The organism is Pseudoalteromonas sp. XMcav11-Q (assembly GCF_040104525.1).
Classification (GTDB): Bacteria; Pseudomonadota; Gammaproteobacteria; order Enterobacterales; family Alteromonadaceae; genus Pseudoalteromonas.
This window is the reverse complement of sequence record NZ_JBECOX010000012.1, coordinates 115,344-173,014: the sequence shown is the minus strand read 5'-3', so window position 1 is coordinate 173,014 and position 57,671 is coordinate 115,344. Positions and strand designations below refer to the sequence as shown.

Here is a 57,671-nt window from a genome sequence, read left to right as displayed (position 1 = left end):
TGGAAATTAACTCGAGATGTGGGCCTGGGATAAAATGAATGAGCTTTTCGTAGCTGGGCTGCAGGCCACCAACGGCGTCCTTGGCAGTGCTTGGCGTGTAGCTCAGCTTGTCCCCTTGTTTAAGAGCTCGGCCGCTTATACCCCCAAAGCCTGCCATGAGATCGGTTGAATAACTCCCAAGCAGCTTGTCTATGTTGGTAAATCCACCTTCGACCACCAAATAAGCGCGTAAACCATCGCGGTTTTGTTTAAATGTTAGCTTATCTCCAGCTTTAGCCCTGTAGCGCCAGCAAGGGTATATCACTTCATCGTTTAAAGCAGCATTGAGATCTGCCCCTGTGATAACAAAGTTAGTGGGGGCGTGGAAGTGAAATTCACATAAGCCAATGGTCACTTCAATAGCTGCATTATCGTCGTCATTTGACAAGAGTGTATTTGCAAGTTTAAGCGCAACAGGGTCGATGACACCTGCTTGACTTACTCCTAAGTGGCGAAGTCCTTGACGGCCAATGTCTTGAATAGTTGAAAGTGGCCCAGGTTTAATAACTTCTAGCATGATTTCTCCACAAAACGCACGATATCTCCCGGTTGCAGCAAGCTTGCTGACGCAGAATTTGGGTCAAATAGCGTAGTATTGGTTTGTCCAAGTAAATGCCAGCCACCGGGAGATTGACTCGGATAAATTGCACTGTAGCTGTCTGCGATGGCAATACTGCCTTTGGGGACTTTGGTAATTGGTGTGGATTTTCTGGGTAATTGAAGCGCAGCTGGTAACCCTGACAAGTAAGCAAAACCGGGTAAGAAGCCAATAAATTGTACTTGATAATCAACGCTTGAGTGTAGCTCGATAAGCTGTTTTGGTGTCAGTTGTAATTCGTCCGCTATGCGTTCAAAATCCTGTCCGAATTCTTTGCCATAAAACACCTCAATATGATGGTGTGTTGGCTTTACCTCTGCTACCTCTAGGTCTTGCCAATGTGCTTGGATTTTATGTTGCCACGGATCGGCTTTACGGGGGTCTTTTAAATAGGCAGTAACGGAAGATTTGGCAGGCACCACATCAATAAAATCACCGCTACTATCAAGCCATTTCTTGAGGGCGAACAGTCGTTGATTAATTGGACTTTTGCTATCAGGCAAACATGTTGCATTTACAACAATTGCTTGCTCACCTAATAGATAACAACTCACATCGGACATAGACAATAACAATTGGTTGCTTTGGTAAACGTTATATTTCTTATAACACACCTCGCAATTGAAACGAAGTTATTGCTATCAGTTGCCATTTTGTTGCAGTCACAAAAAAGCCGTGTTTAAACACGGCTTAAAATCTGAGGATTTATTTAGCAGTTAATAGCCACTCGCTTAAGAGGCGAACGCCATAGCCTGTACCACCAGTTGGTACTTCGTCTTTGGCTGAGCTTGAAAGTGCGTTACCGGCAATATCGATATGAACCCAACGGGTGTCACCTGCAAATTGTTGTAGGAAAGTTGCAGCAGTTGTTGCACCAGGACCACCTGAACCTACGTTTTGGAAATCGGCGATGTCAGATTTTAGTTTGTCCTTATAGCCAAGCGGTAGACGCCATACGTTTTCGTTCACAACCTTACCTGCGTTGGTAAATTCTGTAATTAAGCTATCATCTTCAGAGAAAATTGCTGAATATTCATTACCAACAGCACGAATTTTAGAGCCCGTTAATGTCGCGACGTCAATCATGATCTCAGGGCTGTAATGTTTACGTGCATACCACATCGCATCAGACAGCACCAAACGGCCTTCAGCATCTGTGTTGACCACTTCTACGCTAATACCTTCTGCAGTGCGCAGTACATCACCCGGTGCAATTGCATACTGAGACACCATATTTGCCGCCATACCCATGACTGCTACCACGTTTACGTCTGCTTTGCTTAGCGCCATTGCTTTTACTGTACCAAGCACGGCAGCTGCGCCCGCCATGTCAGATTTCATGCGTGCGATCGAAGCGCCGGTTTTGATGCTATAACCACCAGAATCGAAAGTAATACCTTTACCGATCAGGGCAATTGGTGTCTCGCTGTTACCTTTATAATGTGCAACAACTAAGCGAGAGCCGTGCTCACTACCACGGCCAACGCCCTCAAGCGCACCCATGCCAAGTTCTTTAAGTTCAGCTGGTGCTAGTACTTTTACTTCAACGCCATATTGTTCAAGTTCCTTTGCCGCTTTTGCAAAGTCTACTGGAGTCATTTCTGTTGCGACTTCAGAGGTTAAGTCGCGCGCTAAAAACACGCCAGCTTGAATGTGTTGTAGTGCTTTATACTGAGCCTGTGTTGCTTGTTTATCGGCAACGTCGAAGTGATAGCTTACGTTAAAAGTGTTTGGCTCTTTTTTGTATACTTCGAAGGTGTGGTCACGAAGGTTTGCACCGTGTGCAAATTGTGCTGCTAGTTCTGCATTTGAAAGCGCTCCCTCAACGTCTTCGAATGCAACCGCAACATTCTCCAGCTTTTTACCTTCGAATTTAGCGTGTAGGTTACCACCAAGTTTGGTCATTTTGCTGGCGTTGAGTTCGCCTGCGTCACCTAAACCAACAATGAAGATACGCTTATAATCAGAGTCTACAGGTGCTAATACTTCAACTGTTTTGCCATACGCGCCTTTAAAATCTTCAGCAGCAATTGCGCGCTCCAATTGTTTACGAGTGTCTTTATCTAGGAACTTTAGGTTACTTTGGTTTTCACCAGCTTGAAAAATTACCAGTGCATCAGCGTCTGCAAGCTTGGTATTGAACTCAAAGTCAGCGGCATTTGCAGAAGTCATACTGGCAACCGCCAGCGCTAAAGCAGAAAAACGCGTAGTCAATGACATAATTTTATCCTCAGATAACTAAAATTGCGGCGTTTTTACCTCATTTGGAGAAATTTAGACACAGTTTGTCGGTGAAGTAACAGCTTTTACCGTTCAGTGACATTAGGTAAGCGGCTTGTCAGCACGATGCCTAATATCGTGACCATAATGTAGAGTGCAAGTAACACATTAATTGAAAATACCGAGGCAACGACACCAAGTGCACTTGTTAATAAAAGTACAATACCGATAATTGTGTTACTGAGCGTGACGTAACTGGTGCGTTTGTTTCCTTCGGCCATATCGACCACGTAGGTTTTGCGGCCCACGCGCACGCCTTGGTGAGCGATGGCAATGACAAAATAGCAAAGTGGAATAAACCAGATTTTTTCTAGCAGTGAAGAATAAAATAAAGAAGTTGCCAGTAGTACAGCAGTGATAGCAACGGTGATTGTAGCACCATAAATCATTACGTGTTTACTGGATTGATCGGCAAGGCGACCCCAAAATGCACCACTGACTAAACTAGCAAGTCCAGATACCGCTAACAAAGCTGCCAACACCCATGCACCGTTGCCAATATTCTGCTGCGCCAGCACGGTGAAATAGGGCGGAATAAGCGCAGAACTTAATAGCAATCCACGGGCTAAAATGAACTTTTTAAGTATTGGATCGGTTTTCAACAGTGCTAAATCTTGCTTTATTTTATCTAATCCGCTTTCACCACCTTCGGTTGCCCCTTCATATTCTTTGATTTTTGAGAACGTTAACGCACCAATCAGCCAAAAGATTGCAGCTAGTACCAGTGTGATCACAAAGTTGACGTTGTTTACTTGAGTGGCAGCGATAAAAAGCCCAACACCAAATGTAACGGTTATAAGTCCACTGACAGAGGCGGCTTGGCCGCTAAGCTGGCCGCGCTTTTGTTTAGGGATAGTTTTACCGATGACATCTTTTGACGACACGGAACTTAAGCTGCGGGCGATGCTAAAAATCGCCAGTAATCCAAGTACCAACCAAGCGTATAATTGATTTTCAGTTTGCTGCCATGCAAGCAGTGCCATAAGTAGTACACAAATAGCTTGAGTAAGTGCGCCGAGAGACCAAAGGTGCTTTCGTTTAGCGTGCTTACGCACCCACTGGCCAATAAACAATTGTGGGATCAGTGAACCGGACTCGCGAATGGGGACCAGAGCCGATATCATATAAGCGGGAGCACCGAGTGATTGCATCAGCCAAGGTAGCGTGATCTTTGGGTTGAGTAGGGCATCTCCTAATTTGCTAAATAGTTGACTCAATAAAATAAGTACGTAGTTACCGGGAACTTCTTTACACGCCTTATCGTCAATCGCTTTACAGGCACGCGCTTCGTCATCATTGGTTAGCTTTTGATAGAGATTCTCACTTATTTTACTCACACCCATTCCTTTATTTTGCAGACAGCCTACTTCACTATCATGAACGACTTTAGATGAAATGATAATTAACCTTTAGCGGTCTCATTTAATACGCAGTAAATCATATTAAGTTCAATAAGTATGAAGTGATAGTCATACTTAGTTGTGACATACAGCATTGAGAGGGTAGTGATGAGAACATTACAGGTGGCCGCATCGATAGGGTTTATCATGATGTTAGGTTTGGGTGTATCGGCGCTCGCGGGGACAGATATGCCAAAGCCTAAAGTTGATGGCGCAAGTAACCATATTAAAACGTTAGTGTTGGGCTCCGGTTGTTTCTGGGGTCCTGAAAAGCGTTATGAAAAAATGACGGGCGTGATAGATGCTGAATCTGGCTATGCCGACGGTAAAGGGTTTAAGCCAAGTTATAGAGAAATCATTAAATCGAGCCGACGCTTTGATGAAGACAACTATGCGGAGGTGGTAAAGGTAACTTACAACGCAAATCTTATCACCACCGATGCGCTGCTAAAGTACTACTTTGAAAGTCATGATCCAACCCAAAAAAATCGGCAGGGTAATGACGTTGGAACGCAGTATCGTTCGATCATTCTCTATACTGACGATCAACAAAGTGACAAGGCCCACACATTAAAAGCGCAGTATCAACATTTATTATCTGAGCAAGGCTATGGCGACATTCAAACCAAGATTAAGCCGCTTAGAAAATTTTATCCAGCGGAAGAGTATCATCAAAACTACCTAACCAAGAATCCCAAGGGATACTGCCCAGATCACAGCACGGGAGTGACCTTTGATAAGGTTGCGAAAGATAAAACAGATAACACTATGCTAGCCCAAGGTAAGCATATAGTGATTGTTGATGCTAAAAGCTATTGCCCTTATTGCGAGAAGCTAAAAAAAGAGGTGTTAAACGACTATCAAGGTGATATTCCACTGCATTTTCGCTATGCAGATCAACTCGAGGGACTAATGATAAAAACAGCGACTTGGGCGACGCCAACGATCTTATTTATTGAAAATGGTGTTGAGTCTCTAGGCTTTCAAGGTTTTATGGCGAGAGAAGAGTTTTACAAGGCACTTGGTGCTTTTAAGCTGGGTCGATCAGAAGCTTTTGACATTGCCTTTCAAAAAGGCACAGAAAGACCATTTTGCAAGCAGTATGATATCTTTAAAAACACACCAGATGGCGTATTTATCGATAAATTAAGCGGCAAGGTTCTTTTTGACACCCGAGATAGATTTAACTCAGGCACTGGGTGGCTGTCGTTTACCCACCCAGTAAAAGACAGCGTGACCTATCACAAAGATTTAAGCCACGGAATGGTGAGAACTGAAATACGCTCAAAAAGCAGTGGTATTCATTTAGGTCATGTATTTAAAAATGAAGGGCCAAAAGGTCAAGACCGCTATTGTATCAATGCCCAAGTACTTGATTTTAAAGCGAGAGAGGCGCTTTAGGCATTACGCCTAAAGTTACCTTTTGCTCCGGAGCCAGAGATAAATTTAAGTCGAAGTTACTTTTGTGCATTAAGAGAGCGTGTTTACTTGTTAACTTTTCAAAGTGGTACTTTGGTTATTTCCTCCTCAAATTTGATCTGCCATTTAAAATACGCAAAAGTAATTCTCATGCACTGTATACATATTCTATGTCTGTTTTGTTTGGTGTTGCTAATTTAGGTGCGGGCAGCTTTAGTTTAAATAAGGGAGTAAAGACAGGTTTTATTGCCCGTAAACTTATTGGGAACGAATGAGAGTATTATGTTATGGTATAACTCTTAGACAACGAAGGATTTAGTCATGCTGACCTTAGCGCCATTCACCGCAACTCATGTAGAGGCAGTGAAACGAGTACACCTTGCGGAGGAGCAAATTCAATTTGCCGGTACCGCTGAATCATTTTTAGAAGATCAAAGTGAGACCACCCATTTGCATGTCATAAAGGTGGCTGATGAAATTATCGGATATTTTAAGTTTGATATTGCATATTCGAACACATATTCGTTTTGCCCAAAAAGCGGTTTAGGTTTAAGAGCATTTGTCATAGATAGCCAGCGACAAGGTCAGGGTCTAGGGACATTAGCCGCGAGTACATTGGTCCCCTATGCGCAGGCAAGTTATCCAGAGTTTGAGTCAATATATTTAACCGTAAATTGTAGAAACCCAGCGGCGATTACCTGTTACCTAAAAGGTGGATTTGAAGACACAAATGAAAAATACCTCGGTGGTCCTGCTGGCCCTCAACATATTATGAAAGCGTCTCTGATAAAAAAGCACAGTAGTGCATTATGACGTTGTACTATTTCTTTATCATTTAGTGCTTGAAGCACCTATATTTACCAAGAAATATAGTGGCGATAACAGAGATGGCAAGGAGGAAAAAGCACCTTTGGCTGTTTTTTTAAAGGTGTTGTAACCGCTTTAGATGCTTTTTCAAAGAGGCTCCTCTTAACATCGAAATTAATTGCGAGCAGATAACTCAATTTTCCGAAGTGCGTAAAGTTGAGCTCGCCATTGTCGTATTTGTCACCAACAAGCTTTGCAGAAGCGCGGCCGGATTTAAAACCATAAACTTGCGATTTGGCTCTTATCTCGCTTGGTGCTCTTGGACTTAACTTAATAGCAATTGTGCTTTACACGCCTCGTAGTGATCTCATGATAGGTTGAACATGCCGTTGACAAGCATATCATAGCGCTAATGTGAGAGAGTGTATCAATTTTGTCATTTTCCTTCCTTGACGTACTTTTTTATTCGTCGCGAACAGTACGAGATAGGCGACAAACATTTAATTATTTGACGCGAATTACATTGCTAAAGTCATAAAATAGGCGTATACATCGCGTCGAATTCTCGCTTTCTTTTTTAGGTGTATCTGTGGACTTTTTTTGGGTGTTGTTACTCATTAGCTTGAGTGCAGTTTTCGCGCTGTGTGAAATATCATTGGCAGCGGCACGCAAAGTTAAATTACAAACCTTATTTGATCTTGGTGACGTTAGAGCCAAGAAAGTATTGTATTTGCAGGCTAATGCACATCAGTTTTTTGCTGCGGTACAGGTGGTACTCAATGCCTTGGCAATTGTTGCGGGTATGATAGGCGAGTCGGTGTTTACTCCTTATGTATTACAACTACTAAACTGGGTTGCTAGTTTTATGTTTGCCGATGTTGCGGCTCATGCCTCGATGTTATTGCAAATATCCACAGTGGTGTCGTTTTTACTGATCACATCGTTATTTGTACTGTTTGCTGATTTATTGCCAAAGCGAATAGCTATGGTTATCCCAGAAACTATCGCGATGCGATTTATCCATCTTATGCTTGCCAGTGTATGGATTTTTAAGCCTATTATCTGGCTATTTAACGTGTTCGCTGATTGGATAATAAAGCTATTCAATTTACCAAATGAACGTGACGAACAGGTAACCCGTGATGATATTTATGCGGTGGTTGATCAAAGTGCTGAGCAGGGTGAGCTGTGCGAGCATGAGTACAATATCATTGGCAATGTGCTCGACCTTAACCAGACTAATATTACCCAAGCGATGATCAATCGCGATGCAATCGTGTGGTTAGACATTCAAGAATCAGAAGAAAACCTGAGCACGTTAATTCAAGCGCACAGTTTTCAACAATATTTGCTGTGTGACGGCTCGCTCGACAAAGTGATAGCTGCACCTGAAGCCAAACAACTGCTTAGTAATATTTTGGCTAAAAAGCCGTTACTGGATGGTCAACAACAAGAATTCCATAAGCCGGTCATTTTACTTGATACTCTAAGCCTTTCCGATGCGCTAGATGGGCTGAAAAGTCATGAAAGCAACTGTGCGGTGGTGATCAATGAATTCTCAACAGTGGTTGGGATGGTAACGTTATCCAGTATCTTGAATTTAATTGCACTGAAAGACGACCAAGCAATAGAAGCCCAATTTAGACAAAAGGATAACACCCGATGGCTAGTGCAGGGTGATATGTCGATTAAGGACTTTCAAGCTTCGGTGATTGAGTACGAGTTTGAACCGATTGAAGCCATAGAAACCTTAGCCGGTTTTGTGATCCACAGGCTAAAGCATTTTCCTGTCGAAGGAGAGGCGTTAGAAGTTGATGGCTTTAAGTTTAAAGTAATAGAAATTCAAGGATTGGCCATTAGGCAAATTGAAGTAACCAAAGAGCCCCAACTATAAGGGGCTCAGTGTTTCTAACACCGCGTTGATTTCTTTTAGCACCAAAGCCGAGGAGTCCTGCATAAAAAAGTGCCGACCAGGTATTGCTTTAGGCGCGATACCTTGTTTAAAGCAGCTTTCCCAATGTTGCATATCCGTCCCTGTTGCTGCTTTATCCCGAGTACCATATAACACGGTTGCAGGCACGTCGAGTTTACAAGCCGAGTCGTATTGATAGGTCTCTCCCAGCTTAAAATCCGCTTTTAACGTTGGCAGCATCAGTTGTTGCAGTTCGATATCATTGAGCAAAGCCGGTGGTAAACCGCCCATTAAATTTACCGAGTCGATGAACTTCTTATCGTCAAGAGTATGGTAGGGGGATTTTCTTATCGCATATTGCGGTGCCTTCCTTGCTGCAATAAACAGGTGTTTAACGATATTACAGCTACTATGTTGAAGTGCTAGGGCAAGCTCATACGCAATATAAGCGCCATTGCTATGACCGTAAAAAACGCTAGGCAGTGGTGTTGCCTCGCTCAAAATAGGTGCTATTGCGCCGATCAAGGTATGAATATTATCAATGGCAGCTTCATGACTCCGCTCCTTTCGCCCAGGGGCTTGGAGTGCATATAAAGCGACATCCTTTGGTAGTTTTTCTGCCCAATTTTGGTAAACAGCTGCATCTGCGCCAGCAAAAGGAAAGCAAATGAGTTGTTTACCAATAGTGTTAGGCCTATTTAATAAAACTAGCCATTTTGAATCTATGCAATCTCTACATGTTTGTAATGCGACTTGGCTCATTGTTAACTCAATAGGTTCTTTTTAGTTGCTGTGAAAGTGGCTGGCAGTTTGTAGGTCGTGCGTAGCGAGAAAGCCACAAACGTAAGGCTCACGAGGGCTTGGACTACCACACTTAACACCGTGATATACCACAGTTCCGTAATTGTAAGTTGTTGTTGTTTTACTAACCAGATGATTGGTAGTACAAAGGTAAATAGTCTCGTGGTGTTACTGTAAAGTGGTGGCCACGTATTACCTGAGGCTTGAAACAATCCCGAGCAAGTGAAAATAACCCCCGTTGCGATAAAGCTCCAAGCGACGATATATAGAAAGTAACGAGTGTGTTCGATGACTTGCGGGTTTTCTGAAAATGGCATGGCGAGTTGAGCGCCTAAGTGTGCTGCGAGTAAGGAAACTCCCAACATCAAGCTACAAGTCGCGAACAGTGACCAATAGAATGCCTGTCTAAATCGTTTGAAGTTCCCTGCGCCGTAATTTTGTCCTGCTATTGCAGGCAGTGAAAATGCGACGGCCATCACGGGCAAAAACAGAGCTTGGATCACTTTCGAGCCAATTCCAAATCCGGCTTGTACATCGGTGCCAAAATCTTTTAATACCCAAAATGTTGTCGACATATAAACAAACATCAGAATAAGTTCTGCACCTGCTGGGAAACCCACTGAAAATAGCCTTTTTATGGTGTGACGATGAAACGATAAAAATAACTGGCTATCAAGCACTAAATAACGTTTGTCGTGATAGAGATAAAACCAAAGTGACAGCACGGCTATCACAACAGAAATGGAACTGGCCAGCCCCGCACCTGCAATGCCCATTTCTATTCCGAATAGCCATCCCGAGATTAAGATGGGCGACAGAATAATATTAATAATAAGAGAGCCGATTTGCGCGATCATCATTGGCTTTACAACACCAGTTCCTCTCAGTGCAGCACCGATTGTAGTCATAATAAACTGCAGCACTAAACAGGGTAAAAACCAGTATGAGTAGCTTAATGCTGCCTCTGTGGTGGCGGGATCTTCGCTGGTGATGTGCAGATAAGATTTGATGCCATAGATACCAGTTAGTAGCAAGATGGTACCAAGTACCACGGAAGCGAATAGTGCTTGGTTAAATACAAGATTGGCGCTGGACTGATCCTTTTCTCCTACCGCATGTGCAACTAATGTTGCGGTTCCGACATTCAAAATCTGGCTGACGGCGAAAATCAAAAACATGATATTGCCAATTAAACTGAGCGCTGCGACTGGAGCACTGCCCAAGTCTGAAACAAAATAGAGATCGGTAAGCACATAAAGTGTTTGCACAAACATCCCAATTGACATGGGTAGCGCCATAGCTACTAGATGCTTAGGTAAGGAACCTTGAGTTAGATCTTTCATGCAGCTACCTTTTCCTAATATCTACTGTTGAGGGAGTGGAACGTGACTCGATGTCATATTCTTGAGGTAGCGGAGTTGATTTGGTGTATCTTGGTCTATTTCCACGTTTACTGATGAACCATCGAAATGGATGAAGAATACCTTTAGCAACCTCAAAGGCACTTGGAAATAAATATGGCTTAGTAACTCCAACTTGAATTGGACTACTATCTGGGCGGTAAAAGAAACTTCCGAATAACTGATCCCAAATACTCAAATCAGAACCAAAATTTCCAGCCTCTTTCAATTCTACGCTATGATGGAAACGATGGAGCTCTGGTGTTGCCACGATGTAGTTTAGCCATCCCATACGAACGTTTACATTGGCATGAATGAAATATCCGTGCAGAGCAGTAAATTGACCGGCAATGAACATTCCTTCGGCTGAGAAACCAAGCAATAGAAATGTAGTCTGTATAACTAGCGCGCTTAACAATACTTCCAGAAAGTGAACGACAGAGTTATTACTTACCGTAACTTTGTTAGGCCGATGATGGATCCCATGAAAGCTCCAAAGAAACAGGTGACGATGTTCTAACCTATGTAACCAGTAGCCGATAAACGAGCCGACGAGAATGGCTAGAATGGCATTTTGTGCCAAACTCATAGTATTTTCGATGGGGGCGATCTGGAGTGCAATTACTCGCACTAGTGTCTCGCTAAACGCCCCGTATACGATGACGAGAATAAAGCACAAGCCATCTCTGCTCCATTCCTTTTTACTGGGATGCCATTGTGTTTTAAACGGGTTTAGTCTTTCCATGATAATAAAATAGGCAATGATGATAAGCACACTAGAGAATGCTGCTAATCCAAGGTCAATGTCTTGTTGTAAGACAAAGATACTGTAACCAATAAGGATCAAAACGATCAAAGGGTAGCAAGTAATAGCACAAAACCTACGAAGTTGGCTTTTGAGTGGACTAGGCATAATTGTCTGCCTCATTGGTGATGTGCTGCTTTGTGTTTTGCTGTTCTGGATAACAAACCCTAAATGGTTTTTTATCTTGTCGACAAAGGTATTGTGCAACATAGCGGCCACTTGCCGTTGAGTGTGTTACGCCGCTAAATGTGCTCCATTGCCCCGTATAATAAAAGTTGTCTAGATTCGGGAAAGTAGGACCATGCTTGATTTGGTAATTCTCTAATTCTTCTGTCAGTGGCGCAAAAGGGTGCCAAGCTAAAACGGTCCCATTGTGGTTCTCGGTATAACGTTCACTGGTTAATGGCGTTACAACATCTATAAACTCAACTTTATCTGTAAGGCCTTCAAAATATTGGTTAAGGAACTCGACTATCGCCTGACCCACTTTTTTCTTTGCTTGCTTATATTCGGGTGAACGGCGTTTACGTGTATATGGATTACGACTTTGCCCTGAAGAGGTAGATTGCACGACGCTTTGCTCCATCGCTTGCCATACGTCACTTTTTGATAAATAAGTGACGTAAAGAACTGACTTGCCACTTGGTGCATGATCTGGATATAGCGTATTGCGGATTTGCACACCAACCCCACTATGATAATTACCGACCAGTTGGTGCGAAATCGATTCGGGTAATAAGTAAGAGGTATAAGGGTCATGGTCTGAATAGTCTGCATTTACCGCAATAAATACCGCAACACAGCCCGGAAATACCACGCTGTTTGCATCTTCTTCTAGCTTTGTGAAAAGCTTATCCAGCACAGGGTGAGGGTAGCGATTTTGCAACATCTTACGAGTGAGTTTGTAACTATCACAACTGGCGACAACATAATCAGCGTAATGGACAGAGCCATCGGCTAATTGCACACCAACCGCGCGGTTATTGTCGGTGAGAATGTGCTCGACTTTACTTTTATAATGAATGTTTGTCCCTAGTTCTTTTGCCCGATTTGCCAATCGCTTTGCAAGGCCTAATGAACCAATACTAGGCACTCCTGCATTTTGGTTTGCAGCACAAGCTAAATTAAAGACAAAGGGCATTAATCGTAGCTCGCTATGGCGGTCAAAAATAATCCAGTTGAGTGCTTCCGCAAGCGTGGGGTTTGAAAAGCGCTTAGAAAAGTCTTCCATAGTGACAGCAAGCGTTTTCATAAAGGTGCGCATATAGGGTAGCAATTGCCACATCATTTTGCTTTTTTCCCACCATGTCATCAAGCCACCACTTTTAAGAAAAGGGAAATACGGCATACACTTGCGTAGTTTTCGGATATGTCCACACAATTCAATGATTAGTTTGCTATCTTCAGGAAAGCGCTCAATCAGGGTGGACTCTAACTTGTCTGGATCCACATAAAAGCGGATCTTTTCGCCGTTAGCCGTGACGACTGAGTTAAATATCTCAGTGTTGTAAATAGGCACGTTTTCAAGGCAGCCTAGCTCATCCCAGATGGTTGCCATTTCGTTGTTGGTTCCCGTGCCGTTTAACCAGCTGATACACCAATCGAAAGTGTATTCTTTTCGTTGCCAAGAGGTGCAACACCCTCCCGGCGTTTCATGCAGTTCGAAGACGGTGCATTGATAGCCATTCATTTGGCTATAAGCAGCGGTACCAAGACCAGACATACCAGCACCAATGATAATCACAGACTTTTGTTGTTCGGACATAGTTTCGTTCTTTTAATGATGCTCGACTAGCCATTTTAAATATCGAATTAGCCTGCCGAGCGAAAACACAAAGTGCGCCTTAAGCTGTTTCGCAGGTAAGTTCTTGAAGCACGGCGGCAATCTCTTGGCACCAGTCGTTGATGCGCTGCTCGGTGAGTTCTGGTTGGTTATCATCATCAAGCGACAAGCCGAGAAACTCACTGCCGTCTTCACTTAACCCTTTAGACTTGGTGAAGTGGTAACCTGAATTTGGCCAGTAACCAATTGCTGTGGCGCCTTGTTCGGTTAGTTTATCGTGTAAGATGCCGATACCGTCTTGAAACCACTCGTCATAACCAACTTGATCGCCCTGACCGAAGATAGCCACGATTTTTCCGCTGAAATCCTGTTGTGCTAGGCTTTCCCAACGTGACTCCCAATCATCCTGTAAACCACCGTATTCCCACGTTGAAATACCAAAAATCAAAAATTCATAGTTCTCGGTTAAGGTTAATTCGGTGTCTGCTATATCAAAGAGGTCGATGGTAAACTGGTTTAGGTTTGCTTTTATTAATTCTGCTGCGGCCTCAGTGTTACCTGTTGTGCTGCCATAAAATAGGCCAATACGAGTACTCATAATATTTCCTTTTAATTCTCTTGGTTAAGCAACATGCTGCTTTTGTTCGCTATAAGATTGAGGTTGGTGTAGTGGGTTTTCACCGATCCAAGCCTGAAACGGCTTGTCATCATCACGGCATACAAAGTGCAGAACATGTCTGCCTGTAGCTGCAGCGCGGATCAACCCGCCGGTTGTCACCCAGTGACCAGCCATATAAAAGTTGCTAAGGCCTGGCAGTCCCGTTGTTCCGTTGGCATTTATTTCGTCTTCTAAACTTTCACCACTTTCCAAAAATGGCTGCCACGCCAATACCGTTCCTTTGCTGTTGCGGGTATAGCGAACTTGGGTCAAAGGGGTCGCGATGTCGATATATTCGATATGCTCTTTTAGTCCCTCAAAATGAGTGGAGAGCTTATCGATTATAAATTCACCTAAGGTCTTTTTAGCGAGGCGATATTGAACGCTACGCTTGACCCTAGTGTGATGGCGTTTAGTCGCCGTTGTTTCTTGGAAATTATTTAATTCAGCCCATGGCTCATAAGTTGAGAAGTAAGTGATATAAAGCACGGATTTGCCTTCTGGGGCGATATGCGGGTAGTGTACATTGCGCACCTGCACATTGATCCCCGGGTGCGTCATACCAGGGCAGTGGACAAGATCTTGTTGGTCTAACAAGTGGGTGCGGCAATGGGGATGATGGGTATAGTCTTTGTTTACACCCAAAAATACAGAGACGTATCCTGGGAACATTTGACCATCGGTCTCTCTTAACTCGTCGTATAGCTTGTCTAACACAGGACTGGAATACTGGCCATCAAGCATGTTTTTTACCACATCCGTACCGTCACATGCTGAGATCACGATATCGGCATACATTTTTTGGCCGTCGCTGAGCTCGACACCGATGGCTTTGTTGTCTTCGACCAAGATCTTGTGTACTCGGGTGTTGTATATGATGTCACCCCCCAACTTTTTATATCTTGCTTCCATCGATTGTGCGAGACCTAACGAGCCACCTTCGGGTACACCTGCATTTTTTTTCGCCGCGCAGGCCAAATTAAAGTAGAAAGGTAGCAGTGGGAAACTGGGATGTTGCTCATAAAAGATAACGTTAAATGCTTTTTGCAGCAGCGGATGTGAAAACTTAGCAGCAAAGTCCGACATCAATGTCGCCATGGATTTGCGGATTAAATTGAATTTTTTGATAAATGGCCACATCATTTTTAGCTTCTGCCAGCGTGACATAATGCCAACTGGCACCAGAAAGGGATAAGCGTCTATCATTTTGACGAATTCACGAATGCCATCGCAAAATTGTTTGATGAGTTTCTTGTCTGCGGGAGAAATGCTTAAAAGGTGGGCTTCGAGTTTATCTGGATCTGCGTAGAAATGTACTTCTCCTAATTCCTCATCAATAACTGAATTGAAGATTTCAAAGTCTCTAATTTCTTTATCATCCAGCGCACCTAACTCTTGCCAGATTTGATTCATGCCGTTGCCTGAGCCACTACCCAGTAGCCAGCTAATACACCAATCAAAAATATAATCTCTACGTTCCCACGATGTGCAGCAGCCGCCGGGAATATCGTGCAGTTCTAAGATCACGCTCTTGTAGCCGTTCATTTGTGCATAGCTACCGGTTGAGAGTCCACCCATACCGGCACCTATGATGATCATAGATTGTCTTTGTGTGGTCATAATTCTGTCCTTAAAGTCGTTAGAAAGCCCCAAAGCGATGGCTTTGGGGCGAGCTGTTACTCCACGTTTGTTGCTATTACCGCTCGGCTTTGGGTATCCTGTAGAATACTTTGCATAATTGCGCCGTTGCCTGCCTGCATCATATCGGGCATCAACATTTCCTCATGTTTACCAACTCCCTGATAGGTAATGACTTCGGCGTCTGATGCTGCATCCCAACTGGTTAGACGAGCAGCTTCTGCATGTGCATTTTGCTCGACGATAAAGTGCAGTTTTGCGTGAACCTGACCTAAGTTTTTCACTTTATAACACCAATCGATATAGTCTCTCGCTTGTGCCAGTGTATGCTCGTGTACCGTATTTGAGCCGGTGTGGCGGGCGAAATGTGCTTTTAACTCTTGCTCAAAGTGCGCGAAGTCTTGCTCCCGCATTTTGACTGTTTCGGTGATCCTGAATGAGTCTAAGATCACCACATCCCCGACACGTTGACCTCGGCTTTCCAGTTCCTTAGCAATCTCAAAGGCTAAATTACCACCAAGGGAGTATCCAAATAGGGTATAGGGGCCATGAGGTTGAATTTGCATAATTTGGTCGGCATAGTCGCTAACCTTAGTGTCACTTTCGAGGTAGTTAAAAGAGATCACTTCAGTGTTAGGCAATGCGTCGGCAAATGCCTTGTAAACGATGCTGTAACCACCCGCTGGTGGTAGCGCAAATAAACGAGTAGATTGACCCGCATTGAAGATAAGGTAAGGGGACGCGCCGGTTTCTTTTCCTGTTACTACATCTTCAATTGCACTCGCCATGCCATGTAAGGTTGTAAATCTAAATAGCTGATTAACTTCCATTTTGATGCTGAAGGCTGATTGGATCCTGACCATTAGCTCAATCAAATATAAAGAGTTACCGCCAAGGGCAAAAAAATCATCATGAAGACTAATGGATTTTTGCCCTAGCATATTGGACCAAATCTCAGCGAGCTGCTGCTCAAATAAGGTGGCAGGCGCTACGAATGCTCTTACCAACTCGGCGAGTTCAACCTGTGGTAATGCCGCTGCATCGATTTTACCGTTACTCAGTAATGGAAATTGATCAATTGCAACCAGCTTACTAGGTACCATATAGCTTGGTAGCTGGTTCTCTAACTGCTCGAGGACAAACTCAGTACCGACCGCAAGCTCCGACTCAAAGTAGGCAATTAATTGGGTTTGCCCATGTACTTCTATCCCTTTTACATAGCTTCGCTTAATTCCTGGGATCTGGTTGATGCTAGACTCTATTTCTCCAAGCTCAACGCGGTGACCTCGTATTTTTACTTGGTTGTCGATACGTTGCAGAATATGTAGGTTGCCATGTTTGTCCCACTTACCTAAATCACCCGTTTTATATACCCGTAGGGTGCTATTTTCTGACACGGGAAGTTGGATAAATTGGCTGGCATTTTTCTCTGGATTATTGAGATAGCCAAGACTTACGCCTTGCCCCGCAATTGCAATTTCGCCTACTGCGTTACTGGATACTAATTGATTTTGCTTATCTAGCAAGATAAGTTGCGTTGCATTGAAAGGCTTGCCGATAGGCACCGTTGCGCTGGTTTCCAGGTACTGTTCTGATTCCTCAAAGAAGCTACTGTCTATGGTTGCTTCAGATGTGCCGTAGGAGCTAAATAGTCGAGCATCTTCTTGTAGCAATCCTTTGAGTGCGCGGTATTCAGCGATTTGCCATTGCTCAGAGCCAACAATCACTCTACGTAAGCTGGTGAATCCAACCTGACTTTGCTTTGCGAATAAGATGAGATTACGAACCACAGAGGGCACAAACTCAACCGTATCAATCTGCTGTGTCTCAATGAGGTCATACAACACCGGCATGTTCAGCATCATATTTTTAGGACACAACACTAAGTGCTTCGCATTGTAAAATGCGCGCGCGAGATCGCCACAAAACACATCAAAGGTTGGGCTGGCCAATTGTAAATGATGAGAGGTGGGTGCTAAATCAAATTGGGCTAACCAGTCCACAGCGATCGTAGCCCAGTTTTGATGGCTGACCTGGACAGCTTTTGGCGTACCCGTAGAGCCAGAAGTAAAGACAATATACGCGATGTCATTTGGCTGATGATTTAACGCCAAATTGTGCTCGCTGATTTCATCTCGTTGGCTTTGGAAGCTTTCCCAAAGTAGTGTAGGGTGATCTGATGTTAGCGCTTCTTCGCAAAGTAGTAACGCGCAGCGACTTTGCTCAAGCAACAGTTGCTTGCGTTCATTGGGTTGCTGCGGGTCAATTACCACAAAATGATGACCTGCTTTTAACGTAGCGATACAAGCAACAACTAATGCGATAGATTTTTCAAAATGTAAGGCAATCGTTTGACTAGGTTGGTTATCTAGCTGCGAATTAATTAGTCGCGCCAACTGATTTGCCTGACCGTTCAGTTCGCAATAGCTCAAAGTAGCAGCCAATTCTCCGGCATTTGTTGCACAGGCAATGCTGAGGGCAGGAAGCTCAGGACTATGTTGCGCCGCATTTTCTATTTGGCTGACCAAAGTCGGTAATGCAGGTGCGTTTTGTTGACTTTCAGCAAATGTCGCCAAGGCATCTATTGCGTCTGGACTTGTTAAGGCAAGCTCCGAAAGTGGCCGATTTGGACTATCAACGACCATTCGCGTCAGTGCGATATAGTCCCGAGCCAGCTGCGCTATCGTTTCGGTTTCGAATAGATCGGTATTATATTTTAATGTGCCTTTGAACACGCCATTTTCTTCATAGGTCGAAAGCGTAATGTCAAATTGACCTTCTTCTTCAGGCAGTTCCATGAATTGCATAGGAAAGCCCTTATAGTACGCGACATTATTTTCATCCATATGCGATTGCTCAACGCGGTGATTGAGCATTACAAACATGACCTGAAATACCGTAGAGCGGCTGGCATCATGTTCAATACCAAGCTTATCCACTAACAGCGCAAACGGATATTCTTGGTGATCTAGTGCGTTGAGGGTAATGTCTTTCACCTGCGCTAAAAGCGAAGTAAAGTGCGTTTCAGGATCAAACCTTGCGCATAGCGGTAGGGGATTCACAAAGTAACCATAGACGTTTGAAAACTCTGGATTTGTACGACCGGCCACGGGACTGCCAATAATGATCTCATCCTGCTGAGTATATTTATGCATGACTGCGTAATAGATGCTAAGCAACGCCATGAACATGGTGGACCCTTGTGCCTTTGCAAGGGTATTCAATGAAGACGTGAGGGCTTTATCTAACTCAAAATGATATGAATCACCAACGTTGGTGAGTACCGCAGGTCTAGGTTTGTCGGTTGCAAGGTCTAATACGGGGATCTCAGCAGGTAAGTGATTCTGCCAAAACTTATAGTTTGCCGCGCCGCGTGGAGAGTGAACAAAGCGTGTTTCCCAATCGACAAATTTTTCATAGCTTGACGTTATCTCGCTGAGTGCTAACGGTTCACTTTTTGAAAAATGCGCATACAGTGACTGCATTTCATCGATAAACATGTAATTTGACCATGCATCTGAGATGATGTGATAAATCGTCACTGCAAAGTAGTAGCTTTGATCATTCTGCTTATACAAATACAGTCTAAACAGTGGGTCGTGCTCAAGGTCGAAAGGCTGTTCATTGTCTGCAATCATCATAGGTTGAATGTCTTCCCAAGACTTACCATGTACATCAATGACTTGAAGTGCATCCTCGCGATGAGTCCAGACTCTTTGATAGGGTTCGCCATCTTTAAAGAAGAAGTTTGTTCTTAACATTGGGTGGCGAGCTACTACAGCACTAAGGGCTTTTTTCAGCGCGTCGATATTCAGGGCACTAGGAATATGCATCGCGCCGCCGATATTGTAGGAAGCGCTACTTGGGTTGAGTTGATTGATAAACCAAATCGCTTTTTGTCCGTAGGAAAGTGGGAACTCAGCTTCCACATTGGCATCAGATGCGATAATAGAGTTAACCTTGGTCTCGGAAACGGGCTGAACCTGTGATGTTTCTGTGGTTATGACTTCAAAGCCAAGCGACTCCACGAGTTTGTCATTAAGCTCTATACTTAATTCGTTGATAGATGCACCACTTAGAAGACGCACAATCGTTAGGGTTTCGCCAAAATGGGTGGTGATCTTATTTCTCAGCTCTGTCGCCATAATAGAGTCAATACCGAGATTACCGAGTGATAGATCTAATTCCACTTGCTCTCGTTTACAGCGTAATACTTGGCTGACAGCATTAGCGAGATGATCGGCAACAAGCGGTAATCGAAGCGCGCTGTCTGTTTGCTGGTATAAAGGAGCAAACTCTTGCTCTTGGTGGCTTTGCTTGTCGTTTTCTTGGGTAGCCAAGTGACTAAATAAACTCGGCTTTCCTGCATACCAATTGGTTACTTTGGACCAATCGGCGTCACACACTAAGAGTTGAGGTTGATCTTGGTCTAGAATACGTTCAAGCACAGCCATCCCCGCACTTGGTGAGATGCAGTTCATGCCCCTTTGGTTCTTGTAATGTTCGGCGAGACCCAACTCTTCAATCATACCAATAGCCCAAGGACCCCAGTTGATACTCAGCGCCGGAAGACCCTGATTGCGACGGTAGTGGGCGAGGGCATCTAAGAAAGCGTTGCCAGAAGCATAGTTTGTTTGTCCTGCGGTAGTGACTTGAGCCGCGACAGAGGAGAAGAGTACAAAATGTTCGAGGTCAACTTTACTGAGTGCTTTGTGAAGCATCAACGCACCAATCGCTTTGGTGTCAAACACACCGTCAAATGCTCTGGTATCCATGTTGCCAAGTAAGGTGTCATTGACGATACCAGCACAGAAAAATAATCCGTTGATCGGTGCTTGTGCACTTAGATGATAAGACTCAAGGGCCGCGTGAAGTTCACGCTCTCGAGTTAAGTCTGTCTGCCATAACGAGACATTAACGCCCTGATCTTCAAGGTGTTGAATAAACCGAACGCGATCATAGTTACGGTCGCTTGAGGTAAGTTCTGACCAACTCTTACGCTCAGGTAATTGACTCCTACCAAGCAAAATGAGGTTTCGTGCACCTCTATCGACGAGTAGCTGACAAACTAACTGACCGATTGAACCAAATGCACCCGTGATCAATTGTGCTTTATGGCTTTGCACGCGAGTTGGGAAGGCGGGTTGAAGTGACGTTGCCTGCTCTAAACGAGCAACATAGGCCTGATTTTCCCTAAAAGCAACTTCCCCTTCTTGGCGGTCACTTAATAATCTAGCTGTGATATGTTCGGCATCATTTTGGCCATCAACATCGATGAGGCAACCCCAATTATCAACCAGTTCTTGCTGTGCGAGCACTCGGCTAAATCCAGTTAACGAAGCGGACATCACCGCGGTAAGTTGCTCACTATTAACGAGGCTGGCGTTGCGTGTTACCACGTAAAGCGGGAATTTACAGTCTTGTTCAATTACGGTTTTGGCTAGATTTAACAATGAATGTAGCGACTGACGTTTTTCTCTTTGCAGTTGAGCAAGGGTCAGTGATTCTATCGCGCTGTTATCTAGACTAAAGCAATGCACAACGCCACGAATTTCTTGTTTGCCCAAAGTCTCGATAAGTTGTGACAGGTGATCCCGTGAATCGGGAACTAGCCATGCATGACAATGGTCTCTGTCGATATCAAAGTATTCACCAGATTTAACGATACAGCTAGAGTGGCCAAGCTTTACTAAACGTTCGGCTACCTGTTCGGCTGTTCCTGATTGATCTGCGAGGAGCACCCAACGACCCGATGTGTCGGTTTCTTGTATTTCCTGATCAGGCTCTGCAAGCCAATTAACTTGGTAAAGCCAGCTATCTATGGTTCTGGTGGTGATCCCACTTGCAGCGGAGTCAACGCTTTGTGCAATAAAGTTTTTGATAACACCAAAGACTTGACCAGACTCATCACAGAGGTATAAATCACCGACCGTTTTTTCGTCGTCACGATGAGTGATTTGGGTATAACACCAAAAATCAGTATTGTTCTGCCCGCAAAGCAGGATCTGCTCTAGCATCACTGGTAGGCGGATAGAGAATTGCTGAGCATTAGCACTTGCAAGCTCTGTAAATACTAACGTCTGGAAGCACGCATCTAGTAGACTTGGGTGTAGGGTAAATTGTGTTGTTCGCTCAAGTTGAGTAGGCCAAGAGATTTTGGCAAGCACGCCGTTGTCTGTTGCCCAGATCTGTTCAATGGCTCTAAAACATGGACCATATTCGTAACCAAATTCTTTTAGGTGTGCATAAAACTCATCGTGCTGCTGCGCGCTAGTAGCGGCACTACGAATAGCATTGAGATCAATAGGCTCAGCAAGGTTGGCACTTTGTACTCGGCGGATTGTCCCTTGAACATGGCGGGTCGTTTTACCATCTTCGAGGCTTACCACTTTAAAATTCGGTTCATCATGGTGCAAAATGAATTGCACATTGGGAGCGTGTTCATTATTCAAAAATAACGCTTTATCGATAACAAAGTGGTCGAGTGCATAGCTGCCATTGCCCCAAGTCTCTTTGGCTGCAGCATACGCCATTTCAATAAAGCCAGCAGCGGGGAAGAGGGTATTGCCTTGGATTTGGTGACAGCTTAAAAAACTATCGCGATTTGTGTCGGTTACCGCGTTCCAAACATGTTCAGCTTCACTGCGTTTACGGCCCAAGAAAGCATGGTTACTTTGCCCTAAACGCACTTGATTAAAGTACTCAGGCTCGGTCCAAAAGCGTTCTTGCAAGAACGGGTAAGTTGGCAACGTAGTGAACTTACCTCGACCATTTATGGCTGACCAATTTAATTCAAAGCCTAAACCAAACAGTTGAGCTACGGCGTGGTAATAGGTGTGTTGCTCGTCGGATTTACGGCGCATACTCGAGACGACAACGCTTGAGCAACTTTGTTCTTCTGCGGTTTCGGCAATAGATGCGCCAAGCACAGGGTGTGGACCTAGTTCCAAAAATGCTTGGTAACCTTGTTGTAATATTGCACGGGTGGCATCAACAAAACGCACGGCTTGGCGGACGTTGAGCCACCAGTAGTTAGCATCAAGCTCAGGTCCCTCTGCAAGTGTTCCTGTTACCGTTGAATACAATGGAGTATGTGCGTTGTTAGCTTGAATACCAGCTAAACACTCGAGCAATTCGGTCTTAATCGGTTCCATAAACTGGCTGTGATAGGGCACTTCAACGCGGAGAAACTTGCAAAACACACCAGCTTCGCTCAGTTGTGTTTCGATACTGTGTAACGCATTTTCTTCACCAGCTAGGGTGACAGAGTTTGGACTGTTTACTGCTGCAATTTCAACTTGGTCGTTGAGATAAGGCGTGACATCACTGTCAGAGAGTCCTACCGCCATCATTTTACCTGTGTTGCGGCATTGATGTTGTAAACGGCTACGATGGACTACGATGGTGCAAGCATCTTTTAATGAGTAGACCCCGGCTTCATAAAATGCTGCTGCTTCACCGGTACTGTGGCCAACAATGACATCAGGTGAAATGCCGTGTTGACGCCACATTGCTGCAAGTGCAACTTGCACGGCAAAGTTTGCCGTTTGAGCGAGCCAAGTATATTGCATGTTTGACGCTGATTCATCGGCAAGCATTTCATCAACCAATGACCAATCTGTAAGCGCTGACATATAGCTATCACACTCATCGATCATCGCTTTAAAAGTTGGCTCTGATTGGTACAGCTCACGGCCCATTGCCCACCATTGTGGCCCCATACCGGTGAAGACCCACACGAGTTTTTGCTCATCTTTTTTCAGTGTGCGCAGAGTGTTGGCCACAGCAAATTCAGCATCATGACTTAATGTTTGTAGTTGTTGTTGCAGATCCTCTGCATTTTTGAAACAAATTGCATGACGATATTGGTGATGTTCACGGCGCTCACCCAGTGTGTAGATAATATCACTGAGTGATGCATCGCTGTCTTGCAAAAATTCATTATGCGCTTTGGCAAAGCGATGGATCCCGTGTTGATCTCTTGCACTCAATGGATAAAGTTTTAGGCCATTCTCATTTGCTGGAGGTATTGATGGTACTTCTGGCGCAACAAATTCTTGAATAACCGCGTGGGAATTGGTTCCACCGAAACCAAAGGAGTTTACCCCCGCAACGGCTAAACCTTCGTGCTTAGGCCAAGGTGTAAGTTTAGTGGGGATCTCATACGGCGCGTTGGCGTAATCAATCTTAGGATTAATTGATTTTAAGTGTAAATGCGGTGGGATCTGTTTGTTTTGAATGGCTTTGACCGCCTTGAACAAACCAGCCATACCAGCGGCTGCCTCGGTATGGCCAATATTGGTTTTTACCGAGCCAATGTAGCATTTATCGTCTTGATCACGGTTGATCCCAAGGAGTGTTCCAACTGACTTTGCTTCAATAGGGTCGCCAACAGGCGTGCCTGTGCCGTGCATTTCAATGTACTGCACTTTACCGGGGTCAATATTCGCTTTGGCATAGGTTTCCTTCATCAAGCGCAATTGGGCATCCCCATTCGGCACCGTGATCCCTTGTGTTTTACCGTCTTGGTTTACACCGGTGGCTAAGATCACCGCATGAATTGGGTCGCCATCCTTAATCGCATCATCTAAGCGCTTGAGCACAACGACGCCAGCGCCTTCAGCGCGGACATAACCGTTTGCGGAGTCGTCAAAAGCATGAGAAAAACCAGTCGGAGATAAGAAACCGCCTTTAGACTCGGATACTGTATATTGTGGTGCCAAATGTAATAGCACACCACCTGCGAGTGCCATATTACTTGCCCCGGTCTGTAGGCTTTTACAGGCCATATCTAATGCGACAATAGAGGAGCTACAAGCAGTATCGATGGACATGCTGGGGCCATTAAAGTCAAAAGTATGAGAGATGCGATTAGAAAGCATCGTCATCATAACACCCGTCGCAGTGTGAGCATCAATGTTGTCAAAATCTGGGTTAGTGAATTGCATGATTTTATAATCAAGCGTAAACCCACCCATGAAAACGCCGACCGACTCTCCTGCGAGTTCAGATGGCTTTTGCCCACCATCTTCCAACGCTTCCCAAGTTACCTCCAGCAGTTTACGTTGTTGAGGGTCCATAAACTCGGCTTCACGAGGCGTGATCCCAAAAAATGCTGGATCAAACTTATCGATATCATCGATATAGCCACCCCATTTTGAGCTCAACTTGCCTTTATTCGCTTTTACAGACGAATAATGAGTATCGATATTCCATCTCGATTCTGGGGTTTCTATGATGCAATCGACACCATGTTTAATATTTTCCCAAAACAATTCAGGACTATTCGCGTGACCTGGGAAACGACAACCCATGCCAATAATTGCTATCGGTAGCGTGTCGTTTGCGGGGCGAACAGAGCGTTCATTTTCGATTGCCATAATGCATTCCTTGAAGTTATCTATTTTCTGTTAATTAGCGAAGTTGCAGCAGTTCATCTTGAGTGGTTGAGTGAACATGAAGCGTAGGGTAGAGCAGGCGTTTATAGATGCCGTAGTAAAGTTGTTGAAGCTGGATTAAGTCGGATGTTGTTGTATGTTCATCTATTTGATGAATGGTTTTGTTCACCAATCCAAGTTCTAATACTGAGGTTGATATTTCAGCAATAAAGCGGCCATCCGATGTTCCCCCTGCGGTCGATAGTTTTGGTGTGAAATGACATTGGTTGTTGATTTCATCGCAGACGATAGCGAGGGATGGAGAAGGGATCTCATCATTATTTACGCAGTAATAGGGTTTACAGGAGTTATTGGTCGTTAATGCATAATTGAGTGTATGTTTTTCGATGGTTTCTCTGACCAGCTGGACCAATTCATATTCGTTGTATGCGGGTGTATAACGGATATTAAAATTTAGCTGACATTGGCTTGGAATAATGTTGTCAACAAAATCGCCAGAATTTACATGAGTGAATTGTAGTGTGGTCGAGTCAAAGTTATCACAGTGCTTAGGCCAATCCATTGACAATAATGCTTGCATAATATTTTGTGCTAGATGGATGGCATTGGTCGCTTTTTGAGGGTAAGCCACATGCCCACTTTTACCATGTAAATTGACGGTAAAAGACAAAGCACCACGACGACCGACTTTCAGTGTATCTGCTACTTGCGCTTCTGAGCTTGGCTCTCCGACCAAGGTAAAATCAAATGTGATACGCTGCTGTTTTAAAAACTGAGTGATCCGCTTGGTTCCGTGTTCCGCTTCGACTTCCTCGTCGCTAGTGAGTAGCAACCAAAGCTCTTTTTCCGGTATTCCAAATTCTGTCACTAGAGTCTCAATTGCACAGAAAAATGCGGCAATAGCGCCTTTCATATCAACAATACCTCTAGCGAAGAGGCAGCCATTGTGTTCTGTCAGCTTAAAAGGGTTAAACTGCCAATCTTGTGCACTTCCGGCCGGTACTACATCGGTATGACCAAGAAAAGCAAATCTAGCATCGCTGTTGTTACCTATGCTTGCGACTAAGTTACTTACATCACGAACGGGTAAGTGTTTGATTGAAAAGCCCAAAGCTCGTAACTCTTGTGCTAACCACAGTTGACAACCAACGTCATCTGGTGTGATCGACTTAAATGCGACTAACTGCCTTGCGATGTCAACAACGCGGTGGCTGGTATGTTTATCCTCATCAATACCTTGAAGCTCGTCATGAAGAGCTTCGATATCCTCTAGTGCTTCAGAGACAAGTTCAAAGCAAGTGCTTGAAGAAAAGTCATTCATCTCAAAAAACCTTAATGCAGAAGTATGATAAATAGGCAATTAAAAGCTTGTTTGTACACATTTTAATTACACTGTGTTCACAAGTTGCGTATTCAAACATTGAAATTCTTTAGATGCTAATGATTTTATTTTGACTAAATTAACCTAGATAATTTTATTGTTGTTTTTTATGAAGTAATAAAGTTTGTTATTTTTAATGCTGTTTTTCTAATTTTGACATTTGAGTTTTATTGAATTAATTTTGGTGTAAATGCTCTATGTACTAATATTCTGAATGTGTGAAAAGTAATTTATCTTAATAATCATGGGCGGGTTTTTGTTTCTTGAGTTATGTCTTGTGTTATTCGGAATTAAAAAAATGATGGTGTTTACGTTAATGAAATTTTTATTTTTTAAAGTGTGCGAGTTTGTTGTGTAAATTGCGCTATTAAGATAAATGGAATTAAACTTCGTTATTCATTTTTGTTATTTTAACTATGTTTTATATTTCTATTTATTCTAAATGTAAGAGGCCTAAAAGGTGTGGGCATACGTATGTGGGCAAGATTTTTTATGATGAAGTTTTAAGGTTTAAATTGTTTTTATAAATTTAATGAATTTATTCTTGAGTTGTCATATTTAATGAATAAAATAGCGAGCGCTATAGAGCTTTTATTCAATATTTTGATTACTGTTACAGTATTTTGCTGTTTTTATCTATAGCGCTGACTTAAATTAAGGATGAAAAATGAAAAAGCTAATCACCGCACTCGTTGCATTCACCGCATTGTCTGTATCTGCTCAAGAAGTAGAAGAGGCGAAAGCACTCGTTACTCAACAAAACATTAAAATTGTTGCCATTGGCCAAAGCGGCTGGGATCCAATTTGGAGAGAGCCTACCTGTAGCATCCAAAAAACGGATGAAGATGCTGTAGGTAATGCTTACATGATCAGTCATTATGACATGTGTTTATGCCAAAACAGTAAAAAAGCGAGCTATCTGATTGAAGATACACAAAGCAACCCTAAGCAAGCAGCGGTTATTTGTTACCTAGAGCAGTAAGCTAGTCAACGGCAGCAGAGCAAAGTACTTGCACTTTACTCTGCTTTTATCACCGGTGTTTCCTTTAAGTTCAAATTAGCTAAATTAACTGATTTTTTGCTTTGGTGTGCTAAATAACCTGAGCTGCGGATAATTAATGCCTTTCTAGCAGCCAGTTTTAGCGCTAACTGCGTTGAATTCACTTCCAATAGCCAGCTATTGGTGCGTAAATTCGCCTTGCCTACAGGATGTAGGTACCTTAGCGAGAGCAGGACGCGGAAGCGGTGTTTTCCCTAAAACTCTCTGGCTAGACAAGGAAAAACTAAGTTGTGCTTTAGCAACAATGAGTTGGAACACTCCTTATCCAAACCTCAGGTTAAATAACTTGCCTAACTTCCAATCGAACTTTACAGCGCTGACTGCCGTTAAGATTAAAACAATCCCAAGCGTTTGTAGTATCGAAATCGTGTGCTCGAATGCAATAAAATCTACAAACAGCGCCACGACCGGATAAATAAAAGAAAGAATAGCAATTAATGTGGTGCTTAGGCGTTGGAACGCGTCATACATGATCACATACATAAACCCTGTGTTGACGACGCCTAAGAATAAGATATTACCCCAGCTCGATGAAGTCTCTGGGAAGTGTGCAAAGTCAACCCAAGGCAACAAAAATAAGCCACCAAAAAAGATTTGGATCACAGCAACCACACCGGATGGCACTTGGCTTACCTTTTTCGTCATCAGCGTTGTAATGGTATACAGAAATGCTGCTCCGAGCGCCAGTAGCAGACCAAAAACGGCTTGATTGCTCTCTGGTGCAAAAATAACTGCGACTATTTCTTGATACGGGATCCCAACAACCAACCATAACCCCAGCACGGCGATGGCCAACCATAAAAGGATTGCTTCACTTGGATACTGACGATAAAGCACCGCGCTTAGTAATACCAACATCAGAGGTTGTAGATGGTATGCGATGATTGAAATTGAAAAAGGAATATAGTCAAATGAGGCGAATAACAGCACCCAGTTTCCGACCAGCGCGATACCGCCGAGCAAGATGGTTATAAAAACGGGACCTTTAAACACCTCTTTTGTCAGTTGCTTTGTTACGAGCACGTATCCAAGAAGGCACAACGCGCCAATAACACAACGTAAAAATACCACGTTCCAATAGGATTGTTGTGCACTGACGACAAAGTATCCTATGGTGCCAGATAGCACCATAGCTATTACCATCTCTATCGAACCTTTTTCTTTATCTGAGCCAAACATTGTTCACACCTTGTCATATTCAATTCTATACTTGCATATTACTTAGGGTTTGCCGTATTGCTAATAGACAATAAAAGGCTAATTTTTCTATTTTCCTAAAAATGAAAGGCAAAAATGCGAAAATTAATTAATAATGAAAAATGGTCGCTTGATGCGATAGATAGCAAGCTTATAGCGCTGTTAGAAAACAACAGCCGAGTGTCTGTTGCTGAAATGGCTCGTGCTGTGAATATGTCTTCACCGAGTGTGAATGAGCGCATGAAACGTATGGAAGAGTATGGGGTAATTAGTAAATACAGTATTGAATTAGACCCAGCAAGCTTTGATTACCCGCTGACAGCGATTGTGCGTATTCGTCAGCATCCTGGTAAACTAAAACAACTTGAAGCGATGATCCAAAACATTCCTGAAGTGATTGAATGTGACAAAGTGACGGGAGAGGATTGTTTTTATGTGAGGTTGTGTTTTGAGAGTATGCCTAAGCTAGACGAAATTCTGGATAAAGTCTCCACGCTGGGTGATACCCACACATCGGTGGTGAAATCAACAGTAGTCAAACGCAGAAACGTGCCATATCAGATCCGCAAAAGGTAATCGCTAAGTATGGCGAGTAGTAACGTTTTGACGGGATAAGCAATGCACAGCTAAACGTCAACAAATTTATAGTTTGTCACACTTTTTATAGCAATCCTGCCATCAATCTGGTTTTGAGTATGTTAGTATCCGTGCAGCAGTTTTTTACGAGATAGATTATGTTTCAACCAGTTAGCCTCTTTGTTGGGTTAAGATATAGCCGTGCTGCGAAAGGCAATGCATTTATATCGTTTATCTCATTTTTCTCAATTGCGGGTATCGCCCTTGGCTTGATGAGTTTGATCACCGTCAGCTCAGTGATGAATGGCTTTGAGCAAACCTTAAAAGCCGCCATGCTTGATTTGATCCCGCATGTGCAAATTAAGGAAAATGAGCAACTTGATCAAAATAAATTACAAGCCATTGAAAATCATCCTTTGGTTAAGCAAGTTTCGCCATATGTTGCAAGTGACGTAATTCTACAAACCAATCAAGATTTGGTGGGTGTGCAACTTCAAGGACTATTTCAAGGGTATGAAACAGCGTTAGATGACGCCGTACGCGCAGGTAGCTTAACTCGATTGTATGAGCAAAAATACCAAGTGGCGCTGAGTCGCTATTTAGCCAATAAACTTGGCGTAAGCGTTGGTCAACAACTTCGCGTGATCATGCCTGAATTCACCACATACACACCGCTTGGCCGCACACCGACGCAGCGCTTATTTACCGTAGCTGCCATATATGATGGCCAAAGCGAAGCTGACACTTATTTGGCATTTGCCGACGGGAAGAGTTTACAGCGGTTAATGCGCAAGAAGCCAGAGCAATACGACCTTAACATTCATTTATATGATGCCTTTAGTCTGCCTGATTTTTATCAGCAAGCGGATAGCTTGTTACAAGGGCTCGAGATACAGGATTGGCAAACTCAGCAAGGCACATTGTTTGCGGCGGTTGCAATGGAAAAGCGCATTATGTCGCTATTACTTGGCCTTATTGTGATAGTGGCTGTATTTAATATCATTTCAGCGCTATCTATGATGGTGAGTGAAAAGCAAGGGGAAGTGGCTATTTTGCAAACGCTTGGCTTTACACCACAAATGATAGCTAAAGTGTTTATGGCGCAAGGGATGTATAACGGCATTTTTGGCACACTCATTGGTGTTGCTGGTGGATTATTGCTTTCGAACAATATTAATGAGGTGCTCCACCTCGCAGGCCTTCAGTTGCTTGGTGGCGCTGAACTTCCGGTCAAAATAGAACTAACAGATTTAACGATTATGGCAGTGGGCAGCATATTGCTAAGCTTTTTAGCAACCTTGTATCCAGCTAAACGCGCGTCGAGTGTGCTGCCTGCAGAGGTATTAAGATATGAGTGATTTAGTCATTGACTGCCAAGATTTGGTCAAAAGCTACCAAGATGGTAAAGCCGAAGTAACGGTACTAAAAGGCGTTGATTTATCTGTAACCCAAGGTGAGATGCTTGCCATTGTAGGTAGCTCGGGTTCAGGTAAAAGTACTTTACTGCATATTCTCGGTACCTTGGATAAAGCATCCACCGGCAGTGTAAAAATCAAAGGTGTGGAAGTTGGCAAGCTGTCACGTAAAAAGCAGGCGGAATTTAGAAATAAGCATTTGGGTTTTATCTATCAGTTTCATCATTTGTTGATGGAGTTTAGCGCGGTTGAAAACGTGGCGATGCCATTACTAATTGCCGGTAATAAAGCAAAACAAGCCCGCGAAAAAGCATTACTCATGCTTGATAAAGTAGGCTTGAGTCATCGTGCTGATCATAAGCCTTCAGAGCTTTCTGGGGGGGAGAGACAGCGTGTTGCGATAGCAAGAGCACTAGTAACAGAACCTGATTTGGTGCTAGCTGATGAACCAACCGGCAATCTTGATAAGCATAATGCGCTAAGGATCTATGACTTGCTGGCCGAACTCAATCAGCAACTAAAAACCAGCTTTGTTGTTGTAACACACGACCTAGAGTTGGCAGATAAGCTTGGTCGTGCAGTGCAACTGGACGATGGCAAAGTAGGTGTGTATCAGCATGCTTAGTTATTTTTTAAGCAAACGTTTTAGAGAGTCTAAACGTCAGCTTGGCTTTATTGGTTTTTTAACCCGTGCTTCTACGCTTGGTGTAATGCTGGGTATGGCAGTATTGATAGTCGCACTTTCTGTGATTAATGGTTTTGAAGAACAATTAGAGCAGCGGCTGTTGTCGGTGGTGCCGCAAGTTAGTTATCAAGCACCTTACGACCCTATTCAAGCGTGGCAGCAAAAAGTAGAGATCTTGGAGAGTCAACGTGGCGTCGTAAGCGCGACGGCTGAAATTAACTTAACAGCCATGCTGCAATACAAAGGCACCTTAAAAGCGGCGCAGTTAAAAGGGATCGCACCGAATAGGCATCATACGGTGTCGAGCATAGATGATTTTATAAAAGGCGCAGAACTAAAGGCACTAAAACCGGGTGAAGTGATCATCGGCAAAGGGATAGCTGACAAGCTTGGCGTCGTGGCTGGCGATAATATTCAACTCTTGGTTGCTAACAAACATTCGGATAATCCACTCGCTGCGCCAAAGCGATTAACGGCGACGGTGGTGGGGCTTATCGATATGGGCGGGCCACTTGACCAAACATTAGCCTTAGTGCCACTTAACGCACTGCAAGAAGCGATGGATTTTAGAGAAGACCAAGTAACGGACTTGCGTGCCAAGGTGAGTGATGTGTTTCAGGCACAGCAAATTGCGACATCAGCGGGCAGGGCATTACCCGATTTAGTGTACGTATCGTCTTGGTTTCGAACGCAAGGCGGACTGTATCAAGATATTCAGATGGTACGCACTATCGTCTATCTCGTGGTATTTCTAATCATCGCTGTAGCGAGCTTTAATATCGTCTCTTCTATGGTGATGGAAGTAAAAGAAAAGCGGGCGGATATTGCCATTTTGAAAACGATGGGTGCACAGGACAGTACGATTTTTTCGACTTTTGCGCTGCAAGGTGTGACGTATGCAGGGATAGGTGCACTGCTAGGCACAGGGATCGGCATTTTTATTGCTATTAATATCCCCGATATTTTTAAAGCCTGGATCAATATGAGTGATACCAATCCGCTTGAAGGCGTCTACTTTATTGAGTACTTACCGAGCAAAATTATTTGGACAGACATTTATATCAGTTTAGTCACGACTTTTGTTATGGCTGTCGTCGCAAGCTTATATCCCGCTTGGCAAGCCACCAAAACGGATCCTGCCAAAGTACTGGGAAATGGCTGATGATGGCAAAAATTTATAGCCGGTAAAACCGGCTATAACAAGTATATATTGGCTGCAGATAGATTAAATTCCCAATAGAAGAGGAAACGTTTGATCAAGTATCAAGATGTTTGCATGTGTTCACATCACTAAAATGTCAAAGTGACTCGCACGGCTGGACAGGCCCTAACCATCAAGCTTAAACATATTTTTTAATACCAATTTGTCTTAATACTAGCTCAATTTGAAGGTGTAAATCTGACGCTACCTGCGTTAAAAATTTCTTATTTAGAACAACTCAATAGCAAAACCTTTGCCTTGCAGATATGGATGTAGGCACCTTGGCGGTAGCAGGATGCAGTAGCGGTGTTATCGACAAAATTTTCTCGCTGCAGAATAGATCACTTAATTAAGAAAATTGATATAAAGCTCCCTTGTCCGCAAACTGTCCGGTGTCCGTCCAAACCCTCTCAATAAAGCCGTTAAATTACATAAATAGCATATAAAACAGTAAGATAAATTATGGCACGCTACTTGTTATTAGTTATTCATAATAATCGCGGACACCCTCTTGTCCGCAAGGAGGTAGCATGATTAAAGATACAAGTGCGCAAGACAAACAAATCGCAAAAAAGCGAACCATAAAAAAGCCTGTGATTGCGTTGTTGGCCGTTGGCATCACCTTAGGTGGATTAACCAGTGCTTGGCCAAGCATTAACACGATTTTATCTGCAGAGCAGACGGTATCGCGGGAGCAAGTACGTATTGCCACGGTAGTGAAAGGTGATATCAGCGAGGATATTCGTGTTGAAGGGCGTACGCTCGCTGCGAATAATCCAGACTTATACGCCATCGCTTCGGGCACAGTAACGCTAAACGTTAAACCCGGTGATGCCATCAAAGCTGGGCAAGCGTTGCTTAGTATCGACAGTCCAGAGCTAACCAACCGTTTACTACAAGAAGAGGCGACATTTGAACGTTTACAAACCGAAGTTGAGCGCCAACGGATCTCGATTAAACAGCAGCTACTCGATACCGAACAACGCATGGAAATGGCGAAAGTAGACTTAGAAGCGGCGGAGCGGGAAATGGCGCGCTCAAAACAAAGCATCGAAAAGCAAATTATCTCAAAATTAGAGCTTGAACAGTCAATGGTTGAACTTAAGCGCGCGCAGCTACAAGAGCGTCACGCCATCGATTCGCTAAAGCTTGAGCAAGAGCGACTTGCGTTTGAGCTAAAAAGTAGCGAGCTGAGCCTAACCAGACAACAGCATATTTTAGAAGAAGTGCAGCGTCAGGTAGCGGCACTTAACATTATATCGCCGTTGTCGGGTATTGTTGGTACGGTGCATGTCCAGCAAAAGCAGTTTGTACAGCGAGATGCGGCGCTAATATCCTTGGTTGACCTTTCAGAGCTTGAGGTTGAAGCGCAAATACCAGAAATTTATGCCGACAATCTAGGTGTCGGCATGGCCGCTGAAGTAATTATCAATCAATACCAATACCATGCAAAGCTGGTCGCTATTTCCCCTGAAATCGAAGCTGGCCGTGTCAGTGCGCGAGTACGCTTTGATGAACAACCAAGTGGTCTTCGCCAAAACCAAAAGGTATCTACAAGAATTATCCTGTCGCAAAAGCAAGACGTGCTCAAAGTAAGGCGTGGTGCATTTGTTGAAACTGGCGCAGGGCGTTTTACCTATACGGTTGTCGGTGAGCAGGCTGATCAAACACCCATTCAGCTCGGTGTAAAAAGTATTTCTGAAGTTGAGATTATCGAGGGCCTGAGTGAAGGACAAGAAATCGTGATTTCAAGTTTAGATCCGTTCAATAACAAAGCGCGAGTGTTACTCGGGAAGTAGCCTCATCTTGCGTACCGAATAAGAATGAGAAGGAATAGACAATGTTAAAAATGAATGAAGTAAGCAAAATTTATCGCACAGATCTGATTGAGACCCATGCGCTCAGCAATGTTAATTTAACCATTGAAGAAGGGGAGTTTATTGCGGTCACAGGCCCGTCAGGATCAGGCAAAACGACCTTTTTGAACATTGCCGGTTTGTTAGAGCGTTTTGAGCGCGGTGACTATTTTCTAGATGGTGAAAACGTTGCCAATCTTAACGATAAAAAGTTGTCTCAGCTAAGAAACGAAAAAATTGGCTTTATCTTCCAAGGCTTTAATCTTATCAGCGACTTATCTTTATATGACAACGTTGAAGTGCCGCTCATTTTTCGGGGGATTAAGGCCAGTGAGCGTAAAAAGCGCATTGAAGAAGCGCTTGAACTCGTTGGGCTTGCAAGCCGAATGAAACATCATCCCGCACAGCTAAGTGGCGGGCAACAGCAGCGTGTGGCTATTGCCAGAGCTTTGGCGGGGAAACCGCGATTCCTACTAGCGGATGAGCCAACGGGTAACTTAGACAGCTTAATGGCAAGGCAAGTGATGGATTTATTACAAGAAGTGAATCAGGCGGGTACAACATTGATTATGGTAACCCATGACAATGAGCTGGCACGACGAGCGGGTCGTAATATCCAAATTCTTGATGGTGAGCTAACCGACATTACCAAATCTCAGCTAACTGAGCTGGCAGTGTAGGAGTAAGCGATGAAAGAGCTAATACTATTAGCTTGGCAGGGATTAAAGCAAAAACCCAAGCTAAGCGCACTGATGGTGATCAACCTTGCAGTTGGGATCACCTTGATGTTGACGATGTCAGCCATTGTAAAACAAAGCAGCAGTGAGGTGATTGGTTATAAGGGAGATCACTTGTACACCGCGGGCCTAAATTTTTTTGATGGCGACCAAGACGTTGTCGATTTTAACCAATTTCCACGCTGGACATATCAAGATGCAGAGGCGCTTAAGCAAGCGGATTTACCATACGAGCATCTATCATTTAACTACACCACAGAGTTTATTGTGGGGCTGGCGGATAACTCAGTTAGACCTATTAGTGTAGAAGCTTCTGGTACAGATAGAGAAATGTTTAGTGTACTAGATGCGCCGTTTATCCACGGAGCTTCTTGGAGTGAACAAAGCCAGCAAAGTGGTGAAGCGGTCGCTGTGATCAGTAAAAACGCTAATGACCATCTTTTTGGTGGGGCGAATTCTGTCGGGCAGTTTATTCAAGTTCAAGGCGAACAAATACAAGTCGTGGGCGTGGTTGATTTAAGCAATTATAAACGTCGTTTCCAAGATTTGAGCTTTAGTAATAATTACAATCACGATGCATTTATCCCGCTAAATTATGCCTATGCGCAAAACTTTCCAAGAACAGGGCAAGTATCGTGTAGAACCGACGATTTATACACCGCAACCAACCCGCGTAGCGGCAGTATCGACATGCTGAAAAGTGCTGAATGTGGTTATTTGACGGTTTGGTTCCAGTACCAAAATGATATGGGGGTGGCACATCTTGCAGAGCTAAAAACTTGGTTGAATAACTATACTGCAAATCAGCAAGTGGTTGGCCGTTTTCAACACAACAATCTCACCGATTTTTATAGCATGGGTGAGCTCTATATTTTGATCCAGCGTTTTATGGCATGGGAAGCCATTTACCTAACGTTTTCATATTTACTATTTGCCATTTGTCTAGTGAACACTGTGGGGATCCTACTGGCCAAATTCCAAGCCAATCGTAAGCTTATTTCCCTTTACCGAGCCCTCGGTGCAAATCGTGGGGTGATCATGAAAATTCATTTTCTAGAAATTCTCATGCTCACAGTTGCATCTGTGTTGCTTGGTTTTGTACTCGCATTTGCAGGACTCGAGTTGATGTTCCATTTGCGTATGTATCAGACGGATTATATGGCATTTGCCGAGCAGGTTCGTCAAATCTATCAGTTTGATGGTGAGCTGGCACTTTTGACCACCATAGGTATTTTCTTGGCGGTTGGGATATCTGGATTATATCCGGTATACCGTAGTAGCCGTGTATCACCAGCTGCAGAGTTAAGGGGGTAAGTATGGCGATTAAACATATTTTAAAACTGATCTTAAAACAAAAAAGTATTGCGCTGTTAATTATTCTACAAATCGCGATCACCGTGATGATTGTCAGCAATACCGCGTTTATCAGCTATGCAACGCTGCAAAACTGGCTAATTCCTTCAAAGTTGGAAGAGCAACAAATTCTCAATGTAACGACGCGTGTGTTTGATACCTCCGTAGACGTGCAGTCACTTATAGAAAAGGATATTCAAGCGATTGAAAATGTGCCTGGGGTCGTTGCCGCATCTTATGCTGGTAGAGAGCTGGTATTAAACAGCTTAGGCCCTGGATGGACTATTTTTAAAGATACCCAACCAGAAACGGATTACAGCGTGTTCGGCTACTTTGGCTTGGATGAAAAAGGGGTAGATGTACTTGGGCTTGAACTTGTTGAGGGGCGGAGATTTTATGCCAGCGAATTTATAAAAGGTGATGAGGCAACAAAAAATGCAGGCGTTATTATGATAAGTGACGACCTTGCCACGTCTTTATTTGGTGGTGACTCTGCCCTTGGGCAGACGGTGTATATTTCAAGACAACGCATTCCACATCAAGTAGTTGGTGTTTATAAAGGTAAAATGCTTGGAGAAGGCGCAACATACAATCAACAACACTACAATTCAGGGGTTGTACCTGAGGTCATATGGGGTAACCGTCAACGGGCAAATTATTTAGTCAGGGTTGAAAAAGGTGTGTCTGAGCGAGTGCTAGAAGAAGTTGAAACGGCACTGTATCACACCAGCGGACGAATGGTTGAGCGAGTAGAGTTTGTTGCTAGGGCAAAAAAACGTTTGTGGGATGGCCGTAGCACCTTTGCACTCACCATGGCAGGTATAAGCATCATAGCATGCGTGGTCACCGCGCTTGGTATTGTCGCACTTGTCAGCTTTTCTGTTAGCCTAAGAAAGAAAGATCATGGTGTACTTCGTGCGTTAGGAGCATCTAAAGGCAAAGTGATGTGGTCTTTAATTAAAGAAAATACAATTTTAGTCTTTATCGGTTTAGTGCTAGGCTTTGGTCTCTCGATTTTGCTTTACTATTTTTTGATGAATAATGTTCGCGTGCAAAGTGTGGTAGAGATCCCGTTATTGGTTGGGGTCGCTATTTTTACTTGGCTTGTGAGTACATTGGCGGTGTACCTGCCTGCCAAAGAAGCTGCGAAAGTGTCGCCGGCACAAGTAACTAAATCGAGTTAATAATAAAAACAACAAAGCCCCGAAAGGGGCTAAATCTACAAATTAGGATCAAAAGCGTTCATGAGTGTATTGGTAATTGACGATAATCCGGATGTAATTCAAGCCATTAAAGTCCTTTTGTTACTCAATGATATTCCGTGTGAAGGTGTTACCTCTCCGCAGCTGGGCCTAGAGAAGGTTCGTAGCAAACAGTTCGACTTAGTTATTCAAGATATGAACTTTACCCGAGACACCACCAGCGGCGCGGAAGGTAAAGCCCTGTATAAAGCAATCAGAGATTTAGAGCCTGATTTACCTATCATTTTATTGACCGCTTGGACAAATCTTGAAATGGCGGTGGAGCTAATTAAAGATGGTGCGGCAGACTACTTAGCTAAACCTTGGAAAGATCATAAACTCGTCACTTCAGTGAAAAACTTGCTCGAAATGCGAGAACTACAAGAGCAAGTAAGTAGCGCTGCTAATCAGCGCAATGCCAGATTACAAAAGCTAAAAGCGCAATACGACCTGTGTGGTGTGGTGGTTGCCGATCCGGCCATGTTGAGCTTGCTTGAAATGGCGACTCAGGTTGCGCACTCCGATGCGCCAATTCTGATCACAGGACCAAACGGCGCTGGAAAAGAGAAAATTGCAGAAATTGTGCAAGCCAATAGCAGCTATAAACATAAGCCCTTTATTAAAGTGAATGCGGGGGCCATTCCGGCGGACCTCATTGAGGCCGAGTTATTTGGGGTTGAAAGTGGTGCTTATACAGGCGCACAAAAATCGAGGGCTGGGCGCTTTGAAGCAGCCGATGGTGGCACCTTGTTTTTGGATGAAATCGGCAACTTGTCTTTGACAGGTCAGCAAAAGTTACTAAGGGTTTTACAAAGTGGTGAGTTTGAACGCGTTGGCAGCACGGTCACGAAAAGGGTAAATGTTAGGGTGATCAGTGCCACCAACAGTAATTTACCAGAAGCCATTCGCGCAGGTAGTTTTAGAGAAGACTTGTATTATCGGATCAATATGATTGAGCTTAAACTGCCGCCACTATCTGAGCGAAAAGAAGATATTGCCGTGTTAGTGGATCACTTTTTGCCGAGCAATAAGAGTTTGAGTAACTCGGCAATGAAGCAGTTAAAGCACCACACGTGGCCTGGAAATGTCAGGGAGCTTGAAAACACCATAGGCCGTGCTGTGTTGCTGAGCCCCGGGCAAGAAATTGAGTGTGAGCATTTAGCAATTCAAATACCACAACATGAAGAGCCGCTTGAATATACACAAGCAGATATCGAAGCTGCATTAGACAGCGCTGATGGCGTAGTCAGTAAAGCCGCAAGAAAGCTTGGATTAAGTCGGCAAGCACTATACCGGAGAATGGAGAAGTTTGGCTTAAAATGACGGTGTCTCTTCAAGCAGCGGTGTCTGCATGCTTATTTGTATCACTATTGGTGTTTGCGGCTATTTTATGGCTGGCAGCTTCATTTGCAATACCACTTACTCTGGCAATTCCGGTGGGGCTGCTTGTTGCAACGGTATTTGGCACTGTCGGTATCAGTTACTTTTTCTCTCGCCAACAACGGATCATAGATTGCTTAACGGACGGGATCCGCAGTTTTAAAGATCAAGACTTCTCAGTTCAAATTACGCATTTTGAAAGCATAGAAATGTCTGATTTAATTCTGGAATATAATCGTTTATCGACGACACTAAAAAAGCAGCGCCACGCCACCAGCCAAAGGGAGTTACTACTCGATACTATTTTGCAGGTGTCACCGGTATCTATTTTATTACTAAACCAATTTGATCAAGTGGTATACGCTAATGATAAAGCAGGAAAATTACTTAATAACAACAAGTCGTTAAGCGGCCTAGTACTGCATCATGCTATCGCGAATGCAGATCCTAAACTGCAAACCATTTTGCTACAAAAAGAATCTGGGTTTGTGACCTTTCAAGCCAATGATGAAAAGCAAAGCTATTACTTTTCAAGGCAGAGCATAACGCTCAACCACCAGCCACATGTATTGTTAATGTGTCAAAACTTATCTAGCGAAATGAGCCGTCAAGAAGTAGGGCTTTGGAAAAATGCGATCCGCCTTATCAGTCATGAACTCAATAATTCATTAGCGCCTATTTCTTCGTTGACTAACTCCGCAAATACGATTGTTGAGCGCAGTGCTAAAGAACAAAATCATACCCTAGTCCAGTTGTTGCCTGATATGCTGGCAACCATTAATCGCCGCACCGAAAACTTGAGTGAGTTTGTCGCTAAATATAGCGAATTTGCGAGATTACCGGCTCCTAATATTTCAGAGCAACCCTTGCAGCCCTTACTTGATACCGTAAATAAGCTTTATGACTTTACTCTGCTGGCACCACTTCCTGTGGAGCGCGCTTTTTTTGATCCCATACAGGTAGAGCAGGTGATGATTAATTTGGTTAAAAACGCCCATGAGTCAGGATCTAAGATAGATGAAATAGGCGTGAAGCTGCTGGTTGATTATCAACGCCTGATAGTCGTGGTTGTTGACAGAGGTGTAGGAATGGAAGAAGAAAAGCTAGCAAACGCAGTACTGCCGTTTTTTTCTACTAAACCCAGTGGCACAGGCATAGGGCTGAGTATTTGTAATGAAGTCGCGATTGCCCATGGTGGACAACTTAAACTCTTTAATCGCGAGAAAGGTGGTCTAATGGTCCAGTTTGATCTACCCCTCGTTGCACCAAAAACATAGCGTTGTAATAACACTTACCCATATCAGGTGGGAGCGGGTTCACCCCGCGATCTTTTAGGTTTTTATGCCGCGGAAATCTTTTTGTCGTGATAAATCACGACCCACAGATAATATTGGTTGAGCGCATATCTATCGACAGGCAGAGGCAGAGCAGCGATACTCAAGCAAGTTGACAATATAGGGAAATGAACTTGAACACGAAAACTCAAACGACCAACCACTTTTTACTCTTCGCGGGTGTGTGTACAGCCATTGCGGCAGTGGCGCACATTGGCTGCATTATCTTTGGCGCGCCTTGGTATCGCTTTTTTGGTGCGGGCGAGGAAATGGCTACTATGGCCGAACAGGGGCTTATTTATCCGCACATTGTCACTGCCGTTATCGCTACGATTTTACTGCTCTGGTCATGCTATGCGTTTTCAGGGGCGAAACGGATCCGACAATTACCTATGCTTAAAATCGCCCTGTGTGTAATAAGTGCAATCTTTTTAATAAGGGGAATTGGCTTTGTTTTTATCATGCCAACGATCCCAGATAACAGCATGACGTTTTGGCTGGTGAGTTCATCAATTTGCTTGGTTATAGGTGGGGCTTATACGCTTGGAACCAAAAAGGCATGGTCACAAATCTAGCAGCTTTAAAAGCTAGCACTTCAGGTGCTAGCTTTTTGTTCAGATTAGGCAGTTAACCTTTTTCATTCAGTGCCGTTCTAACACCGGCTTCAAGTTCTTCGTGAACAGATTTAAATAACCCAAGTTGGCGTTCAATGATATATTCAGGTACACCCGCCATAGCGCGTGCTATGTTGCCGTACAAGCGCTGTTTTTGGGCATCATCAAATAGGCAATATAGGTCACGAGGCTGTGAAAAATCATCATTGTCTTTGCGGTGGTCGTATCTATCCGCCATTCCTTCAAGCTCAAGAGCAGGGCGTTTATACTCTGGGCTCTCTTTTGGGCCTCCCATCGAGTTAGGCTCGTAGTAAGCATCTTCGTTACCACCCGGCTCATTGTTAAAGAACCGCATTGCACCGTCTTTGTGGTAATGGTGCACTGGGCATTTTGGACGATTAACGGGTAATGCCTCATAATGCGTACCGAGTCGGTAGCGGTGAGCATCGGCATAGGAGAAAATGCGTGCTTGCAACATTTTATCCGGAGAAAACCCAATGCCAGACACCACGTTAGACGGACTAAATGCAGCTTGTTCTATCTCTGCAAAATAATTGTCTGGTACGCGATTTAATTCGAGTGTGCCAACATCGATGAGTGGAAAGTCGCCATGCGGCCAGACTTTGGTTAAATCAAACGGATTGTGTTGGAACTGTTTTGCTTGTGCTTCAGTCATCACCTGAATTTTCATATCCCATTTCGGATAATTTCCGCGCTCTATGGCCTCAAGCAAGTCCTCTTGAAAACTCTCTCTACTTTCGCCAATTACAGATTTTGACTCTTCATCGGTATGATGCTGGTGGCCTTGTTGGGTTTTCATATGAAACTTCACCCAAACTCTTTGGTTTTCCTCGTTAATCATACTAAAGGTGTGAGAGCCATAGCCATTCATATGTCTCACATCCGTTGGCAAGCCACGGTCAGACATTAAAATCAATACTTGATGCAGGCTTTCTGGCGACAGTGACCAAAAATCCCATTGCGCGGTGTTGGAACGCAGGTTGGTTTTTGGGTGGCGCTTTTGGGTGTGAATAAAATCTGGGAATTTATACGGATCACGGACAAAAAATACGGGGGTATTATTACCAACTAAATCCCAATTTCCTTCATCAGTGTAAAACTTTATCGAGAAACCTCTTACGTCACGCTCCGCATCGGCAGCCCCTTTTTCACCGGCTACTGTTGAAAAGCGCATCAGAATGTCGGTTTGCTTACCAACCTCAGCAAATAGCTTTGCCTTGGTATATCGGCTTATATCGTTTGTTACCGTAAATGTTCCAAACGCACCCCATCCTTTAGCATGCACGGTACGCTCTGGAATACGCTCTCTATTCTGATGCGCCAGTTTTTCGATTAGCTGGTAGTCCTCAACCAATAATGGGCCTCGAGGACCTGCGGTAAGGCTATTTTGATTATCGGCGATTGGATTACCAGCTGTGGTGGTTAATGGACACTTGGTCATTGCTCGTTTCCTTCATATAAAATTTAGAAACTAACAGCAAGAAATGAACCAAAGAAAAATTCAATTTAAACAATTAGTTGAGTAGTAGCTTAGCGGTGGTTGTGATTTTTACAGAGCAAAGTTTTCAAACGCGTTGTAAGAGCTACGTAAGTGGTGAGCTAGGATATTGCTCACCACTTACTCATCTTAGTTACTGAGATTCGGCAAATGCATCTAGCTCACTTTCCATTTGCTCTCGCATTTTGAACTTTTGTAGCTTGCCTGTGACTGTCATCGGATAATTTTCAACGAGCTTGATATGTTTTGGGACTTTGAAATAGGCGAGTTTATCTTTTAAAAATATACGAATATCCTCTTCCGTAATATAGTGTCCGGGCTTAAGTTGAACCCATACACATACTTCCTCACCATATTTTTCGTCTTTGATCCCAAATACAGCGGCGTCTTGAATATCATGATGATGATAAAGCACTTCCTCAATTTCTCTGGGGTAAATATTCTCGCCACCGCGAATGATCATGTCTTTTATGCGGCCGACGATACTGACGAACCCTTCGTTGTCCATTACCCCTAAATCGCCAGAATGTAGCCAGCCATCGCTATCAATAGTTGCCGCCGTTTTTTCTGGGTCTTGCCAATAGCCTTTCATTACGCAATATCCTCGGGCACATACTTCACCTGGTGTGCCAATTGGAGCAATATGTCCTAGTTCATCAATGATTTTTACCTCGGTATGTGGCATAGCGCGACCAACAGTCTGCACGCGTTTCTCAACAGGCGAATCGATTTCGGTAATATTATTGATTGGGCTGCACTCGGTTTGCCCGTAACCAATTAGTACATCGGTCATATGCATTTGGGTTTGTACTTGGCGCATGACCTTTTCAGGGCAGGTAGAGCCTGCCATCACGCCAGTGCGCAGCGAAGATAGATCAAACTGTGTAAAGTCTGAGTGCTCTAATTGTGCGATAAACATTGTTGGTACACCGTGAAGCCCAGTGCACTTTTCTCGTTCAACAACTTCTAAGGTGACAAGCGGATCAAAGCTATCGTTAGGGAATACAGCGCACGCCCCTTTACTGATACAAACGAGATTACCGAGCACCATGCCAAAACAATGATAAAGCGGCACGGGAATACAAAGCTTGTCTTGCTCTGTGAGCTTCATGGCATTGGCGACGAGTAATCCGTTATTGAGGATATTACTGTGGGTGAGGGTGGCGCCTTTCGGGTTGCCTGTAGTACCTGAAGTGAATTGAATATTGATTGCGTCGCTGGCACTGAGGTTGGCTGCAATCGCATTTGCCTCAAGATAGTGGGCATCATTAGCTTTAGATAACAGGGTGCTGAAATTCATAAGACCGGGTTCAATATCTTCGTCAATCAGCACAATCTGTTTGAGAGAGGGAAGGCGCTGTGAAGATAATTCGCCAAACATACAGTCATAAGATTCTGGTGCCAGCTCTCTTATCATGTCAACGTAATGGCTATGTTTAAATGATTTCGCCATAACTAACATCTTACACTCAACGTTGTTTAGCACGTATTCAAGCTCGCTTGGACGATAAGCTGGGTTAATGCACACCATAATTGCACCAATTTTAGCGGTTGCAAATTGCACTAGACTCCATTCAAGATTGTTTGGAGACCAAATCCCAACTCTATCCCCTGGTTGTATGCCCACAGCTAAAAGGCTTGCGGCAAGTTGATTTATTTTGGCGAGATACTCACGATAATTTAAGCGAACAGATTGATGAGAGACAACAATGGCTTCTCTTTCTGGATAATTGTCGACAATATCTTCTAGGTATTGCCCTATGGTGAGTTGAGTAAGCGGTGCTACTTGGGGGCCTTTGAAGTAACTCTTTGTAAGTGCACTTGCATTTATTAATTGGCTCTCTGTTGTCATATCTTGTCCTTGCTGTTGATCTCTAGTTTTTATCATTATGCTTTATCAGTGATAACCTAATTGTCGACAAAATCAAGTGCATTTGGACGAAAAGCATGAAATTACGACTAATGGCTAGTGATAAAGTGTGTGATGGTGAGGTAGTGGAAAGGTCAAGAGTAGCTTTTTTGGGGTATAAAAAACGCCTGAAAATTCAGGCGTTTTGTGGTTTCACTTAAGGGATGTTATTAAGCTAATCCTTCATCTGTATCGACATGCTCATCTTTATGATGCTTCGCGATTTCATCTGAAAGTTCTTGCTTAGAACGCTTCTCTGACATCCGTCTTGCCATTAGCCAATAGAAGAATAGTGGCAAAAAGAATACTGCGAGGAAGGTAGCCGAGAGCATACCACCCATTACGCCGGTACCCACACTGTGTCTTGCTCCTGCGCCAGCTCCAGAACTCATCACCAGTGGAACTACACCAAGTATGAAAGCAAGTGAAGTCATGATAATAGGTCTAAAACGCAGTCTTGCCGCTTCAAGGGCTGCAGTTGCTGGACTCCATCCTTCTTGATACTTCATGAGTGCGTACTCGACAATAAGAATGGCATTTTTACTGGCAAGGCCAAGTAGGGTAACCAAACCGATTTGGAAGTAAACGTCGTTGGTTAGCCCAGCGATCCAGATTGAGACCAATGCACCAAAAGTACCAAACGGTAGCGCTAACATAACCGAGAATGGCAATGACCAGCGCTCATAAAGTGCTGCTAGGATCAAAAATACCATGATCACGGCCATACCGAGTGCAATACCGGTTGTACCAGAGTTTTGCTTTTCTTGGAACGCGGAACCCGTCCACTCGTAAGTCATATCAGGTGGTAGCACTTTGTTGGCGATACGCTCAAACTCCGCGATAGCTTGACCTGAGCTGTAGCCAGGTGCTGCTTCGCCCATTAACTTAACTGCAGATAAGTTATTGTAACGATTCATGGTTTCCGGGCCGCGACTATACTCAACATCCGTAAATGCAGAAATTGGTACCATTTCGCCACGATTGTTTTTCACATAAATGCGGCCAACATCTTCCGGTGTCATTCTAAACTCGGCTTCAGCGGACATAATCACTTGCCATGCACGACCAAACTTATTGAAGTCGTTGACGTAGTAATTACCTAAATTGGCTGCAAGTGCGTTAAACGCAGAATTGATATTAACCCCCATGGCACGCGCTTGTTCACGATCCATATGCACCTTTAGCTGCGGTGCATCAGGACGCCATAGCGTTTGAATGCCAGTAAGGATAGGGCTCTTCTGCGCCTCGGCCATGATCATCTGCATGCCTTGCTTCAATTTAGCGGGATCAGAGCCGCCTTTATTTTGCAAGAAGACTTCAAATCCGCCTGTTGTACCCAAGCCGAAAATTGGTGGTGGGTTAAACGCCAGCACTAATGCTTCGTTAATATGCGCGGTTTTCATAAATAGCTCACCAACAAGTTCCTTCGCCGACACATCGCGTTCATCCCAATGTGTTTGCGTCACGAACATAGTCGCCGCGCTATTTTTGAAGCCACCACCGATGAAGTCCATCCCTGTAAACGCCACGACGTTTTCGTTAGCTGGGTTTGACTTTGCAGCCGCTATCACTTCATCAGCCACTTTAGCGGTGCGCTCTAATGAAGAGCCGTCAGGCAAGAACACCGCTATCATATAGTAACCTTGGTCTTCGTCTGGTACCAACGAGCTTGGTGTTTTTTGCCACAGGAATACCGTTGCACCAATCATCGCTACCATTAAGGTTAGGCCTACAAAACCACGGCGAACCATAAAGCTAACCGCACCAACATAGCGTCCGGTTACACGATGGAACCAGTCATTGAACCACAAGAAAAACTTGGCATCTTGTTTGTGCTCATGCTTAAGCAGCAATACACAAAGTGCAGGTGTCATCGTCAGTGCAACCACACCGGATAAACTTACAGAGATGGAGATTGTGATCGCAAATTGGCGGAATAGTTCGCCTGTTAACCCACCGAGGAAAGCGATAGGTACAAACACCGAACACAATACCAATACAATCGCGACTACGGGGCCGCTTACTTCTTGCATTGCTTTAACTGCGGCTTCTCTAGCCTGCAAGCCTTGCTCATGCATAATACGCTCGACATTCTCAAGTACTACAATGGCGTCATCTACCACGATACCAATCGATAACACCATGCCGAACAGCGTAAGCGTGTTAATCGAGTAACCGAGCATATAGAGACCTGCAAATGTACCAAGTAACGAGACCGGAACTGCAAGCGTTGGAATTAGCGTTGCACGCCAGTTTTGCAAGAACAGGTAAACCACTAAGAATACCAAAATCATTGCTTCACCAAGCGTTTTTAACACCTCGCGAATTGAGACTTCTACAAAGCGTGTGGTGTCGTAAGAGTTAACGTGGGCGAGGCCTGTAGGGAACTGAGGTTTGATCTGTTCAATTTCAGCCTCTACTGCTTTAGCCACGTCAAGCGCATTCGCGCCCGGTTGCAAGAATACACCGAGCAATACCGCTTCCTTACCGTTAATAGTACCTTGGAAGTTATAGTCTTTAGAACCAAGCTCTACGCGAGCAACATCCTTAAGGCGCAGTGTTGAGCCATCTGGGTTTGCACGAACGATGATATTTTCGAACTCTTCAGCCGTCGATAAACGTCCTTTCGCGGTGACACTATAAACGAGCGATTGCGCGTCTTGAGATGTCGGTGTTGCACCAATACTACCCGCAGCATACTGAGAGTTTTGCTCTCTAATTGCACCCGCAATATCGTCTGCTGTGACTTGCAATTGACTCATAATATCCGGGCGCAACCAAATACGCATGGCATAGTCTTTAGCACCGAAGATCTGCACGTTAGTCGTACCTGGAATGCGTTTGACGCGGTCAAGGATATTCATGGTGACGTAGTTAGATGTCCAGAGACTTTCTCGAGTTCCATCTGGCGAATAGAACGCGTGTACTTGCAAGAAGTTAGAAGATGTCTTTTGAACCACAACGCCTTGGCGTCTAGTTTCTTCAGGGAGACGAGCTTCAACTTGCTTCACCCGGTTATTTACATCTACGGCAGCCTGATCAACATCCGTTCCAATCTCAAAAGTTACTGCAATAGTTGTTACGCCGGAGTTGGTACTGGTTGATGTCATGTACATCATGCCTTCAACACCCGTAATCGCGTTTTCGATAGGGGTTGCAACGGTTTGTTCTAATACATCCGCTGATGCACCAGGGTATACCGCACGTACCTCAACTTGAGGTGGAGCGATTTCGGGATACTGCGCAACAGGCAAACTGCGCATGGCAGCAAGGCCCGCAAGTACAATCACGATAGAGATAACAAAGGCAAAAATAGGCCTGTTTATGAAATATTTGGAGAACATCAGATTATTCCCCTTGCTCGCTCACAGACACTGGCATACCAGGGAAGAAGATCCTCGCCATGCCTTCAACGATGACAGGTTGACCTTCTGTTAAGCCTTCGCGAATAACCCACATATTCTCATTATTAAGCTTGACCCACTCACCAACTTTGACCGGTGCAGGCAGGGCTACGGTTGTGCCTTGTTCATTTTTGGTGGCAATGTATACAAATTTACCCGTGCCGTTGTCTAATACCGCTCTTTACGGAAGTACAATCGCGTTATTGCGTACCGCACCAGAGAGTTTAACTCGAACAAACTGACCTGGTCTTAACTCGCCATTTTTATTAGGAATACGAGCTTGTAACTCACTGGTACCCGTGAAGCGGTTTACCCGAACGTCGCTAAAGTTTACTTTACCGGCTTGTCCGTATAGTGAACCGTCTTGCAGAATAATCGTGGTATCAAATTCATTATGATCTGGTAATGACAATGAGCCATTTTCTACATCTTGGCGCATTGTTAGCTGCTCACGCTCTGAAAAGCCGAAGCGAGCACGAATGGTGCTAATGTCGGTAAGTTCAGTTAATAGTACACTCGGACCAGAAACATAACTGCCTTCTGACATCAGTTCACGACCAACAATACCAGAAACAGGTGCTTCAACTTTGGCGTATTCAAGGTCTAGCTTGGCTTCACTCAATGCGACTTTTGCAGATTCTAAATTCGCAACTGCAATATCGTAGGCCGATACTGAGTTATCAAAGTCGCGCTTTGATACTGAACGCTCGTTCTTCAAACGCTCAAGCCTTTCGCTCTCGCGCTTAGTTTGATCAACGTTTGCTTTTGCTGCCTGAAGTGCTGCCTGCGCTTTTTCTACCGCTAATTCAAAAGGTTTAAGCTCGATGGTGAATAATGAATGACCAGCTTTTACAAATTGACCTTCCTCAAAGTTGCGAGATTCGATGATCCCAGAAACTCGAGAACGAATTTCGACTTCTTTATCACCCGCGAGAGTGGCCGGAAGTTCGATATCGAAAGGCACTGATTGAGTAGTAACTTGTTGTACACTCACTTGCGCAGGTGGCATTGCATGGCCCCCTTGCTGTGGTGCTTCTGAACACGCTGACAAAGTGCCTAACGTGAGCATTAAAAAAGATAGGTGTTTAACACGACTGCGTATTGATGCTGGATACATGAACACTCCAATTCCTATATTATCATTTTATGCTGCCCCGGCTTTGACGGGGAACTACCTTGCAATTTGCCTTTAATAACGCACACTCAACTGGATGCAATCAGTCAAGTGAGTTCATTTCATACCTTAACCACACCAAAGTAAAGGCTATTTGTTCGACAATTAAACAAGTAAACGGTAGTGTATACTTAAAGAAATAAAAGGTAAACGGTTGCGTGTACTTTTCTTCAATTTAGGTATACGATCATGTGTACTTTTTATTAACGACTTTATTGATTAAAATAAAGGGAATGTTGATTTATTACGAAGAAGGCTTATCTCTGTATAGAGAGGTGATTCTCGGTATACAACTGACCATGTGAGTAGCAGCTATCAATGGCTCGCTTTTCCCACTATTAATTAAAGACAGAATAAGTAAATGACGCAACTTTCACCAAAACAGCAGTCAATTTTATGTGCAGCGATAGAAGAGTTCGCTCAAAAAGGCTTGCAGGCGACGACGATGGAGTCGATCAGTCAATCAGCGGAAGTATCAAAGCGCACGTTATACAAGCATTACTCGACCAAAGACGAGCTCTTTGATGCCGTTGTTGAGCTGTTAATTGAGCGAATTAAGCCGATAACTGCGATACAATTTATCCCAAACTATGACTTTTCAGTGCAACTGCAACATCTTGCGAAAAGCGCAATGACTTTGTTGAATGACGAGGATTATATGCGTTTGTCGCGTATTGTGATGATTGAATCGATGCGTAGTTTTGAGCAAGCACAGAATTTAAATGAAAAGTTTAGTCATTGTGAAGCCGCGATGATCCAATGGTTCGAAGATGCTGCGAATTCAGGGTGTCTTGGTAGTTTTGATGCGGACTTTGCCGCAGCGTACTTTTGGGGCGCACTGAAAAAGCTAGGCTATTGGGAACGCGCGATAAAATGGCAAGCTCCGCTTCCAGAAGCAGAGCTTGATATATTAGTTGAAAAGGCGGTCTCACTATTTTGTAATGGCGTTACTCAACGCCAATAAATCCACCGGTTTGATGCGACCACAGTTTGGCGTAAATACCACCTAAAGCTAGCAAGGATTGATGGCTTCCTTCTTCTACTATCCGACCTTCATCCATAACGATTAGTCTGTCCATTTGTGCAATCGTGGATAACCTATGGGCAATTGCAATAACGGTTTTACCTTCCATCAGTGCATCTAAGCTCTCTTGGATAGCTTGCTCAACCTCAGAATCCAAGGCTGAAGTGGCTTCGTCTAAAATTAAAATTGGCGCATTTTTTAGTAATACACGGGCAATGGCGATACGTTGGCGTTGGCCACCTGATAGTTTCACACCGCGTTCACCTACTTGTGCGTCAAAGCCAGTATTACCGTGACTGTCTTCTAAGTCTTGGATAAAATCGTAAGCCTGCGCTTCTTTTGTTGCGGCTATTAATTCTTCTTCTGATGCATCAGGGCGACCATAAAGAATATTGTCACGCACGCTGCGATGGAGCAAAGAAGTATCTTGCGTCACCATGGCGATATGACGTCTTAAGCTTTCCTGTTTTACTTTCGCAATATTTTGGCCATCTATTTCGATGCTGCCGCCGTCGGTATCGTAGAATCTCAGTAATAAGTTCACTAAGGTCGATTTACCCGCACCTGAGCGGCCAACTACACCAATTTTCTCGCCGGGTTTGATATGTAGGTTCAAGTTGTCGATGACGTTATGCTGTCTCGCTGCATCTTTACGCTTATAAGCGAAGGTAGTGTTACAAAAGTCGATTTTTCCGGCTTTAAAATCTAACTGTGGCGCTGTTTGTTGGTCAACAATATCAAGCGGTCTTGAGAGTGTGTTCATGCCGTCTGCAACCGTACCAATATTTTCGAATAGGCCGCTAATTTCCCACATTATCCACTGCGCCATACCATTTAGTCGTAAGGCTAAACCAACTGTAATTGCGATTGCACCAGCGGTTATCGCATTAAAAGACCATAAGTAGATGGAAAGTGCCGCGACGGAAAATACCAAAAGATAATTTAAGGCTTGAATACTAACGTTTAAGCTAGTTGCTAAGCGCATTTGCTTATATACAGGTTGAATAAACACATCCATGCTGTCTTTGGCATATTCTTCTTCTCGTTTGGTATAAGAGAAAAGCTTTACGGTTGAAATATTGGTGTAGCTATCAACGATCCTTCCCGTCATTTCTGAGCGCGCGTCAGCCTGCTCACTAGAAACACGTTTTAGTTTAGGAACAAAATAGAATTGGAAACAGATATAGCAGGCAAGCCAAATAACTAGCGGGATCATCAAACGTATATCACTGCTCGCAACAAGTGCGAGCATGGCGGTGAAGTACACTAAAATATAAACCAGCACATCGAGTAGCTTCATGACTGATTCGCGCACGGCTAGGGCGGTTTGCATCACTTTAGTTGCAATACGCCCTGCAAACTCGTCTTGATAGAATGTCATAGACTGCTTTAGCAAGTAGCGGTGTGCCTGCCAGCGAATAGCCATTGGGTAATTACCCAATAAACTCTGATGTAAAATGGCGCTGTGAAAAAAGACTAACAGTGGCAGCGCCACTAACGTGATGACAGACATTCGAATTAACTCGGTTTGTTTAGCTTCAAATAGAGTTTGTGGTGTATAAGTGGAGAGCCAGTCAACTAAATCACCCATAAAGCCAAATAATGTTACTTCCAAAATTGCGAGGAGCGCAGCACTTAGCGACATAAATAACAAGGGTAATTCCATTCCCTTAGTATAGAAGCGACAGAAAGCCAACAAACCTTGTGGTGGCTGACCAACTTCTTGCTCGGGAAAGGGTTTGGTAAAGCGTTCAAATACTCGATACATGGATGATCCCTAAATTTGTTCAGAAGCTAGTCTACCTTGATAGTATGAAATGCGCGAGTCACAGATTGGTGCTCAATTTGCACGAATGATTATAGTTGTTTTTGGTTGAGTAGTTTTTGTGTAATGAGCTCACCAGTGACAGCATTATAGCTACTCAAAGTCAGTGGCGTAGAATAGTGCTTTAAATAGACCTGATCATGTGGTTTTTCTACTGTAATTTTATCGATTGGGACGAGTTTATTACCTTCCTCGACAAAAAATGACAGCTCTAAATAGCATGGAAACACCTTTTTACATACACCGAGTGATTGTTGTTGTAAGTCAAACGTTGAAGAGAGCCAACTTGGCCTATTATTGATTTTAGTGGTTTTGGGCCAAGTTACAGAAAGATCAAATCGTTGCGGGTCTGAAGAGTAGTGCTGAGATTGGCTTGCTACTCGTGCGAGGAGCAAAGGAGTATTGCCACTCACTGATTGAACCTCAGATAAGCGAACCTGATCAACGGTGAGTGGATTAACTTTCAATGTTTGCTTGAGTTCACTTGCCAGTTGGTTTTGTTCATCTAGTTGAGAAAATCCGAGGTGAACGAGTAATTTTGCATCGCGATTGTTATCAAATACCTTTTCTTTTATGTGTTTAGCCGCGGCTTTGGCTCTACCTTGTTGTGAGTCGTGATCGTAACTAATAATCTCGTAGCCAAGCGATTTGGCTTCAAATATCAAGCTAGCGTAAGTCGCCTCCATGGTGTAGATCCCATGCTCATATGTTGTAAAGCCGTGTTTATTGATTTGCTGCTCAACGCTTACCTGTGGGGTAAGCGCTTCTAATGCAAGATAGCGATAGCCTTGTTCATATAAAGGCTTCAACAGGGCAATCGTTAGCGCTCGGTGTTTAGCATTATGATACGCCTCGTTTACCATAGTGATACGCGTGTCAGCAGCCTTTTGTTCTATGATTTCTAGCGCAGGAACTAGCCGATAATCGTTTAGCAACATATCTGGGTTGATCACCCCAGAGGTGAGTTTTTCTGCTTCAAAATAATTGCCGACAATAGAATGATAAGTTGCTGCATATTGAATGTTTGCTGAGCTGCTATCTAAATGCCCTTTGACTGGAATTTGGCTTTCAAGTGACTGTGTGTTTTCAAACACACGTTTATCTGAGTTAACACCAAAGATTAAAGAAGCAGGGTTAGCGCTTGAATGTGCTAATGCTGTTACGGATATCAGCGAACATGCGCAAAAAATAACGGCTTTTCCATATTGTTGAGGTAACACCTAAATCCACTCCTTGCGGTTTATTACGGTTATATTAATAGCATAAAAGCGCGGAGGGCTGAATCAAATAAAAGCAAATTTTTTACAAGTATTTTATATTTGAATTATTTACAGAGGACATAAATGTGGAAGCAAATAAAAAGGCCAGTAGCTAAGTAACGGCTGGCCCTTGATATGATTATTCTTCTTTGCCGTATGTTTTACGAAGAATATAAACATAGGCATTGATGAAAGCTTGCTCTTGAAACTTTTTCAACCCAGTGTCTTCATAGTCAACAGGAATTGGGTTTCTTTTTAATTGCTCTTTTACTTCAGTGCCAGAAAGTAACTGCACGTCGACACCTGAAATTAACTGGATTGCAGCTTCCATTTTAAAACCAGCCGCACTACCTGCGAATTTGCCTTTGTGTGGGCGTTGACGAATGGCGATAGAATCTACGCCGTAATCTTCTACTAGTTTTGCAAAGTCGAATTGGAACTTGCGCATTTCATCAAGTTCTGTCCCTTGGTTACTTAACGTAAAGCGGCGCTGACGAATGTCTCTAATATCAAAAACATCATCTTCTTTCGTTAGCATACAAAGCAGAGCTTCGCTGCCTGAAATTTCAACCCCAAGTGTTCTCATTTTCGTGTCCAGATTATGCAAAAATTGAATTATCTCACAGTGTTATTTCTATTGCTATCGCTGCATGGTCAGAATAGCAAATATCTTCGTCTATACGCTTCGGATCAAGGTGAGCATCGTAACTGTAGTAATGTAACGACTTCACCTTGGGCGTTTCTCGGTTGGGATTGAATTCTTTTGAACAAAGAATGTAATCAAGTACGTTACCTTCACCTTGATAGTAATGACTGGCTGGTTTTTCTTTATGGTTGTTGTCGGCGTAAAGAAAACTGTCGAACAACCCGACACTATCAAAGCCATTACTAGCAAGGACGGGTGGAAAGGCTTGCGTCATAAAAGATAATGCCGGGCTGTCTAACGCATCATTGAAGTCGCCCATCACTAACGTTGCAGCCTGTTTCTCCCTTTGTGTCTTTAATGCATCGTAATAAATGATGGAAGCTTCGAGTGAACGTGAGATCTGCGACTGCATCGTACCAACGGTTTCGTGAAGCAATGTAAGTAGCGGGTCATCTTGATTGGAATCTCCCAGCATGTGGGCCATTGAATGCACGCGTTGAGACTTGAAGTGGACGGCATAACACGCCAGTAACCCGAAGCCTGGAATGTCGAATTTACATTTTATCGGGGTGCGATTGAATTTAAATTGATGTTGATTATTAAGGTATTCGAGTAATTCGGGGCAGGGCTCTAACGGCGCAAAGGATTTAAATGGTAGTTTTGATGCGATAGCGACCACGGGTTTAAACAGTACCGACGGGTAGACGTGATCAGGACTTGGCGCATCTACAGTGGCAAAGTGGACAAGACCCAAGTCTTCGCACAGCATCTGTAAGCTATCAGGTGAGAAGACCTCTTGAAACACAATGACATCGGGGTTTATATGCTGAATGAGTCCCGTGATGAACTGAGTTTTGGTTTGCCACTGTGTTTCATTATAGTGCTCATGAAGTTGATAAAAAGAATAAGGCGGCGCTGCAAAATTTAGTAGATTAAAGGTTGCAAACCGATAACGCTTTTTGGCCACGAAGAATTCCAAAATAGTTTTTGTAAATTAATAGATTAATTTTAGCTCTAGGCTTGCACTTAGCCAAGTAACACGCGAGAATAGTGATTCTTATTCGAAAGTCCTCGGATGAGCCGCGATAATTCGCGCAAGACAATGCTTATTCGTAAAAGCGTTGATAGGCACACTTTAAAATTAATTAAATACATGTGATGCATTGTAGGTGTCACCACTGTAAATAGGATTTATCATGCCAGTTATTACTCTCCCTGACGGCAGTCAGCGTATTTTTGAAAACCCTGTCACTACTCTAGAAGTCGCTCAAGACATCGGTCCAGGCCTTGCGAAAGCAACGATTGCTGGCCGTGTAAATGGCGTTCGTGTTGACGCTTGTGACCTCATCGAAAATGATTCAGCACTTGAAATCATCACCGCAAAAGACGACGACGGTCTTGAAATTATTCGTCACTCGTGTGCGCACTTGATTGGTCACGCTGTAAAACAATTGTTCCCAGAAGCTAAAATGGCGATTGGTCCTACTATCGACAACGGTTTCTATTACGATGTTGATCTAGAGCATTCGCTTACTCAAGAGGACCTTGAAGCGATAGAAAAGCGTATGTTGGAGTTGGCAAAAACCGACTACGACGTAGTAAAGAAAAAGGTGAGCTGGCAAGAAGCGCGCGATGCATTTGCAGCACGCGGTGAAACCTATAAGATGGAAATCCTAGACGAGAATATCGCGAAAGATGACCGCCCAGGTTTATATCACCACGAAGAATATGTTGATATGTGTCGTGGTCCGCACGTACCAAATATGAAGTTCTGTCACCACTTCAAGATTATGAAAGTGGCGGGCGCATACTGGCGCGGCAACTCAGAAAACAAGATGTTACAGCGTATCTACGGTACAGCTTGGGCTGACAAAAAGCAGCTAAAGGCGTATCTTAAGCGTCTAGAAGAAGCTGAGAAGCGTGATCACCGTAAAATTGGTAAAGCACTCGATCTGTGGCATTGGCAAGAAGAAGCGCCAGGCATGGTATTTTGGCACAATGATGGCTGGAGCATTTATCGTGAGCTTGAAGATTTTGTTCGCGAAAAACTACGCGAATATCAGTACGAAGAAGTAAAAGGTCCGTTGATGATGGACCGTGGTTTGTGGGAAAAATCAGGCCACTGGGACAAGTATTCAGATGCCATGTTCACGACTGAGTCAGAGAAACGTGAGTATGCTATTAAGCCGATGAACTGCCCAGGTCACGTGCAGATCTTTAACCAAGGTCTAAAGTCATACCGTGATTTACCATTGCGTATGGCTGAGTTTGGTTGTTGTCACCGTAATGAACCATCTGGTGCACTACATGGTTTGATGCGTGTTCGTGGATTTACACAAGACGATGCGCACGTATTCTGCACAGAAGAACAGATCATGGACGAAGTATCAGCATGTATCAAAATGGTGTATGATACGTATTCAACTTTTGGCTTCGAAAAGATCGTTGTTAAATTATCGACGCGCCCTGAAAAACGTATCGGTGAAGATGAAATGTGGGACAAAGCAGAAGCTGCACTTGCAGATGCTTTGAAAGCCAATGACATCGAGTTTGAATATTTACCAGGGGAAGGTGCGTTTTACGGACCGAAGATTGAATTCACGCTATATGACTGTTTAGAGCGTGCATGGCAATGTGGTACAGTGCAATTAGACTTTGCACTACCTGGCCGTTTAGGGGCAACATATGTTGCGGAAAATAACGAACGTAAAACCCCTGTTATGATCCATCGCGCAATTCTAGGCTCACTAGAGCGCTTTATTGGTATCCTAACGGAAGAATACGCTGGTCAATTCCCAACTTGGCTTGCACCAAAGCAAGTTGTGATCATGAATATCACGGACAAACAAGCCGATTATGTCCACGAAGTTGTACAAAAGTTGAATAAACTTGGAATAAGAGCTTGTGCCGACTTGAGAAATGAGAAGATTGGTTTTAAAATCCGCGAGCATACTTTAAAACGTATACCTTATTTACTAGTGGTGGGTGATAAAGAAGTCGAGCAACAAGAAGTTGCAGTAAGAACCCGTACTGGTGAAGATTTAGGTAAATTCTCGGTTGACGATTTCATCGCGAAAGTTAGCGAAGAGATTAAAAATCGACTATAAATATAAACTTGCGTGTACTTTACTTTTTCTGGTGCACGCATTTACTTTTGAATTTTTTGGAGGAACGTACCATTAGAGGCGGCAAAAAAGGGCAAAATAACGCTCAGAAAAATCGTATTAACGAAGAGATTACAGCGAAAGAAGTTCGCTTAATTGACGCTGAAGGCGAGCAAGCTGGCATTGTCTCAACAAGAGACGCACAAAACATGGCGGAAGAAGCCGGTCTAGATCTAGTTGAGATCAGTCCAAACGCTGAACCACCAGTTTGTAAAGTGATGGACTACGGTAAGTTCCTTTTTGAAAAAGCAAAAATCCAAAAAGAACAAAAGAAAAAGCAAAAGCAAATTCAGGTTAAGGAAGTTAAATTCCGTCCTGGTACTGATGTTGGTGATTACCAAGTTAAGCTACGTAGCCTTCGCAAGTTTCTTGAGGGTGGTGACAAAGCTAAAGTCACAATTCGCTTCCGTGGTCGTGAAATGGCGCACCAAGAAATTGGTATCGACCTGTTAAACCGTATCAAGACTGAGTTGGAAGATATCGCATCTGTTGAGTCTTTCCCGAAAAAAGTGGAAGGTCGTCAGATGATAATGATGATGGCACCTATTGCTAAAAAGTCTTAATCTCGGCATAATACGTATCGAATTTAACGCAGGTCTCAAGTGCTAACGCCACCTGCGTTATCCGGTTCTAAAGTAAGGTATTGATCCTTCACCGGTTTTAGGTAGTAAGCTAGGCCTACAAGTGAGTTTATCTCCGCCTACTTACATTGTGTTAAAGCAATATCATTCGGAGTTATTGCAAATGGCTTATAAGCTAAAATCACACAGAGGTGCTGC

Annotated in this window: 39 protein-coding genes and 1 pseudogene (2 of these 40 cut by a window edge); 19 read left to right on the top strand and 21 right to left on the bottom strand. The window is 43.7% G+C overall.

The window, feature by feature from the left end:
* The 4 genes from ABMY45_RS18380 to ABMY45_RS18365 form a co-directional block, all read right to left on the bottom strand.
* Window positions 1-556, bottom strand: partial view of a biotin-dependent carboxyltransferase family protein gene (locus ABMY45_RS18380; RefSeq protein ID WP_174168787.1) — the 5' portion only. Its footprint begins 383 nt before the window's first position; 556 of the gene's 939 nt are visible here — the first part of the coding sequence; it begins with the start codon at window positions 554-556; its stop codon lies off the left edge, out of view.
* A complete protein-coding gene (gene pxpB / locus ABMY45_RS18375) occupies window positions 550-1,200 on the bottom strand; it encodes a 5-oxoprolinase subunit PxpB (RefSeq protein ID WP_010604906.1) in 651 nt (216 codons plus the stop codon). Before pxpB ends, ABMY45_RS18380 begins: the two co-directional genes overlap by 7 nt.
* 142 nt (window positions 1,201-1,342) lie before the next feature.
* Window positions 1,343-2,857 carry a leucyl aminopeptidase gene (locus ABMY45_RS18370; protein WP_349289318.1) on the bottom strand — a complete coding sequence of 505 codons (1,515 nt, stop codon included), beginning with the start codon at window positions 2,855-2,857 and terminating at the stop codon, window positions 1,343-1,345.
* Window positions 2,858-2,943: 86 nt separating this feature from the next.
* Window positions 2,944-4,260 (bottom strand): MFS transporter, encoded by a 1,317-nt coding sequence (locus ABMY45_RS18365; RefSeq protein ID WP_010604904.1) that lies wholly within the window; start codon window positions 4,258-4,260, stop codon window positions 2,944-2,946.
* A gap of 204 nt (window positions 4,261-4,464) precedes the next feature.
* On the opposite strand from ABMY45_RS18365, the gene msrA reads away from it, so the two are divergent.
* From msrA to ABMY45_RS18350, 3 genes are all read left to right on the top strand, one after another.
* The gene (msrA, locus tag ABMY45_RS18360) at window positions 4,465-5,718 is read left to right on the top strand and encodes a peptide-methionine (S)-S-oxide reductase MsrA (protein ID WP_349289323.1); all 1,254 of its coding nucleotides are present in this window, start codon (window positions 4,465-4,467) and stop codon (window positions 5,716-5,718) included.
* Window positions 5,719-6,057: 339 nt separating this feature from the next.
* The gene (locus ABMY45_RS18355; RefSeq protein ID WP_010604901.1) at window positions 6,058-6,549 is read left to right on the top strand and encodes a GNAT family N-acetyltransferase; all 492 of its coding nucleotides are present in this window, start codon (window positions 6,058-6,060) and stop codon (window positions 6,547-6,549) included.
* 583 nt (window positions 6,550-7,132) lie between these two features.
* A complete protein-coding gene (locus tag ABMY45_RS18350; protein ID WP_069022505.1) occupies window positions 7,133-8,437 on the top strand; it encodes a hemolysin family protein in 1,305 nt (434 codons plus the stop codon).
* Here ABMY45_RS18350 and ABMY45_RS18345 read toward each other — a convergent pair.
* The 8 genes from ABMY45_RS18345 to dapE form a co-directional block, all read right to left on the bottom strand.
* Complete coding sequence (locus ABMY45_RS18345) at window positions 8,432-9,217, bottom strand: thioesterase domain-containing protein (RefSeq protein WP_349289317.1); 786 nt, start codon at window positions 9,215-9,217, stop codon at window positions 8,432-8,434. The two genes, ABMY45_RS18350 and ABMY45_RS18345, sit on opposite strands and share 6 nt — an antisense overlap.
* A gap of 2 nt (window positions 9,218-9,219) precedes the next feature.
* On the bottom strand, window positions 9,220-10,599 hold the full coding sequence (locus ABMY45_RS18340) for an MATE family efflux transporter (RefSeq protein WP_349289316.1): 1,380 nt from the start codon (window positions 10,597-10,599) through the stop codon (window positions 9,220-9,222).
* A gap of 4 nt (window positions 10,600-10,603) precedes the next feature.
* Window positions 10,604-11,569, bottom strand: a complete 966-nt coding sequence (locus ABMY45_RS18335; protein WP_349289315.1) for a sterol desaturase family protein — start codon at window positions 11,567-11,569, stop codon at window positions 10,604-10,606.
* Window positions 11,562-13,226, bottom strand: coding sequence for an NAD(P)/FAD-dependent oxidoreductase (locus ABMY45_RS18330; protein ID WP_349289314.1), 1,665 nt, complete (start codon window positions 13,224-13,226; stop codon window positions 11,562-11,564). Before ABMY45_RS18330 ends, ABMY45_RS18335 begins: the two co-directional genes overlap by 8 nt.
* A 79-nt stretch (window positions 13,227-13,305) precedes the next feature.
* Complete coding sequence (gene fldB, locus ABMY45_RS18325; protein ID WP_010604895.1) at window positions 13,306-13,842, bottom strand: flavodoxin FldB; 537 nt, start codon at window positions 13,840-13,842, stop codon at window positions 13,306-13,308.
* Between the two features lie 24 nt (window positions 13,843-13,866).
* Window positions 13,867-15,522, bottom strand: a complete 1,656-nt coding sequence (locus ABMY45_RS18320) for an NAD(P)/FAD-dependent oxidoreductase (protein ID WP_349289313.1) — start codon at window positions 15,520-15,522, stop codon at window positions 13,867-13,869.
* Between the two features lie 56 nt (window positions 15,523-15,578).
* Entirely contained in the window at window positions 15,579-24,920 is a 9,342-nt protein-coding gene (locus tag ABMY45_RS18315) for an amino acid adenylation domain-containing protein (RefSeq protein WP_349289312.1), read from the bottom strand.
* 34 nt (window positions 24,921-24,954) lie between these two features.
* Complete coding sequence (dapE, locus tag ABMY45_RS18310; RefSeq protein WP_349289311.1) at window positions 24,955-26,259, bottom strand: succinyl-diaminopimelate desuccinylase; 1,305 nt, start codon at window positions 26,257-26,259, stop codon at window positions 24,955-24,957.
* Between the two features lie 727 nt (window positions 26,260-26,986).
* Here dapE and ABMY45_RS18305 point away from each other — a divergent pair.
* Window positions 26,987-27,301 carry a hypothetical protein gene (locus tag ABMY45_RS18305; protein ID WP_010604891.1) on the top strand — a complete coding sequence of 105 codons (315 nt, stop codon included), beginning with the start codon at window positions 26,987-26,989 and terminating at the stop codon, window positions 27,299-27,301.
* A 339-nt stretch (window positions 27,302-27,640) separates the two neighbouring features.
* Here the strand turns inward: ABMY45_RS18305 and ABMY45_RS18300 are convergent, their stop codons facing one another.
* Window positions 27,641-28,558 (bottom strand): DMT family transporter, encoded by a 918-nt coding sequence (locus ABMY45_RS18300; RefSeq protein WP_349289310.1) that lies wholly within the window; start codon window positions 28,556-28,558, stop codon window positions 27,641-27,643.
* A 114-nt stretch (window positions 28,559-28,672) separates the two neighbouring features.
* Here ABMY45_RS18300 and ABMY45_RS18295 point away from each other — a divergent pair, with 114 nt between their 5' ends.
* The 11 genes from ABMY45_RS18295 (at window position 28,673) to ABMY45_RS18245 (ending at window position 40,929) form a co-directional block, all read left to right on the top strand.
* On the top strand, window positions 28,673-29,152 hold the full coding sequence (locus ABMY45_RS18295; protein ID WP_102056889.1) for an Lrp/AsnC family transcriptional regulator: 480 nt from the start codon (window positions 28,673-28,675) through the stop codon (window positions 29,150-29,152).
* 158 nt (window positions 29,153-29,310) lie between these two features.
* The gene (locus ABMY45_RS18290) at window positions 29,311-30,510 is read left to right on the top strand and encodes a lipoprotein-releasing ABC transporter permease subunit (RefSeq protein WP_010604888.1); all 1,200 of its coding nucleotides are present in this window, start codon (window positions 29,311-29,313) and stop codon (window positions 30,508-30,510) included.
* Window positions 30,503-31,192, top strand: coding sequence for a lipoprotein-releasing ABC transporter ATP-binding protein LolD (gene lolD / locus ABMY45_RS18285; RefSeq protein WP_045990679.1), 690 nt, complete (start codon window positions 30,503-30,505; stop codon window positions 31,190-31,192). The genes ABMY45_RS18290 and lolD overlap by 8 nt, the downstream gene beginning before the upstream one ends.
* A complete protein-coding gene (locus tag ABMY45_RS18280; protein ID WP_349289309.1) occupies window positions 31,185-32,414 on the top strand; it encodes a lipoprotein-releasing ABC transporter permease subunit in 1,230 nt (409 codons plus the stop codon). The genes lolD and ABMY45_RS18280 overlap by 8 nt, the downstream gene beginning before the upstream one ends.
* Window positions 32,415-32,983: 569 nt before the next feature.
* Window positions 32,984-34,252, top strand: a complete 1,269-nt coding sequence (locus ABMY45_RS18275) for an efflux RND transporter periplasmic adaptor subunit (protein ID WP_349289308.1) — start codon at window positions 32,984-32,986, stop codon at window positions 34,250-34,252.
* Window positions 34,253-34,293: 41 nt separating this feature from the next.
* Window positions 34,294-34,989, top strand: coding sequence for an ABC transporter ATP-binding protein (locus ABMY45_RS18270; protein ID WP_010604884.1), 696 nt, complete (start codon window positions 34,294-34,296; stop codon window positions 34,987-34,989).
* 9 nt (window positions 34,990-34,998) lie between these two features.
* The gene (locus ABMY45_RS18265; protein WP_237115996.1) at window positions 34,999-36,360 is read left to right on the top strand and encodes an ABC transporter permease; all 1,362 of its coding nucleotides are present in this window, start codon (window positions 34,999-35,001) and stop codon (window positions 36,358-36,360) included.
* Window positions 36,361-36,362: 2 nt separating this feature from the next.
* The gene (locus ABMY45_RS18260; RefSeq protein WP_349289307.1) at window positions 36,363-37,583 is read left to right on the top strand and encodes an FtsX-like permease family protein; all 1,221 of its coding nucleotides are present in this window, start codon (window positions 36,363-36,365) and stop codon (window positions 37,581-37,583) included.
* Between the two features lie 60 nt (window positions 37,584-37,643).
* Entirely contained in the window at window positions 37,644-38,963 is a 1,320-nt protein-coding gene (locus ABMY45_RS18255; protein WP_349289306.1) for a sigma-54 dependent transcriptional regulator, read from the top strand.
* The gene (locus ABMY45_RS18250) at window positions 38,960-40,297 is read left to right on the top strand and encodes an ATP-binding protein (protein WP_349289305.1); all 1,338 of its coding nucleotides are present in this window, start codon (window positions 38,960-38,962) and stop codon (window positions 40,295-40,297) included. Before ABMY45_RS18255 ends, ABMY45_RS18250 begins: the two co-directional genes overlap by 4 nt.
* A gap of 185 nt (window positions 40,298-40,482) precedes the next feature.
* Window positions 40,483-40,929 carry a hypothetical protein gene (locus ABMY45_RS18245; RefSeq protein ID WP_211866163.1) on the top strand — a complete coding sequence of 149 codons (447 nt, stop codon included), beginning with the start codon at window positions 40,483-40,485 and terminating at the stop codon, window positions 40,927-40,929.
* A 52-nt stretch (window positions 40,930-40,981) separates the two neighbouring features.
* Here the strand turns inward: ABMY45_RS18245 and ABMY45_RS18240 are convergent, their stop codons facing one another.
* The 4 genes and pseudogenes from ABMY45_RS18240 to ABMY45_RS18225 form a co-directional block, all read right to left on the bottom strand.
* The gene (locus ABMY45_RS18240) at window positions 40,982-42,430 is read right to left on the bottom strand and encodes a catalase (protein ID WP_349289304.1); all 1,449 of its coding nucleotides are present in this window, start codon (window positions 42,428-42,430) and stop codon (window positions 40,982-40,984) included.
* Between the two features lie 190 nt (window positions 42,431-42,620).
* The gene (locus ABMY45_RS18235; RefSeq protein WP_349289303.1) at window positions 42,621-44,339 is read right to left on the bottom strand and encodes an AMP-binding protein; all 1,719 of its coding nucleotides are present in this window, start codon (window positions 44,337-44,339) and stop codon (window positions 42,621-42,623) included.
* A 227-nt stretch (window positions 44,340-44,566) separates the two neighbouring features.
* Window positions 44,567-47,740 (bottom strand): multidrug efflux RND transporter permease subunit, encoded by a 3,174-nt coding sequence (locus ABMY45_RS18230; RefSeq protein WP_010604876.1) that lies wholly within the window; start codon window positions 47,738-47,740, stop codon window positions 44,567-44,569.
* Window positions 47,741-47,744: 4 nt separating this feature from the next.
* A pseudogene (locus ABMY45_RS18225) lies at window positions 47,745-48,917 on the bottom strand (efflux RND transporter periplasmic adaptor subunit).
* A gap of 418 nt (window positions 48,918-49,335) precedes the next feature.
* Here ABMY45_RS18225 and ABMY45_RS18220 point away from each other — a divergent pair.
* Entirely contained in the window at window positions 49,336-49,938 is a 603-nt protein-coding gene (locus ABMY45_RS18220; RefSeq protein WP_010604874.1) for a TetR/AcrR family transcriptional regulator, read from the top strand.
* Here the strand turns inward: ABMY45_RS18220 and ABMY45_RS18215 are convergent.
* From ABMY45_RS18215 to ABMY45_RS18200, 4 genes are all read right to left on the bottom strand, one after another.
* Complete coding sequence (locus ABMY45_RS18215; RefSeq protein ID WP_211866157.1) at window positions 49,922-51,766, bottom strand: ABC transporter ATP-binding protein; 1,845 nt, start codon at window positions 51,764-51,766, stop codon at window positions 49,922-49,924. The genes ABMY45_RS18220 and ABMY45_RS18215 overlap by 17 nt on opposite strands.
* An 89-nt stretch (window positions 51,767-51,855) precedes the next feature.
* Window positions 51,856-53,043: a hypothetical protein gene (locus ABMY45_RS18210; protein WP_349289302.1), complete on the bottom strand. Its 1,188-nt coding sequence runs from the start codon at window positions 53,041-53,043 to the stop codon at window positions 51,856-51,858.
* A gap of 178 nt (window positions 53,044-53,221) precedes the next feature.
* Window positions 53,222-53,668, bottom strand: coding sequence for a DUF3010 family protein (locus ABMY45_RS18205; protein ID WP_010604871.1), 447 nt, complete (start codon window positions 53,666-53,668; stop codon window positions 53,222-53,224).
* 34 nt (window positions 53,669-53,702) lie between these two features.
* On the bottom strand, window positions 53,703-54,695 hold the full coding sequence (locus ABMY45_RS18200) for an endonuclease/exonuclease/phosphatase family protein (RefSeq protein ID WP_102056874.1): 993 nt from the start codon (window positions 54,693-54,695) through the stop codon (window positions 53,703-53,705).
* A 229-nt stretch (window positions 54,696-54,924) separates the two neighbouring features.
* On the opposite strand from ABMY45_RS18200, the gene thrS reads away from it, so the two are divergent.
* From thrS to rpmI, 3 genes are all read left to right on the top strand, one after another.
* The gene (gene thrS, locus ABMY45_RS18195) at window positions 54,925-56,835 is read left to right on the top strand and encodes a threonine--tRNA ligase (protein ID WP_095729293.1); all 1,911 of its coding nucleotides are present in this window, start codon (window positions 54,925-54,927) and stop codon (window positions 56,833-56,835) included.
* A gap of 56 nt (window positions 56,836-56,891) precedes the next feature.
* Window positions 56,892-57,455: a translation initiation factor IF-3 gene (gene infC, locus ABMY45_RS18190; protein ID WP_095729294.1), complete on the top strand. Its 564-nt coding sequence runs from the start codon at window positions 56,892-56,894 to the stop codon at window positions 57,453-57,455.
* 181 nt (window positions 57,456-57,636) lie between these two features.
* A protein-coding gene (gene rpmI, locus ABMY45_RS18185) for a 50S ribosomal protein L35 (protein ID WP_010604868.1) crosses the window boundary here: on the top strand, window positions 57,637-57,671 show its beginning. The gene runs 166 nt beyond the window's last position; the window shows 35 of its 201 coding nt (coding positions 1-35); its start codon is at window positions 57,637-57,639; its stop codon lies beyond the right edge, outside the window.

Excerpts from the sequence above, each read along its gene's own strand:
- ABMY45_RS18335 (WP_349289315.1), bottom strand. The coding sequence starts at position 11,569 with ATGCCTAGTCCACTCAAAAGCCAACTTCGTAGGTTTTGTGCTATTACT.
- fldB (WP_010604895.1), bottom strand. The coding sequence starts at position 13,842 with ATGAGTACTCGTATTGGCCTATTTTATGGCAGCACAACAGGTAACACT.
- dapE (WP_349289311.1), bottom strand. The coding sequence starts at position 26,259 with ATGAATGACTTTTCTTCAAGCACTTGCTTTGAACTTGTCTCTGAAGCA.
- ABMY45_RS18365 (WP_010604904.1), bottom strand. The coding sequence starts at position 4,260 with ATGGGTGTGAGTAAAATAAGTGAGAATCTCTATCAAAAGCTAACCAAT.
- ABMY45_RS18260 (WP_349289307.1), top strand. The coding sequence starts at position 36,363 with ATGGCGATTAAACATATTTTAAAACTGATCTTAAAACAAAAAAGTATT.
- ABMY45_RS18300 (WP_349289310.1), bottom strand. The coding sequence starts at position 28,558 with ATGTTTGGCTCAGATAAAGAAAAAGGTTCGATAGAGATGGTAATAGCT.
- ABMY45_RS18295 (WP_102056889.1), top strand. The coding sequence starts at position 28,673 with ATGCGAAAATTAATTAATAATGAAAAATGGTCGCTTGATGCGATAGAT.
- ABMY45_RS18355 (WP_010604901.1), top strand. The coding sequence starts at position 6,058 with ATGCTGACCTTAGCGCCATTCACCGCAACTCATGTAGAGGCAGTGAAA.
- lolD (WP_045990679.1), top strand. The coding sequence starts at position 30,503 with ATGAGTGATTTAGTCATTGACTGCCAAGATTTGGTCAAAAGCTACCAA.
- msrA (WP_349289323.1), top strand. The coding sequence starts at position 4,465 with ATGATGTTAGGTTTGGGTGTATCGGCGCTCGCGGGGACAGATATGCCA.
- ABMY45_RS18235 (WP_349289303.1), bottom strand. The coding sequence starts at position 44,339 with ATGACAACAGAGAGCCAATTAATAAATGCAAGTGCACTTACAAAGAGT.
- ABMY45_RS18315 (WP_349289312.1), bottom strand. The coding sequence starts at position 24,920 with ATGGCAATCGAAAATGAACGCTCTGTTCGCCCCGCAAACGACACGCTA.
- ABMY45_RS18215 (WP_211866157.1), bottom strand. The coding sequence starts at position 51,766 with ATGTATCGAGTATTTGAACGCTTTACCAAACCCTTTCCCGAGCAAGAA.
- pxpB (WP_010604906.1), bottom strand. The coding sequence starts at position 1,200 with ATGTCCGATGTGAGTTGTTATCTATTAGGTGAGCAAGCAATTGTTGTA.
- ABMY45_RS18245 (WP_211866163.1), top strand. The coding sequence starts at position 40,483 with ATGAACTTGAACACGAAAACTCAAACGACCAACCACTTTTTACTCTTC.
- ABMY45_RS18340 (WP_349289316.1), bottom strand. The coding sequence starts at position 10,599 with ATGAAAGATCTAACTCAAGGTTCCTTACCTAAGCATCTAGTAGCTATG.
- ABMY45_RS18320 (WP_349289313.1), bottom strand. The coding sequence starts at position 15,522 with ATGACCACACAAAGACAATCTATGATCATCATAGGTGCCGGTATGGGT.
- ABMY45_RS18290 (WP_010604888.1), top strand. The coding sequence starts at position 29,311 with ATGTTTCAACCAGTTAGCCTCTTTGTTGGGTTAAGATATAGCCGTGCT.
- thrS (WP_095729293.1), top strand. The coding sequence starts at position 54,925 with ATGCCAGTTATTACTCTCCCTGACGGCAGTCAGCGTATTTTTGAAAAC.
- ABMY45_RS18275 (WP_349289308.1), top strand. The coding sequence starts at position 32,984 with ATGATTAAAGATACAAGTGCGCAAGACAAACAAATCGCAAAAAAGCGA.
- ABMY45_RS18255 (WP_349289306.1), top strand. The coding sequence starts at position 37,644 with ATGAGTGTATTGGTAATTGACGATAATCCGGATGTAATTCAAGCCATT.
- ABMY45_RS18250 (WP_349289305.1), top strand. The coding sequence starts at position 38,960 with ATGACGGTGTCTCTTCAAGCAGCGGTGTCTGCATGCTTATTTGTATCA.
- ABMY45_RS18280 (WP_349289309.1), top strand. The coding sequence starts at position 31,185 with ATGCTTAGTTATTTTTTAAGCAAACGTTTTAGAGAGTCTAAACGTCAG.
- ABMY45_RS18230 (WP_010604876.1), bottom strand. The coding sequence starts at position 47,740 with ATGTTCTCCAAATATTTCATAAACAGGCCTATTTTTGCCTTTGTTATC.
- ABMY45_RS18205 (WP_010604871.1), bottom strand. The coding sequence starts at position 53,668 with ATGAGAACACTTGGGGTTGAAATTTCAGGCAGCGAAGCTCTGCTTTGT.
- ABMY45_RS18270 (WP_010604884.1), top strand. The coding sequence starts at position 34,294 with ATGTTAAAAATGAATGAAGTAAGCAAAATTTATCGCACAGATCTGATT.
- ABMY45_RS18330 (WP_349289314.1), bottom strand. The coding sequence starts at position 13,226 with ATGTCCGAACAACAAAAGTCTGTGATTATCATTGGTGCTGGTATGTCT.
- ABMY45_RS18220 (WP_010604874.1), top strand. The coding sequence starts at position 49,336 with ATGACGCAACTTTCACCAAAACAGCAGTCAATTTTATGTGCAGCGATA.
- ABMY45_RS18240 (WP_349289304.1), bottom strand. The coding sequence starts at position 42,430 with ATGACCAAGTGTCCATTAACCACCACAGCTGGTAATCCAATCGCCGAT.
- ABMY45_RS18345 (WP_349289317.1), bottom strand. The coding sequence starts at position 9,217 with ATGAGCCAAGTCGCATTACAAACATGTAGAGATTGCATAGATTCAAAA.
- ABMY45_RS18265 (WP_237115996.1), top strand. The coding sequence starts at position 34,999 with ATGAAAGAGCTAATACTATTAGCTTGGCAGGGATTAAAGCAAAAACCC.
- ABMY45_RS18370 (WP_349289318.1), bottom strand. The coding sequence starts at position 2,857 with ATGTCATTGACTACGCGTTTTTCTGCTTTAGCGCTGGCGGTTGCCAGT.
- ABMY45_RS18305 (WP_010604891.1), top strand. The coding sequence starts at position 26,987 with ATGAAAAAGCTAATCACCGCACTCGTTGCATTCACCGCATTGTCTGTA.